Below are 52,634 nucleotides of genomic sequence, written 5' to 3'. Positions count from 1 at the left end.
GCCCGGAGGTGCCTCCCGCGACGGCCGACGACGCGGCGCGCTTCTCCGCCTCGGCGGGCTTGGATTCCTTCGAGCAGCTCGCCGCGCTCAAGCAGAGCAGGGCGCACAGCATCACCGGACCGACGCGGGAGGCAGGCATCTACTTCACGCCCTTCTTGGCGAGGTCGGGGTGGCAGAGGGAGCACTGGGACTCGGGCCGCTCGTGCTCCGCGCACCAGTCGCCCTTGGCCTTGAAGACGGCGGCGAGCTTCGGGTTGCAGCGCGTGCACAGGGACTTCTGCACGCCGTGCTCACACTTGGGCTTCTCGGCTTCGGCGGACTGGGACTTCTCGGGGGCCTTGGGCGCTTCGGCCAGGGCAGGGGAGACGGTGAACAGCGCGATGAGCACGGACAGGGTACGCAGAGAACGCATGAGGAGGCTCCAGCCGGGGCGGTCGCCCACGGCGGTGAATTCCCGCGCGACCAGGCGCGGGGACGTTGGACAAGGCTTCAGGCGACGAGGACGCGCATGCACGCGCACGCCCGGTGGGCATGCGGAGGGCACACGTCTCCCGTGAAGGGAGGCGTCAGGCTCTAGGCGGCTGGAAGATGTCGTCGGCCAGCCCGGAGAGGACCGGCTCGTCCACGCGGCCCGGCACGGGCGGCGGAGTGGGCGCATCCGCGAGGTTCTCCAGGACGGGAACCGGCGCGGGAGTGGCCCTCAGCGGGCAGCAGGGGCAGAGGACGCAGCTGGGAGCGCAGTCGGTGCACTCGTCGTCTTCTTCCTCCGCGCAGTCGGCGTGCGTGTCCGAAGCGAAGGCCAGCGTCTGAAAGACGCCGCCCGTCATCAGGACGAGGAGCACGGCCAGGAATCGCAGGAGGAACCGCATCCACCCACTGGCTTAGCCAGGACGAAGGGTCGGAGTCAATTCGCCGAGCCGGCGGCCCGACTCTCCGGAGGGACGGTCAACTTCTCCAGGAGGCGCCGCATGGCCCGCGAGTCCCAGTCACGAGGGCCTGGGAAGCGGGCGACCAGCCTGCCATCGACCACGAGGAGGCTGGTCGGGAGCAGCTCCACGCCGAAGGCATGGGCGACCTGCTTGCCCACGTCCAGGCGCAGGCGAAACTCGGGGGGAGGAGGGCCCTCGAAGTACGACTCCACGTCCGCGAGGTCCGTGTCGTGGCTGAGGACGATGACCTGGAGTCCCTCGGGAGGCGATTCGGCCAGGGAACGCAGCTGAGGTGTCTCCCTGCGGCAGGGTGGGCACCACGACGCCCAGAACACCACCAGCAACGCGCGCGAGTCCGGTGCATCCGCGATGATCGGCGCGGGGCCTTCTATCCGGACGTAGCTGGGCGGAGGGTCACTCCGGCAGGCCCAGGTCATGGCGAGCAGGCCGAGCGCCAGGGCGTGCCAGGGGTGATGGATGCGCATCAGGCCCTGAAGGTAGCGCGGGCCCCTGGCCCATGCCATGCCCGCACGCAATCGAAGCGGTCTTCGTTCGTGCAGGGGAAGTGGTTGTGGGCCTGAACCGGTGGATATGGCGGGTTCTGGCTGTTCTACGTGTCGCGGGAGTCCTGAATGAAGCGCGGTTGGATGGATGTGGGTGTTGTCGCGGGACTGGCGCTGTTGCTCGTGGTGTCACCGGCCGCCGCGGTGAGCCGGAAGGACTCGATTGACCGCCTGGCGGCGAAGTACCACGAGCTGAAGCAGTTCAACGGTGCGCTGCTGGTCGCCGACGAGAAGGGCATCATCCTCAAGAAGGGGTACGGCCCGGCGAACTTCGAGTGGCAGATCCCGGTCACGCCGGACACGAAGTTCCGCATCGGCTCCGTCACCAAGCAGTTCACCGCCGCGGTCATCCTGCAACTCGTGAACGAGGGCAAGGTGGGGCTCGAGGACCCCATCACGAAGCATCTGACGGACTACCGCCAGGACACGGGCGCGCGCGTCACGGTGACGCACCTGCTGAACCACACGTCGGGCATCCCCAGCTACACGTCGCGGCCCGACTTCGGTGAGAAGGTCTCTCGCAATCCCTACAAGGTGACGGACTTCGTGAAGCAGTTCGCCAGCGGCGACCTGGAGTTCGAGCCGGGGTCGAAGTACTCGTACAACAACTCGGGCTACTTCCTGCTGGGCGCCATCATCGAGAAGGTGACGGGCAAGCCCTACGCGCAGGTGCTGCGAGAGCGGATCTTCGAGCCGGTGGGGATGAAGAACACGGGCTACGACGTGTCGTCGACGATCCTGGCGAAGCGCGCGAGCGGGTACGAGCGCAACCCGGATGGGTACGTGAATGCGGCGTACCTGGACATGGGGCTGCCTTACGCGGCCGGGTCGATGTACTCGACGGTGGAGGACCTCTATTTGTGGGACCGCGCGCTCTATGGGGACAAGGTGCTGCCGGCGGCGCTGAAGCAGAAGATGTTCACCCCGGGGCTGGACGACTACGGCTTCGGCTGGAATGTGGCCCCGACCCAACTGGATGACGGGAAGACGAAGGTCGCGACCACGAGCCACGGCGGCGGTATCAACGGCTTCAGTTCGTTTCTGATTCGCGTGCCGGAGAAGAAGGAAGTCGTCATCGTCCTGAGCAACGTGGGGCGCGGAGTGAGGGCGCAAAGCCTGGCGGTGGGAGTCCTGAGCGCCCTGTACGGTGTCACGCCCCAGACGCCGCTGAAGCCGATCAGCGAAGTGGTGTCGGCGTCGCTCGCCAAGGGGACCGCCACGGAGGCCATCACTCAGTACAAGGCTCTCAAGGAGAAGAAGCCCACCGAGTATTTCTTCGGGGCGGGAGAGCTCAACCGCGTCGGCTATCAGCTGCTGCAAGGGGGCCGTGTTCCGGAGGCCATTGAGATCTTCAAGCTCAACGTGGATCAGTTCCCGCAGGATGGGAACGTCCACGACAGCCTGGGCGAGGCGTATATTGCCCACGGCGACAAGGCCCTGGCCGCGTCGAGCTATCGCCGGTCGCTGGAGTTGGATCCGACCAACACGAACGCGGAGAAGGTTCTCAAGGAGATCGAGAAGCCCGCGGCGAAGACGCCCTGACGTATCGACTCCCGCGGGGCTTGGGCTCCGCGGGAGTATGTTTCCCGCTCATGAGCGACCCGGTTCTCTACCGCCCCTTCGACATCGTCCAACGCCTGGGGACAGAGAAGGCCGTCATCTACCGTTGCATTGAAGTGCTTCCCGGACGCGGCTTCATGGTCCAGAGCGCTGACAGGGTCTGGTTGCCCGTGGAGCGAGAGATGCTCCGGGGCCACGAGCAGCGCTTCTGGGAATTGCTTTGTGAAGAGGCGCCCGAGGTGAGGCGCAGACTGTTCGCGACGGTTGAGCAAGCCATCGCTTCATTCGACGCCGACTTCAACGAGGACTGAGCGGGCACCCAGGCGTCGGTTACGGTCACTGCGCTTCTCGCCGTCATAGGAATGCCGGCGGGCAGCTCGTCGTTCACTCGCCCCTGTGGTGTGTTTTCCGTGAGGCGAGACGGTTGGCGAGCCAGCCAGCGGGCAGGACGCGTCGCGCGAGTGACGCCGCGTTCGCCCACGGCCTTTCGGCTCCAGTGGTATGAGCCTGGGATGCGCACCGCGCGCGCCGCCTCGTGGTCTCGGTTCCTGGTTGTTCTCATGTTGCTGGGGTTGAGCGCCGGCGTCGCGTCAGGCGCCCCGGCACTCGAGCTGGTGCAGGTGGGAGGCGCCCGCCCCTTCGAGGCCGAGTACATCACCGAGGTGATGTACGACCGCGTGGGCCTGCTCTGGATTGGCACTCGCGAGGGGCTCTACCTCCACGACGGTCAGCGCTTTCGCAAGTTCCAGTACGAGCTCGGCAACCCCGCATCCCTGGCGAGCAACGCGGTGCGGACCCTGTTCGAGGACCGTCTCGGTCGCCTGTGGGTCGGCACCATGACGGGCGGGCTGAGCCTGGTGGACCGGGCGCACTGGTCTTTCAAACACTTCCGCCACGACTCCTCGGACGCCACGAGCCTTCCCCACGACGGCGTGTTCGCGCTCGCGGACGCGGATGACGGCCAACTGTGGGTGGGGACGAGCGCGGGCCTGGCGTTGCTAGACCCATCGACCGGGCGAGCGATGCGCGTGCCGCTCGTACCGGGAGGCGGCGAGGAGTTCGTGATGGCGCTGCGTCACGACCGCGCCGGCGTGCTCTGGGTGGGCACGCTCAAGGGGGGCTTGTTCCGGCTGGACCCGGGAACCCACGCCTTCGAGCATGTCTCTCCAGAAGAGGGAGGCCCCGACGCGAGAGATGTCTTCAGCCTCGCCCCGGACCTGGGCGGAGGAATGTGGGTGGGGACGCGCGCGGGGCTCTATCGGATCGTGCCGGGCGAGCCGGTCCTTCGCCGCGCCAGGCTCACGCCGTCCGACGTCGTGGACAAGCTGCGCACCGTCACCGAGCTCGAGCCCGATGGGCGAGGGACGCTGTGGGTCGGTTCCTTCGGCTCGGGCCTGTTTCGCGTGGACACCGTGACCGGGGTGGTGAGCGAGGAGCGGCTTCCTTCGGCGGGGCCCGGCTACGAGCAGCGCATCGACGAGGGCTCGCTCGCCGTGGGCGCGAGCGGAGATCTGTTCATCGGCACGTTTGGAATGGGCCTGTTCCATGCGCCGCTGCGGTCCGACGTCTTCCAGACGCTGCGGGCGAGGGGTGGGGACAGGACCTCCGGGCTGACGAACGAGGACGTATGGGCGGTGACTCCCGAAGACGAGGGCCACCTGCTGGTGGGCAGCTTCGGCGGGGGCGTGGACCGCGTGGATGTGCGCACCGGTCAGGCCGAGCCTCTGCGCGTGCCCGTTCCCGAGGGTGCGGATGCGCGCGGTGTGCTGAGCCTGCTGCGCACGAGGGAGGGCATGTTGTGGGCGGGCTTCACGCAGGGCTCGTACCGCTTCGAGCCCGGGACGGGCCGGTTGAAGATGTACCGCAGTCGCCTGGACACCGGCGCGGGTGACAATCCTCGCTACGTCACCGCGCTGCTGGAGGACTCGCGCGGGCGGGTATGGCTGGGCAGTGGTGGAGACGGGCTGCAGCGCTATCGCCCGGAGACCGACGACTTCCAGGCCTTCCGGCACGGAGCGGACGCGCCGCGCTCGCTGTCCGACGACTATGTGACGGCGTTGATGGAGGACCGGCGTGGGCGCTTCTGGGTGGGCACGCGCTCGGGCGGGCTCAATGTCTGTACGGCGGGAGAGGACACGCTCGACTGCACCCGGCTGGGCGCGAGCTCGGTGCCGCGCCTGAGCCACTTCTACGTGAGCACGTTGATGGAAGACCCGACAGGGGCGGTCTGGGTGGGAACGGTGGGCGGTGGGTTGCAGCGCGTCTCCCTCGACGAGGCGGGCGTGCCCGTGGACGTGGCGTTGTGGACCAGCGCCGAGGGGCTCATCGACGACAACGTGATGGCGCTGGCGCGTGCCCCGGATGGCGCGCTCTGGGTGAGCACCCGCGCGGGACTCTCCCGCCTCGAGGTGCACACCCAGGCGTTCGAGAACTACGCCGCGTCGGATGGACTGCCCACGGGGGTGTTCAACCCAGAGGCGGTGGCCCTGCTGGGAGGACGGCTCTACTGGGGAAGCTCCAAGGGACTCGTGGACCTGGACCCCACGGTGCGTCCGCCGCGAGAGCCGCCGCCGCCCCTGGTGCTCACCTCCATCGAGGGGCTGGAGCGCGACGCCCTGCCAGACAAGCCCGTGTGGGAGCTGTCCCGCCTGGACGTGCCGTGGCATCAGCCGTTCTCGCTCGAGTTCTCGTTGCTCGACTACGGACGCAGCGGCACGGAGTACGCGTACCGCTTCACCTCCGACGAGCCCTGGCTTCCGCTGGGCACTCGGAACCAGATTTCCTTTCACTCGCTCCCGCCGGGGGAGCACTCCCTGCAACTGCGCGCGCGCAGTCCGGGGCGTGAGTGGGTCCGGATGCGCCCCTTCGTCCTGCGCGTCGCCCCGCCCCTCTGGCAGCGCACCGACGTGCGCTTCGGCACGCTCGCGGTGGTCCTCATCCTCTTGGTGGCGGGGCTCGCGTGGCGCACCCGCCTGCTGGGCCGGCGCAACCAGGCGCTGCGCACCTTGCAGGTCGAGCGCGAGCAGGCCCTCGAGGAGGCGCAGACGGGGCGCGACCGGCTTCGTCGCCTGACCATGCGACTGGAGGCGGCGAAGGAAGAGGAGCGCAAGCACCTTGCCCGGGAGCTGCATGACGAGTTCGGCCAGGCGCTCACCGCGGTGAAGCTCAACCTGGGCCTGGTGAGCGCCACGGTCCCCATCACCGGTCCCGCGGCGGTGCGCCTGCCGGACGCCGTCGCGCTCATCGACCGGCTCATCGGCCAGGTGCGCGCGCTGTCGGTGGACCTGCGTCCTCCCCAGCTCGACGAGCTGGGGCTGGTCTCCGCGCTGGAGTGGTACCTGCGCGGGGTGACCCAGCGCAGTGGGGTGGAGCTGGTGTTCACCTCGGCGGCGGCGCCTCCCTCGCTGGGCGCGGGGCGAGACATCGTCGTCTTCCGGGTCATCCAGGAGGCGGTCACCAATGCCTTGCGCCACGCGAAGGCCCGTCGCATCGACGTCAGGCTGGAGTCGGTGGGGCAGCTCATCCGGCTCGAGGTGCGGGACGACGGGAAGGGCTTCGAGGTCGACCAGGTCCTGACGGGCCGTGCACCCGGAAGCTTCGGGGTGTTCGGCATGCAGGAGCGGGTTCGAGACCTCGGAGGACGTTTCGAGGTGACCTCGCGCCCGGGGGAGGGGACGCGGGTGGTGGCGGAAGTGCGACTGGAGGACGACTCCATCGGAGGAACGCATGCGCGTGTTGCTGACGGATGACCACCAGTTGGTGAGGGCGGGGCTGCGCGCGCTGCTCGAAACCTTCGGTGGGGTGACGGTGCTCGCGGAATGCGGCGACGGGCAGGAGGCGCTGGTGTTGACGAACAAGCTCCAGCCGGACGTGCTGCTGCTGGACCTGTCGCTGCCCGGGCTCAATGGCATCGAGGTCGCGCGGCGGGTGCCGAAGCTGAGCCCCTCCACGCGGGTGCTCGTGCTCTCCATGCACACCTCGGCGGAGTACGTGGCGCAGGCGCTGCGCGCGGGGGTGGCGGGCTACCTCGTCAAGGACTCGGCGGTGGAGGAACTCAAGGTGGCGCTGGACTCCGTGTCGCAGGGGCGCACCTACCTGAGCCCCGCCATCTCCCAGACGGTGGTGGCCGGCTTCCTGCGCATCACCGAGGAGACGCCCGCGGCGAATCCCCTGGACCTCCTCACCTCGCGCCAGCGGGAGATCCTCCAGCTCATCGCGGAGGGGAACGGCACGCGTGCCATCGCCGAGCGGCTGGACGTGAGCGTGAAGACAGTGGAGGCGCACCGGACGCAGTTGATGGACCGACTGGACATCCATGACGTCCCCTCGCTCGTTCGCCTCGCGGTGCGCCACGGGCTCGTCCCGGGGGAGCCCGTGGGGCCGTAGGGGATTCCTGAGGGACGGCTAGGGGGCTCCCCGATGGTGGGCTCATCCGAGGGTTATCTAGCGTCGCGCCGTGTCCTCGTCCCTCACGGAGCGCCCCCACCGCATGAGTCTCCATCCCCGTCCCCGTCTCTCCAGCGCAGTGCTGGTGGGACTCCTGAGTGTCGTGCTCACCGCTTGCGGTTCGGACCCGAAGTCGCCAGGCGAGCCAGATGCCGGAGGCGGGATAGATGCCGGAGGCGGGACAGATGCCGGAGGCGAGACAGATGCCGGAGGCGAGACACCTGTCAGCCACGCGGTGGGTGGCACCGTCACGGGCCTGCGTGAGGGCGCCCAGGTGGTGCTGCGCAACGGCGAGGATTCGCTGCGGGTGAGCGCCAATGGGGCCTTCGTGTTCGGCCAGAAGGTGGCGGAAGGGAGCGCCTACTCGGTCGTCATCCAGGAGCAGCCGGTGGGCGCCACGTGCACCACGGGCGAGGCGAGCGGCACCGTGGGGGATGCGGACGTCACTCGCGTCCTCGTGAGCTGCGCGGCGAACCTCCACGCGGTGGGAGGCAGCGTGTCCGGTCTGGTCGCGGGCTCCACGCTGGAGCTCCAGAACAACGGAGGGCCTGTGCTCACCGTCACGGAGAGCGGAGCCTTCCGTTTCGCGGAGGAGGTCGCGGACCTCACGGACTACGCGGTGACGGTGAAGACGCAGCCCGAGGGCCACGACTGCATCGTGGAGCACGGCGCGGGCACGCTGAGCGGCTCGGCGGTCACCGATGTGGCGGTCAATTGCACGGCGCGGACCTTCGCCCTGGGCGGCTCGCTGTTCGGCCTGACCCCAGGGAACTCGGTTGTGCTGAGGAACAACGGCGAAGACGCCGTCACCGTGTCCTCCAACGGCCTCTTCACCTTCGCTCGCCCGGTGGCCTTCGGGGCGACGTACGCGGTCACCGTCGAGGCGACCTATCCCGTCACGTGCAGCGTGTCGCGGGGCGAGGGCACCATGGCGGCGCAGGCGGTGACCAACGTCGCCGTCACCTGCAACACCACGCGATACCTGGTGGGCGGAACGGTGTCGGGCATCATCAAGGGAGGCGTGCTCAAGCTGCAGAACGGCGCCGAGTCGCTCCTGATCAACACCAACGGCCCCTTCACCTTCGCGCAGCCCGTGCCCGACCTCGCGGGCTATGCGGTGAGCCTCGTTTCCTCGCCCATTGGACATACCTGCGAGATGGTGGGGGGAACGGGCACGCTGAGCGGAGCCAATGTCAGCTCGGTGGTCGTCACCTGTGAGCCGAAGCAGTACCACCTGGGTGGGGCGGTGACGGGCCTCTCCAGCGGTCAGTCGGTGGTGGTGAAGAACAACGGGACGGACGCTGTCACCGTCACGACCAACGGCGCTTTTTCCTTCCCGACCGGGGTGCTCTATCGCGGCACCTATGCCGTCACCGCGGAGGCCACCTATCCGCTGAGCTGCATCGTGCCGAATGGCACGGGCACGCAGGGCTCGGCGGACATCACGAATGTGGCGGTCGCGTGCCGCACCCAGGCCTTCGCGGTCGGGGGCACGGTGACAGGATTCGTCGAGGGAATGACGTTCGAGCTGTGGCTCAACGAGAGCGAGGTCCTCACCGTCGGCTCCAACGGTGCCTTCACGTTCACCCGTCCGGTGGCGGACCTGGGGGCCTACGCCGTCGCGGTGAAGACGCAGCCCCCGGGGCAGTCCTGCTCGGTGCAGCAGGGGACGGGCACGGTGGGAGGCTCGAATGTCACCCAGGTGGCTGTCACGTGCAGCCCGGACTCCTTCGCAGTGAAGGGCACGGTGGCGGGGCTCGACGGCTCGCAGTCCGTGGTGCTGCGCAACAACGGAGGGGCGGCACTCACCGTTGCCGTGAATGGTGCCTTCGTCTTCCCGGCGCCGGTGGCGTTTGGTGGCGCCTACTCCGTCTCGGCGGAGATCGCGCCCCCGCTGGGGTGCAGCGTGGCGAAGGGCTTTGGCACCATGGGCGCCGGGGATGTCACTGACGTGACGGTGCTCTGCGGAGGGACGTCATACCCTGTCGGAGGAGTCGTGGCGGGGCTGGCGGCGGGCGCCACGCTCGAACTCCAGAACAACGGCGACGACGTGCTCGCGCTCTCCGCCAACGGTCCGTTCACCTTCACCCGGTCCGTGGTGGACCAGGCCACGTACGCGGTGACGGTGAAGACGCAGCCGGTGGGGCAGCGCTGCTCCGTCCGGTCCGGGGACGGCGCGGTGAATGGAGGTCCGGTCTCCGACCTCGCGGTCTCCTGTGAGGATGTCTACGCGCTGGGGGTTCACGTCGCGGGGTTGACGGGCACGTTGGGGCTGCGCTCCGGAACAGACACCCTCACCGTCGTCGCCGATGGAGAGCACGCCTTCGCGCAAGGGCTGCTCCCCGGTGAGTCGTACTCGGTGCAGGTGAGCCGTCAGCCGCTGGGGCAGACGTGCGAGGTGCTGAGCGGCACGGGCACCATGGGTGATGCGGGCCTCACCGTGGCCGTCTCCTGCGCTCCCAACGTGATGGTGCTTCACGTGGGGGGCGGCGCCTCGGCCCTCAACGCGACCGCCACCGAGGCCTTCCTCGAGGAGTACCGCCCCACGGGGGGCGCTCCGGTGCGGACCCTCCCCATTCCCGCCATGGGCCCTGCTGGCGCGAACCGGCTGACCTTCTCCGGCAGTGACGACTATCAGGGGGCCCTCGCGCTTTCCGGGAACGGCCGCCTGCTCACCTTCGCGGGGTATGACGCGGCGGCGGGAACCGCGAATGTCTCCGGCACGTCCGCGGCGCAGACGTCCCGCGTGGTGGGTCAGGTGGACGTCGCGGGAGCCTTCACCATCGGCGCTCGCCTGAACGATGCCTACGACCTCGACTCGGTGCGCTCGGCCACGACGGTGGATGGCTCCGCGTACTGGCTCGCGGGGCGGGGTGGTGGCATCCGCCACGTCCTGGCGGGCGCGAACCCCAGGGCATCGACCGTCCTCTCCAACGGGGTGAATGACTGCCGTGTCGTGAATGTCTTCGACGGGCGTGTCTACTTCACGCTCGGCATCGCGCCGGTCCCGAACCCGCAGGGCTACCGTCAGGGCGTGCACGCGTTCCCTTCCGCGCTCCCCACCGTGATGGAGACCCCGGTTCAACTGCCCTCGTTCGCCATCACGCTCACGACCTCCGGCTTCGCGCTGCTCGACCTGGACCCCGAGGTGGAGGGAGTGGACACGGCCTACGTCTCCATCAACATCAGCCTCCCTGCCTCGCAGGGTGGAACGCCGGACACGTTGCGCCTGGAGAAGTGGACCTTCGACGGAGTGGCCTGGAGCAAGAAGGACTCCTTCGTGCCCACCTTCGCCGTCGCGGGGACGACGACCAACCGCATGGCAGCCCATGGTGTCTCCGCGACGAAGACTCCCTCGGGCGTGAGGGTCTACGTCACCACCTACCTGAGCAGCTCGGGTGGCGCGGGCAACATGGTGGTCACCTTCCTGGACGACGGGAGCACGGTGACTCCCTCGGTGACCGTGCTGGCGACGGCCCCGGCCAACACCGCCTTCCGTGGCGTGAGCGCCAGTCCGCGCCCCTGAGCCGTGCGCGGCGCCACGCGCCCCTAGGGGATTCCTGAGGGACTCCTAGGGGCGCCCCCGATGGTTCGCGGTTCCCTCCTTCTTCACAGTCACCATTCCCCATCCCCGGTCCTCGCGTGTCGGATGCGCGGCGCCGTGCAGAGAGGTCGATTCATGAGAGAGCGTTCCGGTCGTCGTTGGCTTCACCGCGCGTTGCTCGGGCTTGTCTCCGTGGCCGCCATCGCGGCGTGTAGCAGCGACAAGTCTCCCTCCTCCGTGAAATCCCTGCGGATCGCGCCCACGAGCTTCACGCTCGCCGCGGGCCTGGGGGGCGAGGTGGTGGCGACGGCCACCCTTTCCGATGGCAGCACGCGCGATGTCACGCGGGAGACGACGTGGTCCTCGGATGACGCCGCCATCGCGACGGTGTCCCAGGACGCGAGTGGCGCGCCCCAGGTGCGAGCGCTGGCCCAGGGCCAGACGACCGTGCGGGCCCGGTGGGACGCGGTCTCCGCGGAAGCGCCCGTGCAGGTGACCGACGCCACGCTGGTCTCCATGGTGATTGCTCCCGCGGCGCCGTCCCTCGCCGTGGGGCTCTCCCAGCAGCTCACGGCCACGGCCACCCTCACGGATGGCGGCACGCACGTCGTCACCAGTGACGTCCAGTGGAACTCCTCGGACGCGACGGTGGCCACGGTCTCCGAGAGCGGCCTGGTGCGCGCCATCGCTCCGGGGCAGGCCACGGTCCGGGCGGTGCTCGGCACGGTGGAGGTCTCTGCCTTGGTGACTGTCACCGACGCCGTCGTCACCGCCATCGCCGTGACGCCCGATGCGGCCTCGCTCGCCCGTGGAAGCACCGTGTCGTTGGTCGCCACCGCCACGCGCTCCGACGGCACGGTGGCGGATGTCTCCACCGAGGCGACTTGGAGCTCCAGTGACACGGCGGTCGTGTCCCTGAGCCAGCGCCTCGCGAGCGGTCAGGGGATGGGCACCGCGCGCATCACGGCGACGTTTCGTGAGGTGAGCGGGAGCACCCAGCTGACGGTCGCGGAGGCCACCGCGCTCACGCTCTCGCCAGCGGAGGTCACGCTGGTGGAAGGACACCCGCGCCAGCTCCATGCGACGGCCACGCTCGATAACGGCACGAGCCAGGACGTCACCACCAGCGCCACGTGGAAGAGCAGCCAGCCCACGGTGGCCGTCGTCTCCATGGATGCCTCCACGCGCGGTCAGGTCACGCCGGTGGGGCCGGGTGCCTCGTCTCTCACGGCGACCTTCAACGGCCTGAGCGCCAGCGCCCAGGTGAACGTCGCGCGCCTGAGTGTCTCCGCGGTCGTCCCCACCTTCCAGACGCTGGAGGATGGGGTGGTCTCCTTCACGGCTCAGCTCGCCAAGGCGGTGGCCCCCTCCACGAAGCTGCGCTGGCGGGTGACGCTGAGCCGCACGAATCCCCCCATGACTTCGTCCGAGCCGGAGATCCAGTCTCCTGTCGTGGGGCAGGCCCTGCGCTACGACACGGGGACGGCGGGCGAAGTGTCGGACCGGCCCGAGACCTGGATGGGTGGCTTCGAGACGGACGGGAGTGGCGTCACCTATCTCGGCCCGGAGGAGGGGTTCGAGGTGGGCACGACGCAGCTCCAGACGAGCGAGGGCCAGACCTGGGCCTTCCGCACGCGCTTCGCCATCAAGGGCCGCTACACGCAGCTGCTCGAACTGCTCGATGTCAGCGAGGCGGGCGCTCCCGTGCGCCTCGGCGGAGAGACGGCGCTGAGCGCCACCGTGGGCACCCTGCGCGCGCCGGACGCGTCCGAGTTGCTGCTGTATGCCGCGTCACCGACAGGGGAGGCCACGAGCGAGGAGTCGAGCTTCCCGCAGGCGTACGCCGTGTCCCCGGACGGCACACGGCTTCGTCAGCTCACGCCGGTTCCCGCTCCCTTCGTCTCGCCTCGCGACGTGCACTCCGAGCTGACCCGTTCGCCCGACCGCAAGACGATGGCGTGGGTGGATGGGCGCGACATGTTCGGAGGCATCTTCTTCCGGGGCGTCGTCTATCTCGCGGATGCGGATGGCAGCCATGTGAGGCGCCTCTCGCAGGTGAGCCCCGCGCTGTGCGGAGAACGCTCCGTCGAGTTCTCGCCGGATGGGCAGTGGATCTCCTTCGTGAGGTCCTGTTCGTACGACCCATTCCCGGGCCGTGCCTCCACGGAGTTCCAGTACATCATCCGCCCCGACGGGACCGACGAGCGGCGCATCCTCATCGCGGACGTCAATGACATGCCGTCGCCCACGCCCATCTCGTCCGTGGTCTACGGCACCTTCTCGCGCGACAGCGCCACGCTCTACACCGTCGAGTATCTGGCCAAGGGCACCCGGCTCTGGGCCTACTCCCTCGCGGATGGGAGCGCGCGCAAGGTGCTCGACTTCGCGGTCCGGGGGCAGGAGATGGCGTCCCTCTCGAAGTTCCCGATGGTGCTGCCCAATGGTGACCTGCTCTATCACTACCGGAACCTGGACGTGACCTCGGACACCTGGCTGGAGCGTGTGAAGCCCGATGGTACCGGGCGAGAGATCGTGCGTCCCATCGGGCTCGGCAACCACGGCCAGTATCTCCAGAGCCTCTTCACGCTCTCTCCGGACGGTACGCGCGTGGCCTACGCGCAGGTGGACCCGGAGACAGGCATTGCCACCATCATGGTCTCCAACATCGATGGCACGGACGCTGTCTCCATGGGCAATCCGCCCGCGTACTTCGTGAGGCGCGTGTCTTGGGTTCGCTAGCGCCGTCCCCGGCCCGTCTCGCACTTCGCCCGCTCTCGAGGTCCCTCTCATGAAGACTCTGCTCAGAACCCTTGCCGGGGTGGTCCTGGCGCTCGCCGGCACGCGGGCGGGTGCCAGTGCCCCTCCGAACCACGATGCGCTCCTGGAACACGCCCCCGCGCGGGACGCCGGTGCCATGCCACCGGAAGGAGCGTTCCCGGATGCCCGGGTGCTGCACACCGACTCCCGGCTCGGAGTACCCACCTTCGTCTGGGCCTCCAAGCCCATGGCGGGTGCCGCGCGGCCCCTGGCGCTTCGAGCCGACAGCGCCTACGCCCGGATGACTCCGGCCACGGCGGCTCGCGCCCAGCTCGACGCGCTGGCGCCCCTCTATGGGGACCGCTCGCTCTCGCAAGAGGGCGTCTTCGTCGCCAGCACCCGCCGCAGCCCGCTGGGCTCCTCGGTGGTGACGCTGAGACAGGAGGTGGGCGGAGTCGAGGTGTTCCGAGGCGGCGTCAGGCTGCTGCTCGACTCGCGCAATGTGCTGGTGGCCGCCTCGGGTCACCTGGCTCGGGATTCGGGGCAGGGCGCCAAGCGCTCCGCTCGGGGCGACTCGCTGGGGGCCACGCAGGCCGCGGCCGTGGCGTTCGCGGACCTGACGGGCCAGTCGCTCGACGCGAGCCTGCTGCGGACCACGGGGCCCGCCTCAGGGCGCTACACCCGCTATGAGCTGGCCTCCTACGCGCGCCCGCTCCCGGTGAGCCTGCGACTTCCCGCGCGCATCAAGCCGGTGCTCTTCGAGCTGCCCGAGGGGCTGATTCCCGCCCACTACGTGGAGCTGAACACGGGAGTCCCGGAGTCATCGACGTCGGACTACTACGCGTACGTCATCGCCGCGGACGACGGCCGCGTGCTCTTCCGCAATGACCTCACGGCGGACGCGGCACACAGCTATCGGGTCTGGGCGGATGCCACGACGCCGTACACGCCGTTCGCGGGCCCCTCCGGCAACGAGCAGATTCCTCACCCGACGGGGACTCCGAACGGCTACGTGCCGCCCTTCGTCGAGCGAAACCTGGTGACGCTCGACAGCGCGCCCTTCAGTCGCAATGACCCCTGGCTCCCGGTGGACGCCACCGAGACGACCGGCAACAACGTGGATGCCTACGTGGACGCCAGTGCGCCGGATGGGTTCGGTCCTGGGGACGTGCGTGGCCACATCAGCGGGCCGGCGACCTTCGACTATCCCTACAGCTTCGACCTGCTGCCGTATGAGACGCCGCAACAGCTCCAGTCCGCGGTGACGCAATTGTTCTACGTGAACAACTGGTTGCACGACGACTACTACGACGTGGGCTTCGACGAGGCGGCTGGCAACGGCCAGCAGGACAACCTCGGACGGGGCGGGCTGGGCGGAGACCGCATCAAGGCCGAGGCGCAGGACTACAGCGGCGTCAACAACGCGAACATGGCCACGCCCGCCGATGGGGCCAGTCCCCGCATGCAGATGTATATCTTCACCGGCACGCAACCGCAGCTCACCTTCGAGGTGACGGCTCCCGAGGAAGTCGCGCGGCCGTACACGTTCATCGCCGCGCAGTTCAGCCCTCGCTTCTTCGCGGCGAGCGCTCGGGTGGTCCAGGCGCTCGACGCGGCGGATGCGGCGGGCCCCTCGACGACGGATGGCTGTTCGGCGCTGACCAACGCCGCGGAGATCGCGGGGCAGATCGCGCTCGTGGACCGGGGCACCTGCGGCCTTCACCTCAAGGTGCTGCTCGCGCAGGCCGCCGGAGCCACCGGTGTCATCATCGCCAATAGCCCCGGCCAGGCGTTGCCCGCCGGCATGGGGGCCACGGAAGGGCTGGCGCTGCCCGCCATCGGCGCGGTGATGATCCAGTCGGGGGATGCGGAGCTTCTGCGCAAGCACCTGTCCACTGGCGTGTGGGTCACCCTGGCCAAGCGGTCCGTGGGCGACCTGGACGGCACCATCGACACGGGCATCGTCGCGCACGAGTGGGGGCACTACATCAGCAACCGCCTCGTTCACGACGGCGCGGGTCTTGGAAACAACCAGGGGCGCAGCATGGGGGAGGGGTGGGCGGACTTCCATGCCCTGCTGATGATGGTGCGGGAGGAAGATGCCCAGGTCGCGTCGAATCCGAACTGGACCGGCGTGTTCCCCACGGGCGAGTACGCGACACGCAACATGGGGCCGGACTCCTCCTACTTCGGCATCCGTCGAGTGCCGTACTCGGTGGACTTCCGGAAGAATCCATTGACGCTCCAGCACATGAGCAATGGCATCCCGTTGCCCTCGGGTGTTGCGTATGCCTTTGGCGCGGATGGCTCCAGCAATGCCGAGTACCACAACGCGGGTGAGGTCTGGGCCAGCATGCTGTGGGAGTGCTACGTCGCGCTGCTGCGCGACACCTCACGGCTGACGTTCGCGGAGGCCCAGCGGAGGATGAAGAGCTATCTCGTCCTGGCGTACACGCTGACTCCGGCTTCGCCCACCTTCCTGGAGGCTCGCGATGCGTTGCTCGCGGCCGCGTATGCGGGAGACCCGGTGGACTTCGAGCGCTTCTCGGCGGCCTTCGCCCGGCGCGGCGCGGGCATCGGCGCGGTGGCTCCGGACCGGGCCTCCGCGTCCCATGCTGGCGTGGTGGAGAGCTATCGCACGGGCCCGGACGTGATGTTCGTCTCGGCGGAGCTCACCGATGAGGGCGCTGGAGAAGCCTCCGCGCGGACGTGTGACGCGGATGGGTACCTGGACAACGGAGAGACGGGTGTCCTGCGCATCACCCTGCGTGGCACGGGAAGCGAGCCGCTGCGAGCGACGAGCGTCACCGTCACTGCGGACAGCCCCGGCGTCAAGCTGGCCAACGGAGGCCAGCAGTCATTCCCCGTCGTGGGCCTCTTCGAAACCGCGACGGTGGACATTCCGGTGTCGCTGACGGGAGCGGCGCCGCGTTCGCTCATTCGCTTCGCCATCGCCTATCGCGATGCCAATGGTGTCGTGGCGGGCGACAAGACGGCGACGCTGGTGGCCCGCGTGGAGCAGGATGAGCTGCCAGGCGCGTCCGCGGTGGAATCGGTGGATGCGAGGTACCTGCCGTGGGAGATGACGTCCGCGCTGGGTGATGTGTCCTTCCGGGTGAATGAGAGCTCCACGCTCGAGCGGGCCTTCCTGGGCGAAGCGGTGGGACGGGTCGCGGACTTCGCGCTTGTCTCGCCCGAGCTTCAGGTGGGGCAGGGCGCGCTCTCGTTCTCGTTCCGCCACCGGTACTCCTTCGAGACCTCCGGTGGGGAGTACTTCGACGGAGGTGTCATCGAGCTGTCCGAGGATGGCGGGAAGAGCTGGACGGACATTGGCGAGAGCATCGTCCTGAATGGCTATACGGGTGTGCTCACGCCGTATGAGGGCAACGTGAATCCCCTGGTGGGGCGCCGCGCCTTCCGCGGTGCCAGCTTCGCCTTCTCCCAGAACACGTGGATCACCACGAATGTGAATCTCGGCACCCGCTACGCGGGGAAGGCCGTGCACATCCGCTTCCGCATCGGCACGGACGAGGCGGTCGGCGCCGCCGGCTGGTTCATCGATTCCGTTGGCTTCACGGGCCTTACCCAGACGCCGTTCACGGTGCTCACGGACGAGCAGGGCCTGTGCACCTCGGGGCTGGTGCGAGCCGAAGCGGGCGAGGGGCTCGCCGTCGACGAGCACTCCCTGGTGAGTCTGCACGGCAGCGGGAGCAGCGAGCTGCCCGGTGTCCTGGCCTATCGCTGGGAGCAGGTGGCGGGCCCGGTCGTGACGCTCAGCGATGCGCAGACGGCCACCCCGAGCTTCACGGCTCCGGAAGTGATTGCCGATACGACGCTGACGTTCCGGCTGACGGTGTTGAACGAGGGGCTGCAAGACCGGGACACGGTCCAGGTCCTCGTGCGTCAGGTGAACCAGGCGCCAGTGGCCTTCGCGGGACCCGCCCAGACGGTGGACGAGGGCGGTTCAGTGACGCTCCAGGGCAGCGGCGAGGACCCGGAAGGGGACGTGCTCGTGGGCTATCGGTGGACGCAGGTGTCGGGTCCCGCCGTGACGCTCACGGGGGCGGAGACCTCGACGCCGAGCTTCACGGCTCCGGCGGTGGCGAGGGGCTCGGTGGAGCTCACCTTCCAGCTCAAGGTGGGTGATGGCTTGCTGGAGAGTGAAGGCGCGACGGTAAGCGTGACGGTGCGCCATGTCGCGCTCGCGCCCACGGTGAGCGCGGGTGAGGACCTGTCCACGGAGGCCACGAGTTCCGTCACGCTCACCGCCTCCGCCGAGGATCCGGAGCAGGGCACCCTGACCTACGCATGGCGCCAGAGCGAGGGGCCTTCGGTGTCGCTGAAGGACGGGGCGACGGCGGGTGCCAGCTTCACCGCGCCGGAGGTGAGCGCCCCCACGACGCTGACCTTCATCGTGAAGGTCACCGCCGAGAGTGGCTTGTCCGCCGAGGACAGCGTGACGGTGTCCGTGAGCCCGAAGGTGGTGCCACCGAAGGAGTCCGGGTGCTCAGCCACGGGCACACCGGCCATGTTCCCACTGACGCTGTTGTTGCTCGCGCTGCTGGCGCGGCGGCGACGCGAGGCCCCCTGACGGGGTGATTCAAGCGGGGTGGTGGCCTGGTCGCCACCGCCTCGCTTGGAGGACGGACTCACCGCCCGCGATGAGGAGTCGGGATGAAACCGACCTGCTCCGGGCCTTCGAGGCAGGCGAGTGCCGCATGTCTGGCGGTTTCCTCGTAGCCCCCTCGTTCAACCATGCGATGAAGCTGGCACGCGCGGGCATGCACTGACGTCATGCCCTCGCGACGGCTGGCCGGAAGATGTTCGACGGCTCCGCCCTCAACTCGCGGCTCGACAGGGTCGCGCCGTCGCTCGACAGCGAAGCCAGAAGCAGCTCGCTGTATGCGAATGGTTTCCTGGTGGGAGACCTCTCCATGCAGCGCGCCACCGAGTTCAGGGCCCGTCGGGGCCAGACGTCAGAGCGCCTCGCGCGGCTGCCCTCGCGGTGGCAACTGGACTACCAGCGCCGCCTGACCCAGTGACGTTGATGACCTGAGGTCTTCGCGCGCCGGGAGTCCGAGCCCGGCGCGCGAGGCTCGGCGACGGTCCTGTCGGTGTGTGAGGTCCCTCGGGAGGAAGCCGGCGCGGTGCCGGGCCCGTCCGCGAAGGAAGTCCTCACCGCCCGCGAGGCTTCAGGTCCTCTTCCTCATCGTCCGGACCCATGGCGTCGGGGTCCGGCTCCGGCTCTTCATCCGGACCCATGGCGTCCGGGTCCGGCTCGTCTTCCATGCGCTCGGTCTCGTCGAGGCCATCGTCGTAAGCGGCTACGACGGGGGCCGCCGCATGCGCTTGCAACTGCGACTCACGCAACTGCCGGAACGCCTGCACGCCCACCGCCGCAAGCCCGATGACGAAGATGATGGGGCCCGGCGACAGTCGGATGTGCAGCAGCGCCCAGAGCAGACTCACCCCCACGACACCGGCCGACGCGAAGCGCGTCCACGCGGGCCGGGCGACTTCCGGTCGCAGCGCGAGCAACCCCAGCAAGGACAGCAACAACAGCTCCACCACCACGGACCCGGACAGGTCCCATCCGGACAGCGTGGTGATGCCCGAACCCGCCGTATAGAGCACGTCGTCCGCGGCGCGCTGCGCGGGGATGACGTGCAGCTCAGGGGGGCCCGCGGGCACCGGCGCATCCGCCACCACGGGCAGCGTGCTCACCGTCGCCCACGGCGCGAAGAGCGTCAGCACGCACAGCGCCACGCCTCCCAGCGCCACCACCTCCGGAACGACCAGCAGCTGCTTCACGTCGAAGTAGCGCGCCAGCACGCCTTCCGGGCCCGCAATCACCTTGCGGTACTGGTCATGGACGATGAGCCCCGCGCCCAGCAGCCACAACACAGGCGTGAAGCCCAGCCCCAGCATCCGCACCGCCAGCGCCGTCAGCAGCGCCGCGTACGCCGCCGGCACCTCGGGGCGGTAGAGCACCATGGGAAGGAGCTTCGTGACACCCGTGGCCTCGCCGGCCAGCCGCAGCTCGCGCGCCAGCACCAGGACCGCGCCCACCAGGGCCAGCACCGTGCCCACCACGCCCACGCCGTCAAAGGCGGGGAGGATGGAGAGCGCCAACGCGAAGGCGAGAATCGCGAGCCCCACCACGCTCTGCGAGTGCGCCGGCACGCTCGCCAGCCACCGGGGGCCATCGAACCTGGGCCCCGTCTGTCCCGGGTCCGTGTCCTCGGCCGTGTCGGCCGGCGCAGCAGCCTTCGCCGCTGCTGGGACGTACGCGGCGCCCAGACTGTGCGCCTCCGCCTCGTCGAGGATATCCGCCGCGTAGGACGGCTCATCCATCGCGCGCTTGGGCCGGAGCGCGGGACGCGAGCCCGTGCCTCCCTGGGGGGCCTCCGGCATCTTCGCGCCGCAGTTCTCGCAGTACCTCAGCCGACTGTTCGAGGCTTCGCCGCACTCCGGGCACCGCATGGGTCACCTTGCTGTGCGGAGGGCGGGGGGAGGCCCTCTCGGTCCAGCGCAAGCCCTGGAATAACACGCCGATTTCACCGGAAGCGAGAGGCCCCCGGTGGAGCGGCTACGGGCGGGCCGCTTCGGCTGCGGTGGGCGCCTCCGCCGTGGCCGTCAGCTCGCGGATGCGCCTGGTCAGCGACTCCGGGTCGATGGGCCCCACGTGTTTGCCCTGGATGATGCCCGCCGGGTTGATGAAGTACGTCTCAGGCACACCCGCCACGCCGTAGCTCACCGCCATGCGCGAGCGAGGATCCACCAGCTGCGGGAAGCTGTACCCCTGGCGCCGCAGGAACGCGCGGGCGTTGTCCTCGGAGTCCTCGAACACGACCCCCAGGAACACCGCCTGCGAGCCGAACTCCCGCTGGCCCCACTCCAGGACCGGGTGCTCGTACTGACACGGCCCACACCAGGACGCCCAGAAGTTGATGACCACCGGGCGGCCCTTCAGGTCCGCCAGGCTCACCTTCTCACCCGTGTCCAGCGAGCGCAGCACGAAGTCCGGTGCCGGCTTGCCCGCGAGCATGAAGGGCACCTCGTGCGGATTGCGCCCGAAGCCCTTGGCCAGCACCACCAGCAGTCCCACGCAGAGGGCGGCGAAGCCCAGCGTATAGCGCCACCGACGCATCAGGCCGCCCCCCGCTCCGCGTCACCGCCCGGCAGGGGCGAGGCCCCCGCTTCCGAACTGGCCATCGCCACCGCCGCCCGACGGCGCGGCCACAGCGCGATGATGGTGCCCAGCACGAAGAGCGGGATGCACCACCAGATCCACCCCACCAGCGGGAAGACCCAGACGTTGAAGCTCGCGTTGCCCGCCTGCTCGGAGAAGGCCATCAGGGAGATGTACAGGTCCTCACCTGCCGTCTCGCGCACCGCGGGCGTGCCGATGGGGTCCGTGCTCCGCTCGTAGTAGTTCAGGCGGGGCTTCATCTCCTCCACCTTGCCGCCCGGCGTCGTCACCTCCACGCGCGCCGCGACGAAGGTGCGGTGCGGCTCCTCTCCGCTCACCAGCCCCAGGTACTTGAGCTGATAGCCGTCCAGCATCATCGTCTGGTCCTTCTTCAGCGTGCCGGACGTGTGCTTCACGTACGAGGACGACGCGGACACCGCGACGATGAGAATCACGATGCCCAGGTGCACCACGTAGCCGCCGAAGCGGCGCTGCGCCTTGGTGGCGCTCGTGAGCACCGCGGTGACGAGGCCCTCCTTGCGCTCCGTCATGCGGACCCGGATGGGCGACACCAGCTCCCGCAGCGTGACAACGGTGACGAAGCCCGCCAGCCCGAAGGTGAGCAGCGGATACACGCCGCGCAGCCCCACCGCGAAGCAGATGGCCGTGACGATGAGACCCACCGCCGCGGGGATGAGGAACTGCCGCCGGAGCGTGGCCTTGTCCGGCGTACCCCACGGCAGTACCGGCCCCACGCCCATCAGGAAGAGCACCGCGATGCCACCCGGCACCGCCATCTTGTTGAAGTACGGCTCACCCACGCTGACGCGCACGCCGCGCACGGCCTCGGACACCAGCGGGTACAGCGTGCCCAGCAGCACCGTGAACGTGATCGCCACGAACACCAGGTTGTTCATCAGGATGCTGGCCTCGCGTGACGCGAGCGAACTCAGCCGTCCTTCGGGCACCAGCAGCGGACCGCGCACCGCCAGCAGGCCCACGCACACCACCAGCAGCACGCCCAGGAACACCAGGAACGTGGGGCCGATGTCCGACTGGGTGAAGGAGTGGACCGAGTTGAAGATGCCCGAGCGCGTCATGAACGTGCCCAGAATCGTCAGCACGAAGGACGCGAGCGCGAGCGACAGCGTCCACAGCTTCAGCATCCGCTTGCGCTCCTGCACCATCGTCGAGTGCATGAACGCCGTCGCGGTCAGCCACGGCAGGAAGCTGGCGTTCTCCACCGGATCCCACGCCCAGTAGCCGCCCCAGCCGAGCACGGCATACGCCCACCACGCGCCGAGGATGATGCCAATCGACAGGAACAGCCACGCCACCAGCGTCCAGCGACGCAGGGGCGCCATCCACGCCTCGCCAATCTCGCCGCGCAACAGACCCGCCACCGCGACGCCGAACGGCACCGTCATCCCCACGTAGCCCAGGTAGAGGAAGGGCGGGTGGATGACCATCAGGATGTGGTTCTGGAGCAGGGGATTGGGGCCGGGGCCGTCCGCCGGCACGGGCGACACAGCGCCCCAGGGGTTGGCGGGACCGGCGATGAGGAACGCGAAGAACACGCCCACCGCCAGCATGGTGCCCAGCGCCAGTTGCATGTAACGCGCGTGCTCGCGGCGGTGCATCCACGCGAAGGCCGCGATGTACAGGCCCATGATGAGGCCCCAGAAGAGGATGGACCCCTCCAGCGCGCTCCACAGCGACACCACCGTGTACAAGAGTGGCGTGTCCCGGCTGCCCACCTGCGCCACGTACTTCACGCTGAAGTCGTGCGTGACGAGCGCGAAGACCATCATCAGGTTCGCGGCGACCATGCAGCCGGCGAAGCCCCACACCGCGCGCATCACCCAGGGGAAGCCCGCTTCACTGCGGCGCAGCCCGGTGACCAAACCCACCAGCGCGCCGAAGGTCGCGAACGCGAGCCCTCCGAGCACCAGCCCGTATCCAATCGACCCGTTCACCGCGCCTCCGCGCCCGTCCCCGTGCTGGCCGTCGTCGTGCCCTCGGAGAGCGTCTCACGCCACTTGTTCGGGTCCTCGCCCTCCTTGGGAGCGCGGTACTCGTTCGAGTGGTTCACCATCAGCCGGTTGGAGCTGAACACGCCGGACGCGTCGTAGGTGCCCTCCACCACGACGCCAATCTTGTCGCGGAACATCTGCGGCGGCGTCTCCGTGGAGCGAACCAGCACGCTGGGGGTGCCCTCCTTGGCGTCGTTGGCCACCCGGAAGTGCAGGGTGGTGTGCTCGGCGTTCCACTGAATGCTGCCCGGCTGCACCACGCCACCCAGGCGGATGGTGGCCGAGTACGCCTTCTCCCCCTGGGCCAGCATCTCCGAGGGGCTCCAGTAATAGACGAGGTTCTCTCCGATGTTGCCGAAGGCCACGAAGCCCAGGCCAGCGCCCGCGACGAGCAGGGCTCCCAGGGCGAACAGTCGATTGCGAGCGACAGGCGTCATGACGGGCTCACTCCTTCGCGGCCTGGGGCCGGCGCAGCCAGAGAGACAGCGAGTAAAGCACGAGCGCCACCACGGTGATGCCGTAGCAGGCCCAGACATAGCCCCAGCCGCCCTGGATGCGGCCACTGCCCACCTGGCCCGCGGCCTGGGCGAGGACTCCCAGCGTCGTCAAAGTCGTCATGTTCAGGCCACCTTCGGGGTGTCGTGGACGGAGGCCGCGCCGCCCGTGCCAGGCAGGGCTTCCGGGAGGGCCACTTCCGCCCGGCGCTCGGCGAGGGCGATGCGATAGCGGTGCATCAGCATGGCGATGGTCAGCAGCAACAGCCCGATGGCCGACACTCGCAGGCACAGCACCATCTGCGGATCCACCGTCTTGGGGCTCGACTGCACCTGATGCAGGCTGCGCCACCAACGCACGGAGAACCAGACGATGGGCAGGTTGATGGCGCCCAGGATCGCCACCACCGCGCTCCACGTCGCGCGCTTGTCCGGGTCCTCCACGAAGCGCCGCAGGACGAGGTAGCCGGTGTAGGTCACCAGCATGATGGCCTCCGACGTCAGGCGCGGATCCCACGACCAGTAGACGCCCCAGGTCGGACGGCCCCAGATGGCCCCCGTCACCATGCCCAGCGCGCCGAGCACGAGGCCGACCTCCGCCGCCGACTCCGCCGTCGAGTCCAGCTTCCAACTGGCGTTGGAGCGCACCAGGTACGCCACCGCCGCCACGAAGTTCAGGAACATGGCCAGCATGGCCATCCACTGGAGTGGCACGTGCACGTACATGATGCGCTGCACGTCCCCCATCTCCCGGTCCGGCGGTGCCCACGCCAGCCCCAGCCACCATCCGGCGGCCAGCACGCCCAGCCCCACCACCGGCAGGCCCCACTTGATGAGCTTGTTCATCCGTCAGTCCTCGATGATGCGCGGGAACAGCACGAAGCCTACGCCCCAGTAAATGAGATTGAACCCCAGCAAAAGCCCCAGCCATGAGCCCAACTGATTCATGGGGTCTCCCTGAAGCACGAGCGAGGTCGCCTTGGCCAGGGACAGCAGGGCAGGGATGACCAGCGGGAACAATAGCAGAGGCAGGAGCACATCCCGCGCCCGGGCATTGCTGGAAATCGCGGCGTACACGGTACCCGGCGCGCTGAGGGCCAGGCTGCCCAGAAGGAGGACTGTTCCCAGGTCCACGAAGCCGGTGACGACCTTGACTCCGTAGAGGGCCACCATGACGGGGAGCAGCACGATGCCCAGGGCGATCAGCAGGAGCGCGTTGCCCAGGGCCTTGGACAGGTAGATGGCGCGCGCGTCCGCGGGGGCCAGTCGGATGCCGTCCAGGCAGGCGTTCTCGGATTCGACGCGGAAGGACTCGCCCATGGCCAGCACGCTGGCGAAGAGGATGGCGAGCCAGAAGTAGCCGCCTGCGTTCTTCTCCAAGAGGCGCGTGTCCGGCCCCAGCGCGAAGGAGAACATCAGGAGGGTGGCCAGCGCGAAGAAGACGATGGCGTTGAGGCGCGCGCGCGTGCGCCACTCGATGAGCAGGTCCTTGCGCAGGAGCGCCAGCGTGGCGCCGATGAGGCCGATGGGCCTGGGGCGGGGCGTGCTCATGCGGCCACCGCCCGGCCGTCCTGCAGGTGCAGGCGCTCCTCGCACAACGTCATGCCCTGCTCGACCAGGTGCGTGGCCAGCACCACCGTGACGCCGCCCGCCTTGAGCTCCGCGATGATGGCCTCCATGTCGCGGATGCCGGAAGGGTCCAGCTCACCGAAGGGCTCGTCCAAGAGCGCGATGCTCGGGGCCTTGAGCAGGAGCCGGGCGATGGCCAGGCGCTTGCGCATCCCCGCGCTGAAGCCGCGCACGGGATTGTCCGAGCGCTTCTCCAGGCCCACGCGCGACAAGAGCGCGCTGGCGCCATCCTTGGGCGAGGGGTGACCCAGCAGGCGCGCCAGCACGGTGAGGTTCTGGTGCGCGGTGAGGTCCTCGTAGAGGAAGCTCGCGTGGGACAGGAGCGCCACGTCGCGCCGCACCGAATCCCGGTCCGTCACGGCGTCGCGACCCAGCACCTCCACGCGTCCGGCCGTGGGGCTCAGCGCGGTGGCCAGCATGCGCAAGAGGGTCGTCTTGCCGGAGCCGTTGTGGCCGGTGAGCAGCAGCGAGCGCCCGCTGGGCAGCGCGTACGTCAGACGCGCGAGCGCCCAGCGACGCCCGTAGCGCTTGCTGACGTCGTGCAACGCGAGCGCGGGGGCGGAGGTGGATGGCATCGGGAAGCCGGTTCGTAGCCGGAATCGCAACTGTCATCCAGTGAAACCCGGGCGGCAGGCCGGGCAGGGACGGAGCGGGCCTGAAGACAGGAAAGTTTTTCCAATGGGTGGGGCCTCGTGTGCCCGCGAGAGCCGTCGATTTTCCACCGCGCGTCGTGTCCACCGGTGACCACGCGTCCCGTCCCGCCGGGCTCCCCCCGCGAAGAGGTGGTTTCGCCCAGGATTCGGGTGTGGCATCCCGCCTGCAATACCCCCCCGCGCGAGTTTGGGGAGTTCCGTTGGGGAACGTGGGCCAGGGGATGCTTTTCCGCGGAGGGGCGTGATGGCGACAGCGAGGGTCTTGCGGAGGGCGGTCAAGGCGGCGGCCGCTGGCGTGCTGCACTACAGTGGGATGCGCAGGGCGATGGCGGCATATCGGAGGGTGCAGTCGGGCGGCCGGCGCATCCTCATCGTGAGCTACCACCGCGTGGTGAGCGACTTCACGGGGGAGCTGCAGCGCTCCATCCCCGGGTTGCTCATCAGCCAGGAGACGTTCCGACGCCACCTCGAGGAGGCCTCGGCGGCCGGCTTCGAGCTGACGTCGATTGGTGACGCGGTGGATGTGATGTCGGGCCGGAGGGTGGCGAAGAAGGACTTGTGCGTCATCACCTTCGACGATGGCTACCGGGACGTGTACCGGTACGCGTACCCCATCCTGAAGCAGATGGGGATTCCGGCCATCACCTACCTGCCGACGGCGTTCATCGGCACGAAGCGGCGGTTCAATCATGACCGCCTGTTTCACCTGCTGCGCCGGGCGCAGGAGCGGCACTACCACCCGGTGTATGCCGCGCTGCCGGAGGCGTCGATGGAGCTGCTCGGCCCCATCCTCTCCGGACAGAAGACGGTGTCGGCCGCGCTCGACGACTTCATTGGCGAGCACCCCACGCGGGTGCTGACGTCCATCATCGATGCGCTGGAGCAGCAGCTGGGGGGCGGGCAGGACCTGGTGCCGGAGCAGGGCGACATCATGAACTGGGACGAGGTGCGCCGCATGGCGCGCGACGGCTTCGAGTTCGGCGCGCACACGCTGGGGCACACGGTGCTGACGCTGGAGCCGCAGGAGGTGGTGGAGCAGGAGATCCTCGAGTCCAAGCGGACGATTGAAGCCGAGGTGGGCATCCAGGTACGCGACTTCGCGTACTGCAACGGGTGGTACTCGGATGAGGTCATCCGCGTGCTGGCGTCGCACGGCTTCCGCTCGGGTGTCACGACGGAGGACCTGCCCAACCGGATTGGCGGAGATCCATTCACCCTCAAGCGCAAGGTGCTGTGGGAGAACTTCAGCCTGGGCATGCTGGGGGACTACTCGTCGCCGCTCACCGGCTGCCAGCTGGATGATTGCTTCGGGTTGCTCGGCATGAGCCACCCGGTGCCTGGCAGGAGGACCCACTCGTTCCGGGAGACCCTGCTGGGCAACGTGTTGCTGAAGCCGACGGGGGCTTCCTTGAAGGAGGCTCCGTGAGCGGAGGTGGCTCGTCGGCCGCGTCTGGGAATTCATTCCTCGGACGCGCCGGCCCCCTGGTGTTGGCCCGGTTGTTCACCGCCGGGTTGACGCTGTCCATTCCACTCGTCCTCGCCCGGGTGCTGCACCTGGACGAGTACGGTACTTATTACCAGCTCTTCCTCATCGCCACGACGCTGTATTACGTGCTGCCTTTTGGCGTGGTGCAGAGCCTTTATTACTTCCTTCCGCGCACCAGCGAGAAGCGGCCCTACCTGGGACAGACGCTGCTGTTCATGTCCGGTGCGGGCCTGCTGGGCGCGGTGCTTGTCTATGTCTTGCTGGGCCCGGTGGCGGCGTGGTTCTCCAATCCGGCGTTGCTGGAGTACCGGGGGGCGCTCGCGGCCTATACAGCGTTCCTCCTGGGCAGCTTCCCGCTGGAGGTGTCGCTCACGGCGCAGGGGCGCACGCGCGCATCGGCCTGCGTGTATCTGATTTCAGACGCGGTGCGCGCGGCGGTGATGGTGGTGCCGCCCCTGCTGGGCGCGTCGCTGCACGGGATGATGGTGGCGGTGGCCGTCTTCGCGGCGCTGCGGTTCGTGGCGACGTGGGTCGTCTCGCTCAGGGGTTCCACGGGGCCGCTGGCCAGCGCGTCGCTGTTTCGCGCGCAGCTGGCCTACTCGGCGCCCTTTGGCGCGGCCATGTTGTTGGCCATTCCGCAACAGAACGCGCACCTGTACGCGGTGGCGGGCGCGGTGGCGCCGGCGCTCTACGCGCTGTACAGGGTGGGGTGTTTCCAGCTTCCGGTGGTGGACCTGCTCTACACGCCCACCAGCGAGGTGCTGATGGTGCGCCTGGGGGAGCTGGAGCGCGAGGGCCGCCTGGAAGAGGGCGTGGATGCGTTCCGAGACGCGGCCGGTCGGCTGGCGTATGTCTTTCTTCCGTTCGCGGCGTTCCTCTTCGCGGCGGCGCCGGAGTTCATCGGCGCGCTGTTCGGCGAGACGTTCCTGCCCGCGGTGCCTGTCTTCCGCGTCAGCGTGCTGGGGGTGGTGCTCTCCATCCTCCCCATGGATGGGACGCTGCGGGCGCGGGGGCTGACCCGGGCCATCTTCGTCTCGTACGCGGTGAAGGCGGCGGTGACGGTGCCGTTGGTCATCCTCGGGGTGAAGCACCTGGGGTTGATGGGAGGCATTGGCTCCTGGGCGGTGGCGGAGGTGGTGGGCAAGGCGATGCTGCTCGTGCGGGTTCCGGCGGCGCTGTCCACTCCCCGACGCCAGCTCCAGCTGGTGGACATCATTCCCTGGCAGGCGCTGGGGCGCTCCGCGCTCGCGGCGGGCGCGGCGGGCCTGGCGGTCTTCCTGTTGAGGGCGGGCGCACAGGGCGCGTGGATGCAGCTGCCGACGGGCTTCTTCTGGCGCGTGTTGCCGCTGGCGGTGGCCGGGGTGCTGTTCTGCGTGGGCTACGTGGGGGTGCTGTACGCCGCGGGTGTGCGGCCGCTCACGGTGCTCGCGGGGTTGAGGCCTCGTAGGACGGCTTGAGGAAATCCGGGTGGCGCTTGAGGGCCTACTTCCCACTTGGGGGGCCGGTACCTAGGTTCCACCCCGTCGCGCGGTTGGGTCAGGGAGGCGTGGATGGGTGTCGATGCGATGACGTTGTACCGGGTGGCTCGCGGCCTGAGGCTGAAAGGGGTTCCCTTGCTCCCGGCCTTGCTGCGAAAGGCCATCTACTACCTTCACAGCTCCTACGTTCCGGACGAGGCCGACATCGGCGAGGGGACGCAGCTGGGGTACGGCGGAATCGGCGTCGTCATCCACAAGGCGGCGAAGATTGGGCGGCACTGCCTCATCTCCCAGCAGGTGACGATTGGCGGGCGCTCGGGGCTCGAGGGTGCTCCCGTCATCGGTGACTACGTGCGGGTCGGCGCGGGCGCCAAGATTCTCGGCAACATCCAGATTGGCGACTTCGCCGTCATCGGGGCCAATGCCGTGGTGCTCAAGGACGTGGCGCCAGGCACTGTCGTGGCGGGCATTCCGGCGCGGATCATCCGGCAGGACCCTGATCCACTCACCACGTATCAGCGGGAGATGGGGTTGTTGCCCCGACGCTCGCCCCTGTCGGCGGTGCCTCCGTCGGCGTCCGTTCCTCGATAGGGCTCCCCATGCGTGTGCTCCTGGTTGGCGACCATCCTCCGCCTTTCGGCGGCGTGGCGATTCACGTTCAACAACTTCACCGCTTCCTGCGCAGCCGTGAGGTCGAAGCGAAGGTGCTGGACATCGGGAAGGGCGGCCGGCCGGTTCCGGACGTACTCCCGATGCGAGGCCCCGCGCACTTCGCCCTCAGGCTGACCGGGTTTCTCGCCTCGGGGTGGACGGTTCATGTCCACACCAGCGGGAACAACCCCAAGGCCTGGCTGCTCGCGGCGGCGGTGGGCAGTCCGCCGGGGGCACGCGCCCCCCGCTTCATCACCCTGCACTCGGGGCTGTTGCCCGACTACCTCGCGGCGGCGCCCTCTCGGCGGGCCTTCGCGCGGGTGGCGCTCGCGGGCTACTCGCGCATCATCGCGGTGTCCGCGGCGGTGCGCGATGCGCTCGTGTCGTGTGGCATTCCGGAAGAGAAGCTCCTGGTCCACCCGGCCTTCTGTGCCTCGCAGGTTCAGGCGGGGGCCGTGCCGGTGCGAGTCGAGGCCGCGCGTGCGCGTCGCCGCCCGTTGCTGGTGATGGCGCACCATCCGTCGCCGGTCTACGGGCGCAAGCTCGCGTTTCGCGCCTTGCGGCTGCTGACGGAGTCCCACCGGGGAGTGGGCCTGGCGTTGTTCGGTCCGGGCACCGACTCCGAGGACTTCCTCCGCGACGCGCGCGAGCTGGGTGTGGCGGGTCCGCTGGAGCCGCTGGGGGAGCTGGATCATCCGGCGGCGCTGGGGCTCATCGCCCGGAGCGACGTCTTCCTGCGACCCACCACGCATGATGGTGACTCCATCTCCGTGCGAGAGGCGCTGGCCCTGGGCGTGCCCTGCGTGGCCAGCGACGTGTGTGAGCGGCCCGAGGGGACGCGGCTCTTCCGCGCGGGGGACGCGACGTCGCTCGCCGCGACTGTCCGCGAGGCGGTGGCGGCGGGCCCCCTGCGCGTGGCCTCTCCCGACGTGGGGCCGGTGTTGCTCGACATGTATGAGGCGTTGTCACCCCGGCCCGCGCCGGTCAGACCGGTGCCCGTGACGTGGTGAGCGTCATTCCATTTTCCACTCGCGGGGAGACCGCGAGGATGTTCGACACAGGAGAGAAGAGAGATGCGGCGCAGTGATGACTTGGATATGTCGCGCCGGGCCCTCCGGGGGCGCGATCTGGTGGTGTTCTCCAACGACTGGGATGGGGACCCGCTGTCGAAGGTCCACATCATGCGGATCCTCTCCCGGGACAACCGCATCCTCTGGGTGAACAGCATTGGCAACCGCGCGCCGAAGGCGAACGCGCACGACGTGAAGCGCATCTTCAGCAAGCTGGAGCGCTTCACGCAGGGCCTGCGCGAGGTGGAGCCCAACCTCCATGTCCTGTCGCCGCTGGCGATTCCGTTCTACGGCAATGAGCTGGTGCGGGGCGCCAATCGCGAGCTGCTGCGGCTCCAGGTGCGCCGGGCGATGAAGCAGCTGGGCTTCCAGCGGCCCATCTCCTGGAGCTTCCTGCCCGCGTCCGCGCCCGTGTCGGGCACGCTGGGCGAGGAGTTCGTCGTCTACCACTGTGTGGACGAGTTCTCCGCCTTCAGCGACACCAACGGCCGTCACATCGCGGAGCTCGAGGACCGGCTGCTGCGCCGCGCGGATATCTGCATCACCTCCGCGGAGCGGCTCCGGGACAACAAGTCCCGCGTCAACCCGCGCACGGTGCTGGTGCGGCACGGCACGGACTTCCGTCACTTCGTGAAGGCGTGCGACGCCACCACGCGCATCCCCGAGGACATCGCGCGCCTGCCCAAGCCCCTCATCGGCTTCTTCGGGCTGGTGGCGGACTGGGTGGACCAGGAAGCCATCATCGCGACGGCGCGGGCGCACCCGAAGGGCTCGGTGGTCATCATCGGCAAGACGACGCCGGACTGTGACGACTCGAAGCTGCGGGCCGAGCCCAACATCCACATGCTCGGCCGCAAATCGTACGCGGACCTGCCGGGCTACAGCCGGGCCTTCGACGTGGCGCTGATGCCGTTCAAGATCAGCGAGCTCACGCTGAACGCCAACCCGCTCAAGGTGCGCGAGTACCTGGCCTCCGGCCTGCCGGTGGTGTCCACGGACCTGCCGGAGGTCCGCAAGGTGGGGCTGTGCAAGATCGCCACCTCGACGGAGGACTTCGTGAAGAAGGTGGGCGAGTGCCTCGCGGACGGCCCCGGGCCCAATCGCGAGCGCGCCGAGAAGATCTTCAACGAGAGCTGGGATGCGCGCGTGGAGGAGATTCGCCACCACGTGGGCTCGGCGATGGTGGCGGCCGGCAAGACACTCTGAATCGCGGCACCACGTCCATGCGGCGGTGAGGGGCTCTTCGGGGCCGTCACCGCCGCGCGTGTGTGAGGTGGCTCACGCGCGGATGAGGGACTGTCGTCCCGTCACGGTGCGCTCCAGGTGCGCATAGAGACGGGCCACGCGCGCGTAGTCCGAGGGCCGGATGGTGGGCTGCGTGAGCAGACGGGTGAGCTCCGCCTTCGCCTCCAGGTAGTGCGAGGCGGGGATGCCGCCATTCTCCTCGAGCAGTCGCGCGGCTTCCGCGTCCTCCAGGGCAGGGGAGATGCCCAGGCGTTCCTGCAACCGCTGGCGGAGCGCCTTGTCGAGTTCTGGAAGCAGGTCCTTCTCCACCTTTGAGCGGCGCATGAGCCAGCCCATGCTGCGCACGTACTCCAGGGCGGAGCGGTGTTTCTCCACGAGCACGGGCCTGGGGGCGCCAAAGCGCGTGCCACGGGAAAGAACGTACACACCTCCCACGGCCAGCACCTGCGCGACGAAGACCCAGATGCCACGCGACAGGGGCGGTGGGGGCGCGAGCTGGTGGTGGTACTCGTCGATGACGAGCGGACCGCGCGCGGCGAGCGCGTTCCACAGGCGCGCGTTGTCCAGCAGCTCCAGGCGACGATTCTCCAGCACGTCCGCGCCAGCGAGGACGTAGACCTCACCCTTGCCAAGCGCGCGTCGCCACACGGCCACCGCGCCACCGAGTCCGGCGAGGGGCACCGCGTCCGGGTGGTCCATGCGCAGCCCCCGGTCCTGTGACATGCGAAGGGCCGTCAGCCCCCGGAACGGGCCCGCGCCCAGCCACACGTCCACCGTGGTGCCGCCCGCATCCGCCAGGTCCGTGGACAGGCCTCGCTCACTCGCGGGCAGGAGCGGCCCCTCGTCGAGCCGCAGCCACGTCTCCAGCGCGGCCTGGTGCATGCCGAGCTCGCGCGTCGACAGGTACACCAGCGTGCCGCCTTCCTGGACGAAGCCCTCCACTGCGCGCACTTCCTCCTCGGACACGGGGCGGCCCGTGGGCGCCGCCAGCACCAGGGTGCGTGTCCCGGAGGCGAGCGACTCCAGCGAGGTGAGCTGGGTGCTCACGGCGCGTCCCTCCTCGCGCAGGAACAGGAAGAGCGCGCGTGCGCCTTGAGGTCCCGGGTTCTCCACGGAGGCAATGGGTGAGTCGGGGGCCTCCCGGCTCGTGGAGAGGCCCATCGCCAGCGCGAGCGCGATGAGCAGGCCGAAGACCGCCACGGTCCGCGCGTTCTTCATGAGGCACGCTCCCGCGTCCCGGTAGGTCGGTCCTTTTTACCGGGAGGACTCGTGAGGCTCATGCCGCGACCTCCGTGCCCAGCGTCCCGTGCAGTCGCTCCACCGACTCGACGAACCGCGTGGCCTCTGCTTCCGGCACGGGTGTCAGCGAGTAGAAGGCGGCGTCGTACCAGGTCACCAGTCGTTCGACCTCCCGGGTGATGGAGGCGGGGGCTCCTCGCGCGGGAAGCTCCGCCGCCAGTTCGCGATTGGTCTTCACCCGGTCCGGACGGGCCAGCCGTCGCTCTTCCAGCGAGGACAGCATGGCCAACAAGGCCTCGCGAATCGCCTCGCGCGAGTCTGCGGCCAACGCCGAGCGGGCCCGCTTCAGGTGCTCCGGTGGAGCGTCCAGCACCAACGGCGCGCCGGGCTCGGCGGCTCCCGGGCGCACGACGTTCCGGCGCAGGCGCAGCGAGCGCAACTTCAGTGCGCCCCACAACACCATCGCTATCGCGAAGCCCAGCATCACCGCGCGCGTCGCCACCGCGAAGCCCTGGGCCTCGCGTGATTCGAACAGGCCCTCCAGCCACGCCTCCAGCTTGCGCAGCAGTTGCTTCACGACGTCGCCGTGGCGCTGTCGGGCCCGGGAGAACTCGGGTCGGTCGAGCACGGCCTTGAGTCGCTCGCGCTCCTCTCCAGAGAGGTCCGTGAGGGCCTCCTCCGACGTGGCCGCGTGCTTCTCCAGCGCGCAGGCCTGCTCCAGGAAGTCCGCCACCTGTCGGGCCCGCTCGGGCGCGGTGGCGTCCTCGTCCGCGGGGGGCAGGGGCATGCCACCCATGCGCCGTCCCAGCTCCTCCACGGCCGAGGAGACCTCCGCGGGGCGGGACCTGGCGGTCTCTTCGAGGGCGCGCGCGGTGGCCTCGCGGTCGTCACACGGCAGCGAGGCCAGCAGCAGCAGGAGGGGCAGGCTTGGCACGAAGGAACTCGCGAGCGGGTGGCGTCAGGCGGCGAGGGGCGGCGACGGCTCGGTGCCCAGTCGCTGCTCCAGGTCCAGGGCTTCCCGGCGCACGCGCAGGTCCAGGTAGAAGAACGAGCAGACGACGAAGTTGACGGGGGAGAAGAAGGACTGCGCCGCCACCTGGAGGATCTCCACGGGCACCAGCAGGAGCTGCGGCGTGCGCGCCATGGTCTCCGCCGAGAAGGGGTTCCCATACGGCAGCATCACCAGCCACGCGGGGATGCCGAAGAGCAGGTGCACCGAGAAGAGGATGAGGCTCACCACGGTGAAGAGAATCATCCCGCGCACCATCACCCGTCCCAGGAAGCCCGGCTCCACGCGTCCGGACAGCATCGCTCCCGAGCGCGTGAAGGCGCCCCAGGCCCCCAGGTCTTCCATGGCGAGCACGGGAGGCAGCAGCAGGAAGCGCAGGAAGTACCAGAGGATTGCTCCGAGCATGCCCAGGGCCAGCAGCAGTCCGCCCGCCACCAGCAGCACGATGCCCAGCACCTGGGAGTCCATCGCCGTGGCGATACCACCGGCCACCATCAGCACGGTTCCGGGGATGCTCGCGACCAGCGTCACCAGGGTCGACCACCCCACCGACAACAGGAAGGCTCCCGTCACCGCGCCCACCTTGGACAGGCCCCGGCGAAGGCCGTCCGCGGGGCTCACGGGCGTGCCCAACTGCGCGGACAGCACGTAGCGCGCGGTCGCCACCGTGGTCAGCCAGTAGCTCCAGATGAGGAACATGAACAGGCCAGACCAGAGGACCAGCGACAGACTCGCCTGCCCCAGCATCTCGAAGGGCGCCTCCTTGGTGACGGCGTCCTTGTCCGTCACATAGAGCATGGGCGTCAGCCAGCGCGTCAGCTGGAGCGTGGCCTTGGTCGCGATGAAGCCGACCAGCGAGTAGCCGAGGTTCAACACGAAGAGGGGCTTGAGGTGGCCGCGCCAGAAGGTCACGGCACGGTCAATCAACTCCCCCAGGGCCAGGGGGCGCAGCTCGGAGACGGAGGAGGGCGAAGTCACGGGACGCGCAGCATAGCCCGGGGCGCGCACGCGGCCAGCAGTGCTCGCGCCGCCTGGGCCGGGTCCTCGGCTTCCAGCACGGAGGAGATGACGGCGAAGCCCGCCGCGCCGGTGAGCCTGCTCGCCCTCTCCTCGGTGATTCCTCCGAGCGCCAACGCGGGACAGGGCAGCCCCGCCGTGAGCGCGAGGAAGCCCTCGGGGCCGAGCGTTGTCCGGGTGTCCCCGGGCTTGGAGCCGGGGGCGAACACGGGGCTCACCAGGGCCAGGTCCGCGCCGCGCGCCGCGCGAGCCTCGCGCTCGTCATGGACGGCCAGGCTGATGAGCCGGCCTGGGGGCAGGTGAGGGCGGACGTCCCCGGGTGTGGGGCCGTCCGAGGGCAGATGCAGGTGCGCGCCCACGAGCAGGGCCACGTCCAGCCGGCCATTGACGAACAGGGGATTGCCTCGTGTCCGGCAGAGCGCGGCGAGGACCCGGGCGTTCTCGAGGAAGCGACGACCGGAGGACTCGGGATGGCGGTGCTGGACCGCGACGTCAGGGCCCGCCTCGAGCGCGCGGCTCAGCGCGCCCAGGAGCCGCTCGCGCGGCAGACGCCAGTCGGTGATGACGACGAGCCGGGGGAGGGAGGGCGCCACCGGGAGCGTCATGGGTGGGCGCGCCTACTGGACGATTCCGTCGAGCGGGCTGGACGCGGAGCCGTAGGCCTTCCGGGGGATGCGGCCGGCGAGGTACGCGTCCCGGCCCGCTTCCACGGCCTTCTTCATGGCGACGGCCATGCGCACCGGGTCCTGGGCGCCGGCGATGGCGGTGTTCATCAGCACGGCGTCCACGCCCAGCTCCATGGCGATGGCCGCGTCGGACGCGGTGCCGACGCCAGCGTCGACGATGACGGGCACCTTCACCGTCTCCAGGATGAGGCGCAGGTTGTGCGGGTTGCGGATGCCCAGGCCGCTGCCGATGGGGGCGCCCAGCGGCATCACCGCCGCGCAGCCCGCGTCCTCCAGCTTGCGCGCGGTGATGGGGTCGTCACTGGTGTAGGGCAGCACGGTGAAGCCCTCCTTCACCAGGATGCGGGCCGCCTTCACCGTCTCCTCGACGTCCGGATAGAGCGTCTTCTCGTCGCCGAGGACCTCCAGCTTGACCCACTTGCTCATGCCCAGCTCCTCGGCGAGCCGGCAGGTTCGCACCGCGTCCTCGGCCGTGTAGCAGAGGGCCGTGTTGGGCAGGAGGCGCAGCCGCTCGCGGTCGATCCACCGCATGAGCGAGGCCTCGCCCGTGGCCTTCAGGTCCAGCCGGCGCACGGCGACGGTGACCATCTCCGTGCCGGAGGACTCGTGGCAACGCTTCATCACGTCGTGGCTGGGGTACTTCCCCGTTCCGAGGATGAGGCGGGAGGCGAACGTCACTCCCGCGATGGTGAAGGGCTTACCCTGGATGCTCATGGCCATCTCCTCGCTACCCGCCGCCGACAAAGGTGACGATCTCCACGCGGTCCCCGGGCTGGAGGTGGTGCTCGGGGTGGCGGGCGCGGCGCACCACCTCGGCGTTCACCTCCACGGCCACGCCCGGACCGCCGACTCGCAGCGATTCCAGCAGCGCCGAGAGGGTGGTGGCCTCCGGCACCTCGCGTGTTTCTCCGTTGACCCAGACCTGCACGGCGTCACGGCTCCTTGCGATGGGGACCCGGGGACGCACTACAGGGGGGCATACCGTGCTGTCAACGCACACTCCGGCAGTACGTTCGCCACCGTCACCGGTATACTCGACGTCATGCTCATGGCTCCCAGCAGGCTTCTCTCCATCGCGCTCGTCGTCGCGCTCGGGCTGCCCCTCACCGCGCTCGCGGACGAGCCCGTTGCCACGCTGGACGCCCCGGTCCGCGCGCCCACGCCGGTGCTCCACGGCCACCGGTATGCCTTCGTCGCCGGAGGCGTGCTCGCGCTGGGAGGATTGGGGCTGGGCTTCTTCGCGCAGGGCGAGGCGAAGCGCGCGCAGGGCCTCTCGTCGGCCCGGGATGCACGGGAGACGATGGACCGGGCCCGCTCGGCCTCCACCGCGGCGAACGTGATGTACGCCGCCGCGGGCGCCGCGGTGCTGTACGGTCTGGTGCTGGAGCTGCTGCCCGACGAGGCCGCCGACACGGCGAGCCTCACCTACCACTTCTGAACGAGCCCCCCGTGGCCCTCCGCTCTCCTGTCCCCCTCCTGGCCTGCGGCGCCGTGCTCGCCGTCGTGGCCTGCTCCCTCAACGTCGACGACCTCGCCGGCAAGGCCTGCACGGACAACTCCGAGTGCCCCACGGCCTATGCCTGTACGGCCCTGGGCGCCGACGGCCAGCGCACGTGCGAGGTCATCTACCCGCCGCACTACACGGAGGCCGACGGTGGCGCGGACGCGGGGCCGGTGCCCACGTACTGCAAGGACGTCGAGCCCATCCTCGCCGCCACCTGCGTCAGCACCTGCCATGGCGCGGACACCAGCGGAAGCAGTCAGACGTCGTTCCGGCTGGACTACTACGAGCCGACCGGCAACGGCGTGCCCGGCGCGAGGGCCAAGGCGCTGCGCATCCGCGTGCGCGCGTCGGACCTGAAGGACATGCCTCCCACGGGCAGCCCTCAACCCACCACGGAAGAGCGCGCGTTGATTGCGCGCTGGGTCGCGGGGGGCGCGCCTCTCTGCGACAGCACGGGCACCAACGACGCCGGGCCCTGAAGTCCCCGCCGTACCTCCTCGCTTTCAGGTTCCAGGTTCCAGGTTTCAGGTTCCATGACGAGCCCCATCATGAAGAAACTCCTCGCGAGCGCGGCCGGCGTGGTCGCGTTCACCGTGGCCTGCACCATCGACGTGGCGGACTTCACCGGCAAGACGTGCGAGACGGCCAGCGACTGTCCCGACACGCACGTCTGCGTCGCGGTGCGACAGGGACAGGGCCGCACGTGTGAAGTGCTCGGCCTGCCTGGTATTCCCGACGCGGGGGAGGTCGACGCGGGGCCGGTGCCCACGTACTGCGACGACGTGCAGCCCATCCTCGCCGCCAGCTGCGTGAGCACGTGCCACGGCGCGGACACCAGCGGAAGCAACCAGACCTCGTTCCGGCTGGACTACTACGCGCCTCCGGATGGCGGTGGCGCGGACGGCGGAGGACTTCCGGGGGCTTTCGCGAAGGCCGCGCGAATTCGCGCCCGCACGTCCGTGTTCCAGGACATGCCGCCTTCGCCCACCACCGTCACGCTGCCCACCGCCGAGCAGCGGGCCATCGTCGCCCGGTGGGTGGAGGGTGGAGCGCCCTTCTGCGACGCGGGCACGGGTGAGCCGGATGGCGGAGCCGCCGACGGTGGCCGCGCGGATGGCGGAGTCGACGCGGGGCCGTGAGCGGTGTGATTGCGCGTGAGGGAATGAAGGGTGCCTGCCTGGGCACCTTCGTTCCTCGCACGCGGTCGTGACGGGGATTGTTCCCATGGAGAGCGGCCGGGCGACCGGGGCCTCCGTGCGCGGATCGACGCCCCTGTGTCTTCCAAACGCGCCGCGCAACCCCTGTGCAAGTGCGAGAGGAGCGCTCACTTTCTGCCCAACACCGGGAGACATGCTCTCCCGACAGCCTACCGAAAGGGGCAGGACGATATGCGCAAGCTCATGATGGCGGTCGGTGCGATTGCGGCTCTGGCGATGGTTTCCGGTTGCAGCAAGCGGGACAACGTCGCTGAACAGCGCCAGGACGTCGCGGAGGCGCAGACGGAGGCTCGCCAAGAGACGGCGGAGATCCGTCAGGACGAACAGAAGGACATCGCGGACACGCAGCGCAACGCACAGGAAGACATCGCGGAGACGCAGCGCGAGGCGAACCAGGACATCGCCAGCGCGCAGAACGACGTCCGCGACGAGCAGGGGGACCTGGCCGAGGCGCAGCGGGACTTGAATGAGGACGTGGCCACGGGCGGCTCCGGCGCCGCGGGGGCCACCATGGCCGCGACCAGCGTCCAGGGCCGCGTGCTCTCCACGAGCGGTGACTCGCTCACCGTGGTGGACACCACCAACAACCGGCAGCTCAAGCTGAAGACGAACGACCAGAGCCGCATCCTCCAGAACAACCGCGCCGTGAAGGTGAAGGACATCAAGGAGGGTGACCAGGTCCGCGCCTCGTACGTGCTGGACGGCAAGGACATGGTGGTCCGCGAGCTGAGCGTCACCCAGGCCGTGACGCCGACGAACCAGTAACGCAGCACAAGCGGGCGGTCCGCCTCCTCGCGGATGGCCCCGGGACGGCTCCCACTCCGGTGGGGGCCGTTCCCTTTTTTCCCTGAATCCATTCCGAGGGGTTGGAAGGGTGTGTCGGACCTGGGTGGTAGGAGGGACGCGTGGGGTTTCCTCACGCCTTCCCAACCCTGGGGAGGACCTTCATACCCGGGAGCAGTCATTCGAAATGGGCACCCACCACCCTGCACAACCCCCTGCCAGACCCTTCATCCTCTTCACCGCCGGGGCCACGGCCTACGAACTCATCCGGTACCTGGGCGCGCGCGGCTCGGGAGAGCTGCTCATCGCGCGCAGGCACTACCTGGACACGCCGGGAGACCTGGTGCTCATCAAACGCTTGCAGGACGCGGGAGACGAGCTGGGGCGCGCGCGGCTTCGCGAGGAGGTCAAACTGCTGATGCGCTTGTCCCATCCGGCCATCGCCCAGGTGTTCCTGGTGCGGGTGCATGACGGGCTGCCCCACCTCGTCATGGAGTACGTGGAGGGGCACAGCCTGGAGACGCTGGTCAGCTTCGCGGCGCTGCGGCGCCGGCCGCTCTCGGAAGCCTTCGCCGCCTACGTGGGCGCGGAGATCGCGGACGCGCTCCACCACGCGCACACGCTGGAGGATGATCGCGGCCGGCCGCTGGGGCTCGTCCACCGCGACGTCAGTCCCCGGACGCTGCGCCTGGACGTGCGGGGCCACGTGAAGCTGGCGGACTTCGCCCTGGCGTGGGCCCGGCTGCCGGGGCGCGTGGCCACCGAGGCCCACCTTGTCCGGGGAGACCTGGCCTATGCGTCGCCGGAGGCCCTGCTGCGCCGGCCGCTGGACGGGCGCTCCGACCTGTTCTCCCTGGGCGTGGTGCTGCTGGAGCTGCTCACCGGGTTGCACCTGCTGGACCTGGAAGCCGTGGAGCGCGCGGCGCTTGCGTCCGGCCCGCTTCCGGACGCGGAGCTGCTCCAGGCGGAGAACCCCAGCTGGCTTTCCGCGCCCATGATGGCGGCGCGCATGGCGTGCTTCGCGCCGGAGCACGTCGAACACGCCACGCGCACCCTGTCCTCACCGCTGCGAGCCATCCTCGCGCGGCTCTTGCGCCGCGAGCCGGAGGAGCGCTTCCAGACGGCATTGGAGCTGCGGGACTCGCTGCGCGCGGTGCTGGGTGGACGGGGCTACGCGTATGGGCCCTCGGAGGCCGCGCGCGAGGCGACCCAGGTCCGTCAGGATGCCCGTTCCCGGAGGCGCACGGCGGATGTGCTGTCCTCGGATGAGGCGCTGCCCACGGGGTCGGGGCGCGGCGGCGCCTCCATGGCCGGGACGTGAGCGGGGCGGGCGCGGTGTTCAGGGGATGCACGCGGTGGGATGGGTGCTTGTCTGGCGCGCGCGGACAGGCAGACTGATGCGCCTATGGGCGACGTGAACGAACTCCACCAGCGCTGGTGCATCGCGGACGGACACGCGGACTCCCTCATGTGGAACCGGGACTTGTGCACGCGCTCGGACGAGGGGCACGTGGACTTTCCCCGGCTGCGGGAGGCGGGGGTGAAGCTCCAGTGCTTCACCATCGTCACCCGGGGCTTTCCCTTCATCGGTGGCTTCCCGGTGTTCGCCGCGTGGCGCGGCTGGCCCCGGGAAGCACGCGCGAGCGAGTGGACGCGGGCCTTGTGGCAGATAGAGCGCATGGAGGAGTTCTGCCGTCGCTCCGAGGACGCGGCGCGAATCACCACCACGCCCGCGATTCTGGAGGACAACCTCGCCCGGGGGCGGCTGTCCGCGGTGCTGGGGGTGGAGGGGGGACATGCGATTGAAGGCAAGGTGGAGCGACTGGCGGAGCTGCACCGCCGGGGCGTGCGCTTCATGGGGCTCACCCACCTGTCCAACAATGACCTGGGGGGCTCTTCCTTCCCGATGATGGGCAACCGGGGGCTCACCTCCCTGGGGCAGGAAGTGATGGAGGAGATGGCGCGGCTGGGGTTGAGCGTGGACGTGGCTCACGCCTCGGAGCGCACGCTGGAGAACCTCTTCACCCACCCTTCGGTCCGGTTCTTCTGCTCACACACGGGCGTGCGGGCGGCGGGGGGAGGGTGGCGCAACCTGAGTGACGCCTCCTTGCGCTTCATCGCGGACCGGGGGGGCGTGGTGGGAATCATCTTCGCCCCCGTCTATCTGGGAGGCGACGCGGTGGATGACGTGGTCCGCCATATCGAACACGCGGTGGACGTCATGGGCGAGGAAGGCGTGGGTCTGGGTTCGGATTACGACGGAATGGTGCCGCTGCCACGGGGGATGAAGGACGTCACCGACTTGCACCTGCTCACCACGGCACTGCTGCGCCGACATCCGGAGTCCTGGGTGGAACGAGTGATGGGAGGAAATTTCCGGCGTTTCTTCCAGACGACACTGGGTGGTTGACCGGCGGCGGTACGCTCGAAATATTGGTCGCAAGCTCATGAACCGCTCTCTCTTCGTCCTAGTGTCCGTCGTTGGTTCCCTCCTCCTTGCCGGCTGCGGTGGCGCCAGCGCGGGAGATGATTGTGACGAGGCGGGCAGCTTCGTCTGTCAGGAGAACGTCCTGGCGCTGGAATGCCGCACCGGGACGTGGCGGGAAGTTCCCTGCCGGGGTCCGCTCGGCTGCCGCGAGTCCGACGAGGCCGTGCGGTGCGACACCTCTGGCAACGTCGCGGGGGACGCGTGCTCCTCCAGCTCCGAGGGCCGGGGGCTGTGCCGACAGGATGGCAAGGCCGTGCTGGAGTGCCGCCAGGGAGTGCTGGTGGAGACGGCGACGTGCGCCACCTGTGAGGTGGACAACTCCGAGGTGACTTGCCAGCCGTGAGCCGTTGAAGGCGAGCGTCAGGAGTCTTCACTGGGGGACGTGTGGTAGCTTCGGAGCGCCGCTCGCGGGACTCCGATGCGACTTCCGATTCAAGCCTTTGGAGCCTGACACGCTGGTCGTTTCACTTTTCCCCGAGCGGCGCTCCTCTCTCCCATCTGGAGGAAGTGCGCGCGATGGCCCTGGCCGCCGAAGTCCGCATCGAACAGGTCGCTCGCGAGGACCTGGTGATGTTCGTCAACGCGTGTTTCTCCTGCACGGGCCAGCGGGAGTTCTACGGTGACGCGCGCGGGCAGTCGGTCTCCATCGAGTTCCTGCACCAGTACATCCTCGGCAATTACCGGCGCCTCTACCGGCGCACGCTCGCCGCGGGCATCAACCACTTCAATCAGGCGCAGATCATCCTCAACCTGCTCGCCGTCGGCAGTCCGGCGGACGCGGCGGAGCGGCGGGAGGAGGGTGCGCTCATCGCCGCCGCCCTGCGGGGCCTGCCGTCGCAGCGGGCCTACCGGGTGCTGGAGTCCCTGCGCTCGCGGCACATCAACAACCGCAGGACTCGCGCCATCGTCCGTGAGTACCTGTCGGGGCGCTCCAGCCTGCCGTTCGACGCGGTGAAGTACCGCGCCAAGCTGCGCGCGGCGGTGGTGCATGGCCACCTGAAGCTGGACGGCGAGCTGGGGCCGTTCCTCTTCCACGGTTGGAAGAAGCGCGTCTACACCCAGCCGTTGCTGGAGACCTTCCGCAAGGCCCACTTCGCCCAGGAGGCGCTCTACGAGCTGCCCTACACGGTGGCGGAGGGGCTGGCCCAGAAGCACGGCGTCCCCCGCGACGTGTTCCTCCAGCGAATCGAGCCCCGGCTCACCCAGGCGGAGCGGCTGCGCCTTCAGGAGTCCGCCGCGCGCGAGGGGGGCGTGGAGCCGCCGGTGGACCTGTCTCGCGCGCCGCTGACGAAGCTTGCGCTCTACGCCCTGTCGATGACGGACGAGGTCCGTGAGGCGCGCCGGGACGAGCTGCACACGGCGCTGGAGCGCGCCTCGGCGCGGGTGCTGGCGCGGGCACCGGCCTCCCTGGGCCGGGTGGCGGCGGTGCTGGACAACAGCTACTCCTCATCGGGTTCCTTGCAGAAGCGCCGGCGTCCGCTGGGGGTGGCCCTGGCGGCGCACTACCTGCTGTCCGCCTCCGCACGCGAGTACCGGGCCTTCTGGACCTGTCCCGTGGAGGAGCCGTTGCGCGTCACCGCGCGCGGGCAGACGGACCTCGCCACGCCGCTGTTGGATGCGCTGGCCTGGGGCGCGGAGCTGGTGGTCATCGTCTCCGACGGCTACGACAATGACCCGCCCAAGGCCGTGGCCGAGCTGACGCGGGTGTTCCGGGAGCGGCTGGACCCGGGGCGTCGCACGGCCCTCGTCCACGTCAATCCCGTCTTCGACGCGGAGGAGTATTCGCCGCGCTCGTTCGGAGGCGCCGTCGCCACGGTGGGCGTGCGAGACGCGGAGGACGTGCCCACGGTGCTGGGCTTCGCGCGCTTCGCGGAGGGCACCGCGTCGCTGGCGGAGCTGGAGCGTTATCTCTCCGCGCGGGTGGCGTCCTGGCTGGAGCGGGATGCTCGCCGGAACGCGAGCGTGGAGGTGGGCGTGGCACCGGGCGCGCCCGTGAGCGTGGAGGAGGGCGAGGCATGAGCGACGCGCGACTCATTCAGCGGCTGGAGCCCAAGGGCCTGAGGCTGGCTCCGTCGCAAGTCTTCGGACGCATCCGGCTGGTGCCGGTGCTGCGGGACGAGGTGAGGGGAGACCTGCGCTTCGCGCGCAGGGACTACTCGGACGCGGTCTCCGTGGTGTCGCTGGAGGGCCCGCTGACGGGGCGCGGGCTCAAGTACGTTTCCTACATTCCCCACGGCATGGTGGTGAGCTGGACGCACCGGCAGACGGAAGCCGTCTTCGGCACGCGCCTGCAGGCGCCCGAGGGCAAGCGCGTGAAGGTGGGCCCGGTCCCCGTGCGGCTGCTGCATCGGATGGTGCACCGGGAAGACCGCAACCAACTGCGCATGCTGCCCCTGCACCTGGCGATGGAGGGCTTCCTGGCCCTGCACTTCGGCGGGCCGGATATCGCCTGGGCGGAGTACTCGCGAGAGGCCCTGTCCCACGGGTTGAGTCCGCGGGTCGAAGGCGTGGTGCCCGGGTGGGCGAGCACCGCGCTGGATGGCGCGCTGCGCACGTTCGAGGTCCACGAGAAGCAGGTGGGGATGCTGCTGTTCAACGCGGACGAGCTGCTCTCCGCGTTCATCGTCGCGCACCCGGATGACTACCGCCTCCTGCACCGGACGTTGCTCGAGGACTTCTACGGGGACCTGCTGCTGCAGTACGGCTATCTCATGGAAGCTCCGGAGCTGGGGCTGTCCCTGGACGCGAAGCGGGTGTCCAGCGTGGAGGACCTGCGCGCGGAGGTGGCGCGCATGCGCGCGGACTGGGCGGCCTTCCATGGCTTCATGGCCGGCGGGCTGTTCGGCGTGGAGGTGACGTCCCGGAAGGTCTACGAGGCCGGGCCGTTCCTGCTCCAGCACTTCCACACGAGCCTGCTTCCCTCGGAGGAGAACCACCTGGGCGAGGCGATTGTGAGCCCCGACGGAACGCTGGAGTACCTCAAGACCTACCGGCTCTCGGCGGCGCAGACGCGGCGGGCGTACCTGCTGCAACGGCTCGCCACGTCCGGATGGAACCTGGACGATGCCGCGGAGGAGCTCGGCTCCACCCGACAGGACCTGGTCCTCCGTCTCCACAACGCGGGCTTCGGTTATCTGCTCAAGGACCACGTCCTGGAGGAAGCCCGGCGCTCGAAGGCGCGGGGCTCATGAGGCTCGCTCAGAGCGCCGCGAGAAACGCGTCGAGCGCCGCGTTGACCTTCTCCGGCTGCTCCTGGTTGGACAGGTGCGCGGCGCCGGGGATGACCTCCAGCTTCGCCCCGGAGATGAGGTCCACCATCTGCTTCGCCTTCTCCAGCGGGGTGATGGCGTCATGCTCACCCACCACCACCAGCGCGGGCCCGGCGTAGCGCGCCAGGATGTCCTTGGAGTCCGGACGCAGCGCCATGCCCCGCTGGGCGGCGGCGATGCCCTGGCGCGAGGCGGTGCGAATCTGCGCCTCCACCACGCGCCCCACCGGCGAATCCGGGGGCGAGGAGATGAGCTTGGGCATCAGGGCCTGGATGACGGGGTCCGCGCCCTTCTCCAGGGCCTCCTTCGCGGAGGCTTCCCGGCGGGCCTTGCCCGCGTCGTCGTCGGCGGTGCACTGCGTGTCCATCAGCACGAGCCCGGCCACCCGACCCGCGTCCTCGCGCAAGAGGGCCATGGCCGCGTAGCCGCCCATGGACACTCCGCCCACCACGGCCCGGTCGATGTTCAGTGCGTCCAACAGTCCCAGCGCGTCACTCGCGATGCGTGACATCTCGGTGGGGCCTTCACCCGGCATGCTCTGCCCGAAGCCTCGGATGTCCGGGATGATGAAGCGGTAGCGCCCGGACAGGGCCTTCACCTGGGCATCGAAGGCGTCCCCGTTGAGGGGAAAGGCGTGCAGCAGCAGGACGGCGAGGCCCTGGCCCACGTCGCGGTAGTGCAGGGAGAGTCCATCCACGGTGACGGTCTGCATGCATCCTCCGAGCAGGGCTCAGAGCCACTGCTTGTGCTTGAACCAGAAGAACAGGCCCACGGGCAGGGCGATGATCATCACCCACATGGCGATGTAGGAGCCCTGACTCGACAGGGCGTCGAAGTTCTGTCCGAAGAATCCGACGATGAACGACAGCGGCAGGAAGATGGTGGCGAAGATGGTGAGCTGCTTGGTGATGTCGTTCGTCTTGTTGGCCACCATGGACAAGTAGCCGTCCATGACGTTGCCCAGGATGTCGCGCCCGGCATCAATCTGCTCGTACAGGCGCACCAGATGGTCATACACGTCGCGGAAGTAGAGCGTGGAGCGCTCGTCGACGTGGGGGATGCCCCGCCGCGCCATCAACCCCACCACGTCCCGCTGCGGGGACAGCACCCGGCGCAGCTGCACCAGCATCCGCTTCATCTCGAAGATGCGCTGCAGCTGGGACTTCTCCGCCCGCTCGAAGATGGACACCTCCAGGTCCTCCAGCTCGTCACCGAAGGTGTCGAGGATGGGGAACTGCGCATCCACCAGCCCGTCCGCCAGCAGGTAGAGGATGAAGTCCGTGCCCCGCCCCAGCGTCGCGTTTGGATCCGCGCGGACGCGCTGCTGGACGCTGTCCAGCCCCGCGAAGGCCAGCTCGTGCACGCTGATGATCCACTCCTTGGCGAGGAAGAAGTGGTGCTCATGCAGCGTCAGCTCGCACACGTCCTTCCCGGCGGTGAAGCCCTGGAGGACGATGAAGACATGGTTCGGGTACTCCTCCAGCTTGGGCCGCTGGTCCAGGTGGAGGCAGTCCTCGACGGCCAGTCTGTGGAGTCCGAAGCGCTCGGCCAGCCGGGCCATCACCGCTTCGTCGGGGTGGAGGACGTCAATCCACTTCCGTCCCTCCTCGGCGAGCAGTTCCTCACCCCCGGTGAAGAGGGTTCCGTCCTTCATCAGACAGACCTGAATCATCCCGTAGCGCTCCCGGGCCTTGCGGCGCGGCCCCGATCCGAGTGCTAGAACTCCCCCGCGCGGAAGTCGAGCGCTAGAGTGTGCCCCCCGTGTCCGCTGACGCTGAAAACCCGCAGGCCTCCCTGACCCCGAGGCTCGAAGAAATCCTCCAGTCCCACCCCGACCGCGCCTTCGCGGGCCGGCTGCGCAAGGTGTACGCCGCCGCCGCCCAGGCCATTGGCCGGCTGAGTGACATGGACCTGGTGAAGTACGAGACGCCGGTGGTGGACTCCAGCCCGGACCTGTCGCTCTGGGAGGAGATGGCGCCCGTCATCCGAGACACGGTGATGGACGTCAACGCCCTCTTGAACGTCATCCGCGAGCAGTTCCCCGCACAGCCTTCCGCGGGCCTCGCGGACATCCTGCGCGAGGTGGGCGGGGCCCGCTTCCAGGACCCGGCCACGTTGCTCCAGGACGCCATGACGCAGCTCGCGCAGGGGATTACCCAGCTGGGCGAGGCGATGCGCAATCCGTCCGTGGTGAGCGACCGGTGGACGCTGCTGGCTGAAATCCAGAGCTTCCGGGCGCGCTTCCGCGAGCAGGTCAGCAACCTCGTCTTCGAGACGGCGAGCACCTTTGGCGAGGTGACGCGGGCGCAGGTGGTGCCCGGGCACGAGGCGGAGGTGAAGGCGGCGGTGACGGTGCGCGCCATCACCGCGGACCTGGGGCGCATCCTCACGGCGCGGCACAACAAGGTGCGCGAGGCGGAGCCCGAGGACGTGCAGTGGAACGCGCAGCAGCTCCAGACGGAGATGGACGCCTTTGGCCGCACGGCCGCGTACCGGAACCTGCGCGCGCAGGACAAGCGGCACATCGTGGAGATGCGCGCGGAGGTGGGGCGCCTGGCGATTCTCCCCAACCCCTCCCGCCAGGACCTGCTCAAGGTGGTGAGCGAGCTGGACGCGTTCGTCCGGGGCCTGTCCGCGGTGAACCAGCGCCAGGTGCTCATCATCCATGACCGCGAGGTGTGGGCCTCTTGCGGCGTGAAGCTGGAGCGGGCCCTGATGCTGTCGGACTCGGACGCGCCGGCCTCGGCCCGACTCCTGGCCGAGGCGGCTGTCAGCGCCCAGTCCCTCTACGGGCGGGCCTCCGACATGGACGCGTTCCTGCGCAAGGCGCGAAAGCAGCCCCTGGCCCAGCTCGTGGGACCGGAGCTGCGCGCGACCATCGAAGTGTTCCAGGGACTGTTGGCCCAGCTGGACGTGATGTGATGGCGGCGGCCAGCAAGGCGGTACCGCGCCCGTTGCGCGAGGCGGACCTGTCCCGTGTCGAGGGTGTCTTCACGGACGTGGATGGCACGCTGACCACCGGCCACCGGCTGCGCGCGGACACCGTGCGGGCGCTGGAGCGGCTGTCCGCTTCGGGCCTGCGCGTGGTGTTGGTGAGTGGCAGGCCGGCGGGGTGGGGTGAGGCGTGGGCGCGGCAGCTCCCGGTGGACGGCGTCATCGTGGAGAACGGTGGCCTGTTCTTCCTGCGAGGCAAGCGGGGGCTCCGCAAGGTGTACCTGGAGGCACCGGCCGAGCGAGTGGCGAACCGGCGTCGGCTCGAGAAGGAAGTCGGGCGCGTGCTGAAGCAGGTGCCCGGGGCGCGGCTGTCGGTGGACAGCGCGTACACGGAAGTGGACCTGGCCGTGGACTACAACGAGGAAGCCCGGCTGGGTGAGGCGGGGGCGTCGCGCATCGAAGCGCTGCTGCGGGCGCGCGGGGTGACGGCGGTGCGCTCGTCCGTGCATGTGAACTGCTGGCTCGGTCGCTTCGACAAGCTGAGTGCGACGCGGCGCTTCGCGCGGGTGGCGTGGGGCGAGCGTTTGGAGCCTCGGGACGGCCGTTACGTGTATGTAGGGGATTCTTTCAATGACGCCCCGATGTTCCAGGCTTTCGAGCTGGGCGTGGGCGTAGCCAACGTGCGCGCGGTGTTGGACCGCATCGACGCGCCGCCGGCTTTCATTACCCGGGCAGCCGAGGGGAAGGGGTTCGAGGAGCTGGCTCGGGCCCTCCTCGCTCGGCGGGGCCGTGGGGCTCGTGAGGAGTGACACCGTGAATGTCGTGAAGCTGGAGCTGGCGCGGGGACTGGGGCGCCACCTGCGCGCGGGACACCCGTGGGTGTTTCGCAAGGCGCTGGAGCATGTGCCGAGGATTCCCGCCGGCAGCGTGGTGGACCTGACGGAGAACGGGAAGTTCGTCGCGCGGGGGTATTACGATCCGCACTCGGCCATCGCGGTGCGGGTGCTGACGCGCGACTCGCGGGACACGGTGGACGCGGGCTTCATCACCCGCCGGGTGCGGCGCTCGCTAGCGGAGCGCCAGTCGCTCCTCGACCTGACCGACACGGACAGCTACCGCCTGATTCACGGCGAGGGGGACGGGCTGCCGGGCGTGGTGGTGGACCTCTACGCCGGCTGGGCGGTGATGAAGCTGTATTCGGCGGGCCTGACGCCGTATCGCCCGCTCATCGTCGAGGCGCTCAAGGCCGGCATCCCGGGCCTCAAGGGCATCGTCGGTCGCGATGAAGTGGCGCGGGACGACGTGGAGGAGGACGAGGGCCGGGGCTCGGGGCGCATGTTGTACGGGCAGGACGCGCCGGAGCAGATCGCCATCCGCGAGCGCGGCGTCACCTTCATGGTGGACGTGTGGCGCGGGCAGAAGACGGGGTTCTTCCTGGACCAGCGGGAGAACCGTCACCTCATCCGGCGACTGGCCAAGGGCCGGGACGTGCTCAACTGCTTCAGCTTCAGCGGCGGCTTCTCCGTCAACGCGGCGCTGGGCGGGGCGAACACCGTGTTCTCGGTGGACATCGACCCGGAAGCCATCGCCCTGGCGCGCGAGAACTTCACGCGCAACGGGCTGCCCGCGGAGAAGCATGACTTCCTCGCGGCGGACGTGTTCACGGTCATCCAGTCCTTCAAGGACGAGGGCCGCACCTTCGACATGATCATCCTGGACCCGCCGGCCTTCGCGAAGAGCCAGCGCGCGGTGCAGGCGGCCCTGGACGGGTATGCGTCCCTGAATCGGCAGGCGCTGAGCCTCTTGCGGCCGGGCGGCCTGCTGGCCACGGCGTCGTGCTCGGCGCGCGTGAGCCCGGACGACTTCATGAGCGCGGTGCGCGAAGCGGGCTTCAAGGCTGGCGTCGACCTGGCGCTCGTCGAGGAGCGCTACCAGCCGCCGGACCACCCGGTGCGGTTGCAGTTCCCCGAGGGCAAGTACCTCAAGTTCTACGTGCTCCAGGCGGTGTAGCTCCGCCGCTCAGCGGGCCCGGGATATCGCCCGGGCCCGTGCGGGGAGCGGGAGCCCGTCAGGTGCCGAAGACGTTCCGCGCCACGCGGTCCAGCACGGTGGTGCCCCAGGAGAGGCTGGCCTTCATCAGCCGCTCCATGTCCTTCGTGAACGCGGCGCCCGCGGGCATCTGCGCGTACGTCCGGCTCAGGAAGAGGCTCTTGTTCTCCTCCTCGAAGTCCACCGAGCCACCGCCGGCGTCCGTGCCGTCCTGGGCTTGCTTGCGGAAGCCGTCGATGACACCCGGCTTGGGGTCTTCCCGGAAGCGGTAGACGAGCGCGCTGCACTCCAGCACCTGCGTGTCCGCGTGGTGCTCGAAGTAGAGCTGCGCGCTGCCCACCATGGTGCCGCCCAGCCCGTTCTCGTTGAGCCCCTCGCTCATCCCGGCGCCCTGCGTCTGCAGGTACCACCGGACGAGCGCGCGCGCGGCCTCGCGAGTCATGGGCCCGCCCGGAGGGGGCGGGGGTTTGGCGAGGCCCATCGTGGCCAGCAGCCACTGGATGTGACGGGAGAACGCGAGGGCCATGTCAGCGGGACTGCGCGGGGATGACCTTCGCGGCGACGCGCTCGAACACGTCCACGCCCCACACGAGGCTCGCCGCCATCAGCTTGCTCAGCTCGGAGGCGAACACCAGGTCGATGGGGCGCGTCGTGTACGAGCGACTGAGGAAGAGGCTCTTGCTCTCCGACTCGAAGTCCACCGTGCCGCCGCCCGCGTCCGTGCCGGCCTTCTGCTCGTCGCGGAAGCCGTCGAGGACGCCGGGGCGGGGCGCGTCGCGGAAGCGGTAGATGAGGGCGCTGCACTTCAGCTCGCCCGTGTCGGCCGAGTGCTCGAAGTACAGCTGCGCCTCGCCGACAGCGGCTCCGCCGAGCCCCTTCTGATTGAGACCGGGGCTCAGGGGAACGCCCTGAGCCGCCAGGTACGCCTGCACCAGTTGAGTCGCCTCGTCTCGCGTCATGGTGGCTTATCTACCACGACTGACGGGCAGCTCTCAGAACTCGCCGGCGCGGGCCTGCTCGAAGGGCACGCGGTGGTTGAGGTACGTGTCGACCAGCGAGTGCGCGCCCGAGAACACGGTGTCCTCGGAGAAGTAGTGCACCTTCGCGTCCTTGCCCGCGTGGCGCAGCATGTCCGCGGGGCTCCAGCCCTTGCCGCCCAGGCCGAAGAGGGTGGGGACCGCGTCGCGGTTGTTGATGTAGTGCACGTAGTTGGGGCCGTCCGGGTAGGTGCAGGCGGCGGCCGCGAACGTCTCCACGTTCAGCTTGCTCATCGTCTGCTGGACCTGCTCCGGCGACATCCCGTCTTCGATGCGCAGCCGGCGCGCCACGTCCGACAGCGCGCGCGAGGTGATGAGGCCACCCTGGCTGTAGCCGACGAGGTGCACGTCCCGGCCCGCCTTCAGCTCGCCGTAGACGGCGTCGGCCAGCGTGTCGACGGCGGGGTTGGTGCCCTTGCCCAGCTTGTCCTTCACGGCCTGGAGCAGGTCGCCGACGGTGCCCTCGGTGGAGTTGTGCACGCCGATGGTGCGCATGCCCGTCTCGTCCGCGAGCGCCTGCAGCTCACGCGCCTGCTTGTCCTTCTCCGTGCGCATGCCGTTCGTGTAGATGAGCGTGGCCGTCGCGTTCGGGTTGTTCTTGGGCGTGAAGGCGGGGATGTCGCTCAGCGGCGTGCCGGGCTCGAACGTCTGGCCGCCCGCGCCCACCAGCTTGCCGTCATAGACCTTGTCCTTCGAGCCGGCCGGAGCGGTGAACACCTGCGCGGCGGCCACGGTGTTCGTCGTCTTCGCGCTGTCGAAGCCATCCACCACCGCGCCGGTGCGCTGCGCGGTCGGCTGCACCGCGGGCGTCGCCACCGTGTTCGCTTCAGACGTGCGCGCAACGGACGTCCGAGGGGTGGTGCCGACGAGGGTGCGGCCGCGCTCGATGGTGCTCATGGTGGGGGGCTCCAGCGGATAAAAAGGGGGATGGAAGAAAGAGTCCTTGCCCCATTGTCCCAGGACGCCGTCTGAAGTTGCGCACAAACGCGGTAATTCGCTCCAAACGCTGAATTCCGACGCACCGCGTCGCGGACCTTGGGCGAAGACCTGGTGCGTCATGTTCCGAGGGAAGCGCGGATCCCACGCCGGACCTGGGGCCCGCGCCCAGAGGTGGGGCGCGCCAGAATGGAGCATGTGCTGGGAGTATCGGCTCGGCGCGAGCCCTCCTAAGGTGGGTGTCATGGTCCAGAAAGGTCAGTTCCTGGAGCGCTCCACCCTGATTCCGGTGGGGGCGGTGGTGATGGAGGGCACGGCGCACCGCGGCAAGCGCGCGCCCCCGTTGTTGATCCTCCCTCCGAGGCCCGACGAGGGTGGGGGGATGGATCACGTCATCGCCGCGGAGCTCGCGTGGGCGGCGGCCAGCGCGGGCTTCCCCACGCTGCGCTTCAACCACCGGGGTGTGGGCGCGAGCCAGGGGACGCGGGGCAGGGACCTGGCGCTGCTCGAGGACGCCGAGGCGGCCATGCGGGTGTTGCTGGAGAACGCGGGGACGAGCGCGCTGGCGGTGGCGGCGCTCCACGGGGGGGCCCAGGTGGCCCTGGCGCTCCAGGCGCGGTTCCCGTCGGTGGGAGGGCTGTGCCTCGTCGCGCCGGCGGATGTGGACGCCTCGGTGCTGGCCCGGGTGACGTGCCCGCTGCTGGTGGTGCAGGGGGAGGAGGACGGGCGGATGCCC

48 protein-coding genes are annotated in these 52,634 nt (G+C 69.4%); 26 read left to right on the top strand and 22 right to left on the bottom strand.

Features of this window, described 5'->3' with window-relative positions:
* Nucleotides 1-139: 139 nt before the first annotated feature.
* The 3 genes from FJV41_RS15805 to FJV41_RS15795 form a co-directional block, all read right to left on the bottom strand.
* The gene (locus FJV41_RS15805) at nt 140-412 is read right to left on the bottom strand and encodes a hypothetical protein (RefSeq protein ID WP_141643314.1); all 273 of its coding nucleotides are present in this window, start codon (nt 410-412) and stop codon (nt 140-142) included.
* Between the two features lie 154 nt (nt 413-566).
* A complete protein-coding gene (locus FJV41_RS15800) occupies nt 567-869 on the bottom strand; it encodes a hypothetical protein (RefSeq protein WP_141643313.1) in 303 nt (100 codons plus the stop codon).
* Between the two features lie 35 nt (nt 870-904).
* The gene (locus FJV41_RS15795; RefSeq protein ID WP_306440882.1) at nt 905-1,453 is read right to left on the bottom strand and encodes a TlpA family protein disulfide reductase; all 549 of its coding nucleotides are present in this window, start codon (nt 1,451-1,453) and stop codon (nt 905-907) included.
* 108 nt (nt 1,454-1,561) lie between these two features.
* Here FJV41_RS15795 and FJV41_RS15790 point away from each other — a divergent pair, with 108 nt between their 5' ends.
* The 8 genes from FJV41_RS15790 to FJV41_RS15755 all read left to right on the top strand — a co-directional run bounded on the left by FJV41_RS15790 (nt 1,562) and on the right by FJV41_RS15755 (nt 18,841).
* Nucleotides 1,562-3,034, top strand: coding sequence for a serine hydrolase domain-containing protein (locus FJV41_RS15790; RefSeq protein WP_141643312.1), 1,473 nt, complete (start codon nt 1,562-1,564; stop codon nt 3,032-3,034).
* 50 nt (nt 3,035-3,084) lie between these two features.
* Complete coding sequence (locus tag FJV41_RS15785) at nt 3,085-3,363, top strand: hypothetical protein (RefSeq protein WP_141643311.1); 279 nt, start codon at nt 3,085-3,087, stop codon at nt 3,361-3,363.
* A gap of 201 nt (nt 3,364-3,564) precedes the next feature.
* Nucleotides 3,565-6,801 (top strand): sensor histidine kinase, encoded by a 3,237-nt coding sequence (locus FJV41_RS15780; protein ID WP_246137226.1) that lies wholly within the window; start codon nt 3,565-3,567, stop codon nt 6,799-6,801.
* Nucleotides 6,779-7,438: a response regulator gene (locus FJV41_RS15775; protein WP_141643310.1), complete on the top strand. Its 660-nt coding sequence runs from the start codon at nt 6,779-6,781 to the stop codon at nt 7,436-7,438. Before FJV41_RS15780 ends, FJV41_RS15775 begins: the two co-directional genes overlap by 23 nt.
* A gap of 103 nt (nt 7,439-7,541) precedes the next feature.
* Nucleotides 7,542-11,024 carry a hypothetical protein gene (locus tag FJV41_RS15770; RefSeq protein WP_141643309.1) on the top strand — a complete coding sequence of 1,161 codons (3,483 nt, stop codon included), beginning with the start codon at nt 7,542-7,544 and terminating at the stop codon, nt 11,022-11,024.
* A 153-nt stretch (nt 11,025-11,177) separates the two neighbouring features.
* Nucleotides 11,178-13,781, top strand: a complete 2,604-nt coding sequence (locus FJV41_RS15765; protein ID WP_181790664.1) for an Ig-like domain-containing protein — start codon at nt 11,178-11,180, stop codon at nt 13,779-13,781.
* A 49-nt stretch (nt 13,782-13,830) separates the two neighbouring features.
* A complete protein-coding gene (locus FJV41_RS15760; RefSeq protein ID WP_141643307.1) occupies nt 13,831-18,390 on the top strand; it encodes a myxosortase-dependent M36 family metallopeptidase in 4,560 nt (1,519 codons plus the stop codon).
* 229 nt (nt 18,391-18,619) lie between these two features.
* Entirely contained in the window at nt 18,620-18,841 is a 222-nt protein-coding gene (locus FJV41_RS15755; protein WP_141643306.1) for a hypothetical protein, read from the top strand.
* 133 nt (nt 18,842-18,974) lie between these two features.
* Here the strand turns inward: FJV41_RS15755 and FJV41_RS15750 are convergent, their stop codons facing one another.
* From FJV41_RS15750 to ccmA, 8 genes are all read right to left on the bottom strand, one after another.
* On the bottom strand, nt 18,975-20,282 hold the full coding sequence (locus FJV41_RS15750) for a zinc ribbon domain-containing protein (protein ID WP_141643305.1): 1,308 nt from the start codon (nt 20,280-20,282) through the stop codon (nt 18,975-18,977).
* 106 nt (nt 20,283-20,388) lie between these two features.
* Nucleotides 20,389-20,949, bottom strand: a complete 561-nt coding sequence (locus FJV41_RS15745) for a TlpA family protein disulfide reductase (RefSeq protein WP_141643304.1) — start codon at nt 20,947-20,949, stop codon at nt 20,389-20,391.
* Nucleotides 20,949-22,967: a heme lyase CcmF/NrfE family subunit gene (locus FJV41_RS15740; RefSeq protein WP_141643303.1), complete on the bottom strand. Its 2,019-nt coding sequence runs from the start codon at nt 22,965-22,967 to the stop codon at nt 20,949-20,951. The genes FJV41_RS15745 and FJV41_RS15740 overlap by 1 nt, the downstream gene beginning before the upstream one ends.
* Nucleotides 22,964-23,461, bottom strand: a complete 498-nt coding sequence (locus FJV41_RS15735; RefSeq protein ID WP_141643302.1) for a cytochrome c maturation protein CcmE — start codon at nt 23,459-23,461, stop codon at nt 22,964-22,966. Before FJV41_RS15735 ends, FJV41_RS15740 begins: the two co-directional genes overlap by 4 nt.
* A gap of 7 nt (nt 23,462-23,468) precedes the next feature.
* Entirely contained in the window at nt 23,469-23,642 is a 174-nt protein-coding gene (locus FJV41_RS15730; RefSeq protein WP_141643301.1) for a heme exporter protein CcmD, read from the bottom strand.
* A 2-nt stretch (nt 23,643-23,644) separates the two neighbouring features.
* Nucleotides 23,645-24,364 carry a cytochrome c biogenesis protein CcsA gene (gene ccsA / locus FJV41_RS15725; RefSeq protein ID WP_141643300.1) on the bottom strand — a complete coding sequence of 240 codons (720 nt, stop codon included), beginning with the start codon at nt 24,362-24,364 and terminating at the stop codon, nt 23,645-23,647.
* A 3-nt stretch (nt 24,365-24,367) separates the two neighbouring features.
* Nucleotides 24,368-25,069, bottom strand: a complete 702-nt coding sequence (locus tag FJV41_RS15720) for a heme exporter protein CcmB (protein ID WP_141643299.1) — start codon at nt 25,067-25,069, stop codon at nt 24,368-24,370.
* A complete protein-coding gene (gene ccmA / locus FJV41_RS15715; RefSeq protein WP_141643298.1) occupies nt 25,066-25,722 on the bottom strand; it encodes a heme ABC exporter ATP-binding protein CcmA in 657 nt (218 codons plus the stop codon). The genes FJV41_RS15720 and ccmA overlap by 4 nt, the downstream gene beginning before the upstream one ends.
* A 403-nt stretch (nt 25,723-26,125) precedes the next feature.
* Here ccmA and exoL point away from each other — a divergent pair, with 403 nt between their 5' ends.
* From exoL to exoP, 5 genes are all read left to right on the top strand, one after another.
* The gene (gene exoL, locus FJV41_RS15710; protein ID WP_306440883.1) at nt 26,126-27,226 is read left to right on the top strand and encodes a spore coat polysaccharide deacetylase ExoL; all 1,101 of its coding nucleotides are present in this window, start codon (nt 26,126-26,128) and stop codon (nt 27,224-27,226) included.
* A complete protein-coding gene (exoM, locus tag FJV41_RS15705) occupies nt 27,223-28,743 on the top strand; it encodes a spore coat polysaccharide flippase ExoM (protein WP_141643296.1) in 1,521 nt (506 codons plus the stop codon). Before exoL ends, exoM begins: the two co-directional genes overlap by 4 nt.
* Nucleotides 28,744-28,836: 93 nt before the next feature.
* Entirely contained in the window at nt 28,837-29,355 is a 519-nt protein-coding gene (locus FJV41_RS15700) for a serine O-acetyltransferase (protein ID WP_141643295.1), read from the top strand.
* A gap of 8 nt (nt 29,356-29,363) precedes the next feature.
* Entirely contained in the window at nt 29,364-30,425 is a 1,062-nt protein-coding gene (locus FJV41_RS15695) for a glycosyltransferase family 4 protein (RefSeq protein WP_141643294.1), read from the top strand.
* A 63-nt stretch (nt 30,426-30,488) separates the two neighbouring features.
* Nucleotides 30,489-31,691 carry a spore coat polysaccharide biosynthesis glycosyltransferase ExoP gene (gene exoP / locus FJV41_RS15690; RefSeq protein ID WP_141643293.1) on the top strand — a complete coding sequence of 401 codons (1,203 nt, stop codon included), beginning with the start codon at nt 30,489-30,491 and terminating at the stop codon, nt 31,689-31,691.
* A gap of 72 nt (nt 31,692-31,763) precedes the next feature.
* Here exoP and FJV41_RS15685 read toward each other — a convergent pair whose 3' ends face one another.
* From FJV41_RS15685 to thiS, 6 genes are read right to left on the bottom strand one after another with little or no spacing between them, the layout of a single operon-like run.
* Nucleotides 31,764-32,948: a DUF4350 domain-containing protein gene (locus FJV41_RS15685; RefSeq protein WP_141643292.1), complete on the bottom strand. Its 1,185-nt coding sequence runs from the start codon at nt 32,946-32,948 to the stop codon at nt 31,764-31,766.
* A gap of 58 nt (nt 32,949-33,006) precedes the next feature.
* On the bottom strand, nt 33,007-33,903 hold the full coding sequence (locus FJV41_RS15680; protein ID WP_141643291.1) for a DUF4129 domain-containing protein: 897 nt from the start codon (nt 33,901-33,903) through the stop codon (nt 33,007-33,009).
* A 24-nt stretch (nt 33,904-33,927) separates the two neighbouring features.
* Entirely contained in the window at nt 33,928-34,956 is a 1,029-nt protein-coding gene (locus FJV41_RS15675) for a hypothetical protein (RefSeq protein WP_141643290.1), read from the bottom strand.
* Entirely contained in the window at nt 34,953-35,600 is a 648-nt protein-coding gene (locus FJV41_RS15670; protein WP_141643289.1) for a thiamine phosphate synthase, read from the bottom strand. The genes FJV41_RS15675 and FJV41_RS15670 overlap by 4 nt, the downstream gene beginning before the upstream one ends.
* A gap of 12 nt (nt 35,601-35,612) precedes the next feature.
* Nucleotides 35,613-36,395, bottom strand: coding sequence for a thiazole synthase (locus FJV41_RS15665; RefSeq protein ID WP_141643288.1), 783 nt, complete (start codon nt 36,393-36,395; stop codon nt 35,613-35,615).
* 13 nt (nt 36,396-36,408) lie between these two features.
* Nucleotides 36,409-36,609 (bottom strand): sulfur carrier protein ThiS, encoded by a 201-nt coding sequence (gene thiS / locus FJV41_RS15660; RefSeq protein WP_141643287.1) that lies wholly within the window; start codon nt 36,607-36,609, stop codon nt 36,409-36,411.
* Between the two features lie 120 nt (nt 36,610-36,729).
* On the opposite strand from thiS, the gene FJV41_RS15655 reads away from it, so the two are divergent.
* The 9 genes from FJV41_RS15655 (at nt 36,730) to FJV41_RS15615 (ending at nt 44,864) form a co-directional block, all read left to right on the top strand.
* Nucleotides 36,730-37,119 (top strand): hypothetical protein, encoded by a 390-nt coding sequence (locus tag FJV41_RS15655; protein WP_246137225.1) that lies wholly within the window; start codon nt 36,730-36,732, stop codon nt 37,117-37,119.
* An 11-nt stretch (nt 37,120-37,130) separates the two neighbouring features.
* Nucleotides 37,131-37,664 carry a hypothetical protein gene (locus tag FJV41_RS15650; RefSeq protein WP_141643285.1) on the top strand — a complete coding sequence of 178 codons (534 nt, stop codon included), beginning with the start codon at nt 37,131-37,133 and terminating at the stop codon, nt 37,662-37,664.
* Between the two features lie 69 nt (nt 37,665-37,733).
* A complete protein-coding gene (locus FJV41_RS15645) occupies nt 37,734-38,324 on the top strand; it encodes a hypothetical protein (RefSeq protein WP_141643284.1) in 591 nt (196 codons plus the stop codon).
* A 249-nt stretch (nt 38,325-38,573) separates the two neighbouring features.
* A complete protein-coding gene (locus FJV41_RS15640) occupies nt 38,574-39,167 on the top strand; it encodes a hypothetical protein (RefSeq protein ID WP_141643283.1) in 594 nt (197 codons plus the stop codon).
* 205 nt (nt 39,168-39,372) lie between these two features.
* Nucleotides 39,373-40,506, top strand: a complete 1,134-nt coding sequence (locus FJV41_RS15635) for a serine/threonine-protein kinase (protein ID WP_141643282.1) — start codon at nt 39,373-39,375, stop codon at nt 40,504-40,506.
* A gap of 84 nt (nt 40,507-40,590) precedes the next feature.
* A complete protein-coding gene (locus FJV41_RS15630; RefSeq protein WP_141643281.1) occupies nt 40,591-41,595 on the top strand; it encodes a dipeptidase in 1,005 nt (334 codons plus the stop codon).
* Nucleotides 41,596-41,632: 37 nt separating this feature from the next.
* Nucleotides 41,633-42,016 (top strand): hypothetical protein, encoded by a 384-nt coding sequence (locus FJV41_RS15625; RefSeq protein WP_141643280.1) that lies wholly within the window; start codon nt 41,633-41,635, stop codon nt 42,014-42,016.
* A 173-nt stretch (nt 42,017-42,189) separates the two neighbouring features.
* On the top strand, nt 42,190-43,692 hold the full coding sequence (locus tag FJV41_RS15620; RefSeq protein WP_246137224.1) for a hypothetical protein: 1,503 nt from the start codon (nt 42,190-42,192) through the stop codon (nt 43,690-43,692).
* Nucleotides 43,689-44,864, top strand: coding sequence for an ARPP-2 domain-containing protein (locus FJV41_RS15615; RefSeq protein ID WP_141643279.1), 1,176 nt, complete (start codon nt 43,689-43,691; stop codon nt 44,862-44,864). The genes FJV41_RS15620 and FJV41_RS15615 overlap by 4 nt, the downstream gene beginning before the upstream one ends.
* Nucleotides 44,865-44,871: 7 nt before the next feature.
* On the opposite strand, the gene FJV41_RS15610 is transcribed toward FJV41_RS15615, so the two are convergent.
* Together FJV41_RS15610 and corA are read right to left on the bottom strand one after the other, a co-directional pair.
* A complete protein-coding gene (locus tag FJV41_RS15610; RefSeq protein ID WP_141643278.1) occupies nt 44,872-45,654 on the bottom strand; it encodes an alpha/beta fold hydrolase in 783 nt (260 codons plus the stop codon).
* Between the two features lie 18 nt (nt 45,655-45,672).
* A complete protein-coding gene (corA, locus tag FJV41_RS15605) occupies nt 45,673-46,614 on the bottom strand; it encodes a magnesium/cobalt transporter CorA (protein ID WP_141643277.1) in 942 nt (313 codons plus the stop codon).
* Nucleotides 46,615-46,694: 80 nt separating this feature from the next.
* On the opposite strand from corA, the gene FJV41_RS15600 reads away from it, so the two are divergent.
* The 3 genes from FJV41_RS15600 to FJV41_RS15590 are packed head-to-tail and all read left to right on the top strand — an operon-like array spanning nt 46,695 to nt 49,886.
* Nucleotides 46,695-47,864, top strand: coding sequence for a hypothetical protein (locus FJV41_RS15600; RefSeq protein ID WP_141643276.1), 1,170 nt, complete (start codon nt 46,695-46,697; stop codon nt 47,862-47,864).
* A complete protein-coding gene (locus tag FJV41_RS15595; RefSeq protein WP_174468193.1) occupies nt 47,864-48,685 on the top strand; it encodes an HAD-IIB family hydrolase in 822 nt (273 codons plus the stop codon). Before FJV41_RS15600 ends, FJV41_RS15595 begins: the two co-directional genes overlap by 1 nt.
* 4 nt (nt 48,686-48,689) lie before the next feature.
* Nucleotides 48,690-49,886 (top strand): class I SAM-dependent rRNA methyltransferase, encoded by a 1,197-nt coding sequence (locus FJV41_RS15590; protein WP_141643274.1) that lies wholly within the window; start codon nt 48,690-48,692, stop codon nt 49,884-49,886.
* 58 nt (nt 49,887-49,944) lie between these two features.
* On the opposite strand, the gene FJV41_RS15585 is transcribed toward FJV41_RS15590, so the two are convergent.
* The 3 genes from FJV41_RS15585 to FJV41_RS15575 form a co-directional block, all read right to left on the bottom strand.
* The gene (locus FJV41_RS15585; RefSeq protein WP_141643315.1) at nt 49,945-50,367 is read right to left on the bottom strand and encodes a hypothetical protein; all 423 of its coding nucleotides are present in this window, start codon (nt 50,365-50,367) and stop codon (nt 49,945-49,947) included.
* An 85-nt stretch (nt 50,368-50,452) separates the two neighbouring features.
* The gene (locus FJV41_RS15580; protein WP_141643273.1) at nt 50,453-50,884 is read right to left on the bottom strand and encodes a hypothetical protein; all 432 of its coding nucleotides are present in this window, start codon (nt 50,882-50,884) and stop codon (nt 50,453-50,455) included.
* A gap of 33 nt (nt 50,885-50,917) precedes the next feature.
* Nucleotides 50,918-51,859, bottom strand: coding sequence for a hypothetical protein (locus FJV41_RS15575; RefSeq protein WP_141643272.1), 942 nt, complete (start codon nt 51,857-51,859; stop codon nt 50,918-50,920).
* 283 nt (nt 51,860-52,142) lie between these two features.
* Here FJV41_RS15575 and sglT point away from each other — a divergent pair.
* Nucleotides 52,143-52,634 (top strand): type IV pili motility protein SglT (gene sglT, locus FJV41_RS15570; protein WP_141643271.1); only part of this gene is annotated, 492 nt, incomplete at its 3' end.

Source organism: Myxococcus llanfairpwllgwyngyllgogerychwyrndrobwllllantysiliogogogochensis (assembly GCF_006636215.1).
In the GTDB taxonomy this organism is placed as follows: domain Bacteria; phylum Myxococcota; class Myxococcia; order Myxococcales; family Myxococcaceae; genus Myxococcus; species Myxococcus llanfairpwllgwyngyllgogerychwyrndrobwllllantysiliogogogochensis.
This window is presented reverse-complemented; position numbering and strand designations above follow the sequence as displayed.

Coding starts and splice junctions, on each gene's coding strand:
- FJV41_RS15790 (WP_141643312.1), top strand. CDS start 1,562: ATGAAGCGCGGTTGGATGGATGTGGGTGTTGTCGCGGGACTGGCGCTG.
- FJV41_RS15800 (WP_141643313.1), bottom strand. CDS start 869: ATGCGGTTCCTCCTGCGATTCCTGGCCGTGCTCCTCGTCCTGATGACG.
- FJV41_RS15670 (WP_141643289.1), bottom strand. CDS start 35,600: ATGACGCTCCCGGTGGCGCCCTCCCTCCCCCGGCTCGTCGTCATCACC.
- FJV41_RS15795 (WP_306440882.1), bottom strand. CDS start 1,453: ATGGCATGGGCCAGGGGCCCGCGCTACCTTCAGGGCCTGATGCGCATC.
- FJV41_RS15665 (WP_141643288.1), bottom strand. CDS start 36,395: ATGAGCATCCAGGGTAAGCCCTTCACCATCGCGGGAGTGACGTTCGCC.
- exoL (WP_306440883.1), top strand. CDS start 26,126: ATGGCGGCATATCGGAGGGTGCAGTCGGGCGGCCGGCGCATCCTCATC.
- ccsA (WP_141643300.1), bottom strand. CDS start 24,364: ATGAACAAGCTCATCAAGTGGGGCCTGCCGGTGGTGGGGCTGGGCGTG.
- FJV41_RS15720 (WP_141643299.1), bottom strand. CDS start 25,069: ATGAGCACGCCCCGCCCCAGGCCCATCGGCCTCATCGGCGCCACGCTG.
- FJV41_RS15615 (WP_141643279.1), top strand. CDS start 43,689: ATGAGCGACGCGCGACTCATTCAGCGGCTGGAGCCCAAGGGCCTGAGG.
- FJV41_RS15755 (WP_141643306.1), top strand. CDS start 18,620: ATGTTCGACGGCTCCGCCCTCAACTCGCGGCTCGACAGGGTCGCGCCG.
- corA (WP_141643277.1), bottom strand. CDS start 46,614: ATGATTCAGGTCTGTCTGATGAAGGACGGAACCCTCTTCACCGGGGGT.
- FJV41_RS15635 (WP_141643282.1), top strand. CDS start 39,373: ATGGGCACCCACCACCCTGCACAACCCCCTGCCAGACCCTTCATCCTC.
- FJV41_RS15655 (WP_246137225.1), top strand. CDS start 36,730: ATGGCTCCCAGCAGGCTTCTCTCCATCGCGCTCGTCGTCGCGCTCGGG.
- FJV41_RS15730 (WP_141643301.1), bottom strand. CDS start 23,642: ATGACGACTTTGACGACGCTGGGAGTCCTCGCCCAGGCCGCGGGCCAG.
- FJV41_RS15785 (WP_141643311.1), top strand. CDS start 3,085: ATGAGCGACCCGGTTCTCTACCGCCCCTTCGACATCGTCCAACGCCTG.
- FJV41_RS15620 (WP_246137224.1), top strand. CDS start 42,190: ATGGCCCTGGCCGCCGAAGTCCGCATCGAACAGGTCGCTCGCGAGGAC.
- FJV41_RS15760 (WP_141643307.1), top strand. CDS start 13,831: ATGAAGACTCTGCTCAGAACCCTTGCCGGGGTGGTCCTGGCGCTCGCC.
- FJV41_RS15610 (WP_141643278.1), bottom strand. CDS start 45,654: ATGCAGACCGTCACCGTGGATGGACTCTCCCTGCACTACCGCGACGTG.
- FJV41_RS15775 (WP_141643310.1), top strand. CDS start 6,779: ATGCGCGTGTTGCTGACGGATGACCACCAGTTGGTGAGGGCGGGGCTG.
- FJV41_RS15780 (WP_246137226.1), top strand. CDS start 3,565: ATGCGCACCGCGCGCGCCGCCTCGTGGTCTCGGTTCCTGGTTGTTCTC.
- FJV41_RS15765 (WP_181790664.1), top strand. CDS start 11,178: ATGAGAGAGCGTTCCGGTCGTCGTTGGCTTCACCGCGCGTTGCTCGGG.
- FJV41_RS15700 (WP_141643295.1), top strand. CDS start 28,837: ATGGGTGTCGATGCGATGACGTTGTACCGGGTGGCTCGCGGCCTGAGG.
- FJV41_RS15750 (WP_141643305.1), bottom strand. CDS start 20,282: ATGCGGTGCCCGGAGTGCGGCGAAGCCTCGAACAGTCGGCTGAGGTAC.
- FJV41_RS15645 (WP_141643284.1), top strand. CDS start 37,734: ATGAAGAAACTCCTCGCGAGCGCGGCCGGCGTGGTCGCGTTCACCGTG.
- FJV41_RS15805 (WP_141643314.1), bottom strand. CDS start 412: ATGCGTTCTCTGCGTACCCTGTCCGTGCTCATCGCGCTGTTCACCGTC.
- FJV41_RS15630 (WP_141643281.1), top strand. CDS start 40,591: ATGGGCGACGTGAACGAACTCCACCAGCGCTGGTGCATCGCGGACGGA.
- FJV41_RS15735 (WP_141643302.1), bottom strand. CDS start 23,461: ATGACGCCTGTCGCTCGCAATCGACTGTTCGCCCTGGGAGCCCTGCTC.
- FJV41_RS15580 (WP_141643273.1), bottom strand. CDS start 50,884: ATGACGCGAGACGAGGCGACTCAACTGGTGCAGGCGTACCTGGCGGCT.
- FJV41_RS15575 (WP_141643272.1), bottom strand. CDS start 51,859: ATGAGCACCATCGAGCGCGGCCGCACCCTCGTCGGCACCACCCCTCGG.
- FJV41_RS15770 (WP_141643309.1), top strand. CDS start 7,542: ATGAGTCTCCATCCCCGTCCCCGTCTCTCCAGCGCAGTGCTGGTGGGA.
- FJV41_RS15745 (WP_141643304.1), bottom strand. CDS start 20,949: ATGCGTCGGTGGCGCTATACGCTGGGCTTCGCCGCCCTCTGCGTGGGA.
- FJV41_RS15695 (WP_141643294.1), top strand. CDS start 29,364: ATGCGTGTGCTCCTGGTTGGCGACCATCCTCCGCCTTTCGGCGGCGTG.
- FJV41_RS15595 (WP_174468193.1), top strand. CDS start 47,864: ATGGCGGCGGCCAGCAAGGCGGTACCGCGCCCGTTGCGCGAGGCGGAC.
- exoP (WP_141643293.1), top strand. CDS start 30,489: ATGCGGCGCAGTGATGACTTGGATATGTCGCGCCGGGCCCTCCGGGGG.
- ccmA (WP_141643298.1), bottom strand. CDS start 25,722: ATGCCATCCACCTCCGCCCCCGCGCTCGCGTTGCACGACGTCAGCAAG.
- FJV41_RS15625 (WP_141643280.1), top strand. CDS start 41,633: ATGAACCGCTCTCTCTTCGTCCTAGTGTCCGTCGTTGGTTCCCTCCTC.
- FJV41_RS15640 (WP_141643283.1), top strand. CDS start 38,574: ATGCGCAAGCTCATGATGGCGGTCGGTGCGATTGCGGCTCTGGCGATG.
- FJV41_RS15685 (WP_141643292.1), bottom strand. CDS start 32,948: ATGAAGAACGCGCGGACCGTGGCGGTCTTCGGCCTGCTCATCGCGCTC.
- FJV41_RS15585 (WP_141643315.1), bottom strand. CDS start 50,367: ATGACTCGCGAGGCCGCGCGCGCGCTCGTCCGGTGGTACCTGCAGACG.